This is a genomic window from Kribbella sp. CA-245084, from assembly GCF_050942355.1.
Lineage (GTDB): Bacteria > Actinomycetota > Actinomycetes > Propionibacteriales > Kribbellaceae > Kribbella.
Map to the genome: position 1 here is coordinate 2424625 of NZ_CP192053.1, position 57671 is coordinate 2482295.

The 57671-nt window shown below is 66.6% G+C and carries 38 protein-coding genes and 1 tRNA gene (2 of these 39 only partly in view); 20 read left to right on the forward strand and 19 right to left on the reverse strand.

Annotated elements, in window-relative coordinates; genetic code table 11:
• The 11 genes in view from ACQPYH_RS11825 to ACQPYH_RS11875 are tightly spaced (at most 52 nt apart) and all read right to left on the reverse strand, a layout consistent with a single transcriptional unit that may run on beyond the window.
• Positions 1-1096, reverse strand: the 5' portion of a protein-coding gene (locus tag ACQPYH_RS11825; protein WP_432890015.1) for a sialidase family protein. It extends 659 nt beyond the left edge of the window; 1096 of the gene's 1755 nt are visible here — the first part of the coding sequence; its start codon is at positions 1094-1096; the stop codon falls past the left edge of the window.
• Complete coding sequence (gene dgoD / locus ACQPYH_RS11830) at positions 1090-2235, reverse strand: galactonate dehydratase (protein WP_432890017.1); 1146 nt, start codon at positions 2233-2235, stop codon at positions 1090-1092. The genes ACQPYH_RS11825 and dgoD overlap by 7 nt, the downstream gene beginning before the upstream one ends.
• A gap of 27 nt (positions 2236-2262) precedes the next feature.
• A complete protein-coding gene (locus tag ACQPYH_RS11835) occupies positions 2263-4932 on the reverse strand; it encodes a right-handed parallel beta-helix repeat-containing protein (protein ID WP_432890019.1) in 2670 nt (889 codons plus the stop codon).
• Between the two features lie 17 nt (positions 4933-4949).
• Positions 4950-7592: a glycosyl hydrolase family 28-related protein gene (locus ACQPYH_RS11840; protein ID WP_432890021.1), complete on the reverse strand. Its 2643-nt coding sequence runs from the start codon at positions 7590-7592 to the stop codon at positions 4950-4952.
• A 30-nt stretch (positions 7593-7622) separates the two neighbouring features.
• Positions 7623-10340 carry a glycosyl hydrolase family 28-related protein gene (locus ACQPYH_RS11845; protein ID WP_432890023.1) on the reverse strand — a complete coding sequence of 906 codons (2718 nt, stop codon included), beginning with the start codon at positions 10338-10340 and terminating at the stop codon, positions 7623-7625.
• Between the two features lie 52 nt (positions 10341-10392).
• Positions 10393-11193, reverse strand: coding sequence for an NAD-dependent epimerase/dehydratase family protein (locus ACQPYH_RS11850; RefSeq protein ID WP_432890025.1), 801 nt, complete (start codon positions 11191-11193; stop codon positions 10393-10395).
• Positions 11190-13163 (reverse strand): glycoside hydrolase family 31 protein, encoded by a 1974-nt coding sequence (locus ACQPYH_RS11855; protein WP_432890027.1) that lies wholly within the window; start codon positions 13161-13163, stop codon positions 11190-11192. Before ACQPYH_RS11855 ends, ACQPYH_RS11850 begins: the two co-directional genes overlap by 4 nt.
• Before the next feature lie 2 nt (positions 13164-13165).
• Positions 13166-14068, reverse strand: coding sequence for a carbohydrate ABC transporter permease (locus ACQPYH_RS11860; protein WP_432890029.1), 903 nt, complete (start codon positions 14066-14068; stop codon positions 13166-13168).
• A complete protein-coding gene (locus ACQPYH_RS11865; RefSeq protein WP_432890031.1) occupies positions 14065-15006 on the reverse strand; it encodes a carbohydrate ABC transporter permease in 942 nt (313 codons plus the stop codon). Before ACQPYH_RS11865 ends, ACQPYH_RS11860 begins: the two co-directional genes overlap by 4 nt.
• Positions 15003-16376 carry an ABC transporter substrate-binding protein gene (locus tag ACQPYH_RS11870; RefSeq protein WP_432890033.1) on the reverse strand — a complete coding sequence of 458 codons (1374 nt, stop codon included), beginning with the start codon at positions 16374-16376 and terminating at the stop codon, positions 15003-15005. The genes ACQPYH_RS11865 and ACQPYH_RS11870 overlap by 4 nt, the downstream gene beginning before the upstream one ends.
• A complete protein-coding gene (locus ACQPYH_RS11875) occupies positions 16373-17392 on the reverse strand; it encodes a 2-hydroxyacid dehydrogenase (protein ID WP_432890035.1) in 1020 nt (339 codons plus the stop codon). The genes ACQPYH_RS11870 and ACQPYH_RS11875 overlap by 4 nt, the downstream gene beginning before the upstream one ends.
• A gap of 158 nt (positions 17393-17550) precedes the next feature.
• Here ACQPYH_RS11875 and ACQPYH_RS11880 point away from each other — a divergent pair, with 158 nt between their 5' ends.
• Positions 17551-18303 carry a FadR/GntR family transcriptional regulator gene (locus tag ACQPYH_RS11880; RefSeq protein ID WP_432890037.1) on the forward strand — a complete coding sequence of 251 codons (753 nt, stop codon included), beginning with the start codon at positions 17551-17553 and terminating at the stop codon, positions 18301-18303.
• Between the two features lie 113 nt (positions 18304-18416).
• Entirely contained in the window at positions 18417-22391 is a 3975-nt protein-coding gene (locus ACQPYH_RS11885) for an ExeM/NucH family extracellular endonuclease (RefSeq protein ID WP_432890039.1), read from the forward strand.
• Here ACQPYH_RS11885 and ACQPYH_RS11890 read toward each other — a convergent pair.
• Positions 22340-22924 (reverse strand): mannonate dehydratase, encoded by a 585-nt coding sequence (locus tag ACQPYH_RS11890; protein ID WP_432890041.1) that lies wholly within the window; start codon positions 22922-22924, stop codon positions 22340-22342. The two genes, ACQPYH_RS11885 and ACQPYH_RS11890, sit on opposite strands and share 52 nt — an antisense overlap.
• Positions 22921-26532 carry a glycosyl hydrolase 115 family protein gene (locus ACQPYH_RS11895; protein WP_432890043.1) on the reverse strand — a complete coding sequence of 1204 codons (3612 nt, stop codon included), beginning with the start codon at positions 26530-26532 and terminating at the stop codon, positions 22921-22923. Before ACQPYH_RS11895 ends, ACQPYH_RS11890 begins: the two co-directional genes overlap by 4 nt.
• 198 nt (positions 26533-26730) lie before the next feature.
• Between ACQPYH_RS11895 and ACQPYH_RS11900 the strand changes: the two genes are divergently transcribed.
• Genes ACQPYH_RS11900 through ACQPYH_RS11910 form a run of 3 tightly spaced genes read left to right on the forward strand, consistent with a single transcriptional unit; the run spans position 26731 to position 29863 of the window.
• Positions 26731-27666, forward strand: coding sequence for a carbohydrate ABC transporter permease (locus tag ACQPYH_RS11900; protein ID WP_432890045.1), 936 nt, complete (start codon positions 26731-26733; stop codon positions 27664-27666).
• Positions 27656-28498 (forward strand): carbohydrate ABC transporter permease, encoded by an 843-nt coding sequence (locus ACQPYH_RS11905; RefSeq protein WP_432890047.1) that lies wholly within the window; start codon positions 27656-27658, stop codon positions 28496-28498. Before ACQPYH_RS11900 ends, ACQPYH_RS11905 begins: the two co-directional genes overlap by 11 nt.
• A 48-nt stretch (positions 28499-28546) precedes the next feature.
• Positions 28547-29863, forward strand: a complete 1317-nt coding sequence (locus tag ACQPYH_RS11910; RefSeq protein ID WP_432890049.1) for an ABC transporter substrate-binding protein — start codon at positions 28547-28549, stop codon at positions 29861-29863.
• A 47-nt stretch (positions 29864-29910) separates the two neighbouring features.
• Here ACQPYH_RS11910 and ACQPYH_RS11915 read toward each other — a convergent pair whose 3' ends face one another.
• Positions 29911-30984 carry a LacI family DNA-binding transcriptional regulator gene (locus ACQPYH_RS11915; RefSeq protein WP_432890051.1) on the reverse strand — a complete coding sequence of 358 codons (1074 nt, stop codon included), beginning with the start codon at positions 30982-30984 and terminating at the stop codon, positions 29911-29913.
• Positions 30985-31134: 150 nt separating this feature from the next.
• On the opposite strand from ACQPYH_RS11915, the gene ACQPYH_RS11920 reads away from it, so the two are divergent.
• From ACQPYH_RS11920 to ACQPYH_RS11970, 11 genes are all read left to right on the forward strand, one after another.
• The gene (locus ACQPYH_RS11920; RefSeq protein WP_432890053.1) at positions 31135-32094 is read left to right on the forward strand and encodes a LacI family DNA-binding transcriptional regulator; all 960 of its coding nucleotides are present in this window, start codon (positions 31135-31137) and stop codon (positions 32092-32094) included.
• A gap of 126 nt (positions 32095-32220) precedes the next feature.
• Entirely contained in the window at positions 32221-34434 is a 2214-nt protein-coding gene (locus ACQPYH_RS11925; RefSeq protein WP_432890055.1) for a carboxypeptidase regulatory-like domain-containing protein, read from the forward strand.
• Positions 34435-34715: 281 nt separating this feature from the next.
• Positions 34716-36911 carry a DPP IV N-terminal domain-containing protein gene (locus ACQPYH_RS11930; RefSeq protein WP_432890057.1) on the forward strand — a complete coding sequence of 732 codons (2196 nt, stop codon included), beginning with the start codon at positions 34716-34718 and terminating at the stop codon, positions 36909-36911.
• A gap of 16 nt (positions 36912-36927) precedes the next feature.
• Positions 36928-37908 carry an ABC transporter permease gene (locus ACQPYH_RS11935; protein WP_432890059.1) on the forward strand — a complete coding sequence of 327 codons (981 nt, stop codon included), beginning with the start codon at positions 36928-36930 and terminating at the stop codon, positions 37906-37908.
• A gap of 1 nt (position 37909) precedes the next feature.
• On the forward strand, positions 37910-38824 hold the full coding sequence (locus ACQPYH_RS11940) for an ABC transporter permease (RefSeq protein ID WP_432890061.1): 915 nt from the start codon (positions 37910-37912) through the stop codon (positions 38822-38824).
• A complete protein-coding gene (locus tag ACQPYH_RS11945) occupies positions 38821-40947 on the forward strand; it encodes a dipeptide ABC transporter ATP-binding protein (RefSeq protein ID WP_432890063.1) in 2127 nt (708 codons plus the stop codon). The genes ACQPYH_RS11940 and ACQPYH_RS11945 overlap by 4 nt, the downstream gene beginning before the upstream one ends.
• 34 nt (positions 40948-40981) lie before the next feature.
• A complete protein-coding gene (locus ACQPYH_RS11950) occupies positions 40982-42706 on the forward strand; it encodes an ABC transporter family substrate-binding protein (RefSeq protein WP_432890065.1) in 1725 nt (574 codons plus the stop codon).
• Between the two features lie 37 nt (positions 42707-42743).
• Positions 42744-44189, forward strand: a complete 1446-nt coding sequence (locus ACQPYH_RS11955) for an aminopeptidase P family protein (protein WP_432890067.1) — start codon at positions 42744-42746, stop codon at positions 44187-44189.
• A gap of 32 nt (positions 44190-44221) precedes the next feature.
• Complete coding sequence (locus ACQPYH_RS11960) at positions 44222-45697, forward strand: S10 family peptidase (RefSeq protein WP_432890069.1); 1476 nt, start codon at positions 44222-44224, stop codon at positions 45695-45697.
• Positions 45690-47366: a DUF885 domain-containing protein gene (locus ACQPYH_RS11965; RefSeq protein WP_432890071.1), complete on the forward strand. Its 1677-nt coding sequence runs from the start codon at positions 45690-45692 to the stop codon at positions 47364-47366. The genes ACQPYH_RS11960 and ACQPYH_RS11965 overlap by 8 nt, the downstream gene beginning before the upstream one ends.
• Positions 47363-48589: an amidohydrolase family protein gene (locus tag ACQPYH_RS11970; protein ID WP_432890073.1), complete on the forward strand. Its 1227-nt coding sequence runs from the start codon at positions 47363-47365 to the stop codon at positions 48587-48589. Before ACQPYH_RS11965 ends, ACQPYH_RS11970 begins: the two co-directional genes overlap by 4 nt.
• Positions 48590-48889: 300 nt before the next feature.
• Here ACQPYH_RS11970 and ACQPYH_RS11975 read toward each other — a convergent pair whose 3' ends face one another.
• From ACQPYH_RS11975 to tenA, 4 genes are all read right to left on the reverse strand, one after another.
• Positions 48890-49765 carry an ATP-binding domain-containing protein gene (locus tag ACQPYH_RS11975; protein WP_432890075.1) on the reverse strand — a complete coding sequence of 292 codons (876 nt, stop codon included), beginning with the start codon at positions 49763-49765 and terminating at the stop codon, positions 48890-48892.
• A gap of 170 nt (positions 49766-49935) precedes the next feature.
• Positions 49936-50008 (reverse strand) — tRNA-Lys (locus ACQPYH_RS11980).
• Positions 50009-50054: 46 nt separating this feature from the next.
• Complete coding sequence (locus ACQPYH_RS11985; RefSeq protein WP_432890077.1) at positions 50055-51602, reverse strand: phytoene desaturase family protein; 1548 nt, start codon at positions 51600-51602, stop codon at positions 50055-50057.
• Complete coding sequence (gene tenA / locus ACQPYH_RS11990; RefSeq protein WP_432890079.1) at positions 51599-52261, reverse strand: thiaminase II; 663 nt, start codon at positions 52259-52261, stop codon at positions 51599-51601. Before tenA ends, ACQPYH_RS11985 begins: the two co-directional genes overlap by 4 nt.
• A gap of 92 nt (positions 52262-52353) precedes the next feature.
• Here tenA and ACQPYH_RS11995 point away from each other — a divergent pair, with 92 nt between their 5' ends.
• Positions 52354-54063 carry an aminotransferase class V-fold PLP-dependent enzyme gene (locus tag ACQPYH_RS11995; RefSeq protein WP_432890081.1) on the forward strand — a complete coding sequence of 570 codons (1710 nt, stop codon included), beginning with the start codon at positions 52354-52356 and terminating at the stop codon, positions 54061-54063.
• 52 nt (positions 54064-54115) lie between these two features.
• Complete coding sequence (locus tag ACQPYH_RS12000) at positions 54116-55102, forward strand: cation diffusion facilitator family transporter (RefSeq protein WP_432890083.1); 987 nt, start codon at positions 54116-54118, stop codon at positions 55100-55102.
• Here ACQPYH_RS12000 and ACQPYH_RS12005 read toward each other — a convergent pair.
• The gene (locus ACQPYH_RS12005; protein ID WP_432890085.1) at positions 55099-55263 is read right to left on the reverse strand and encodes a hypothetical protein; all 165 of its coding nucleotides are present in this window, start codon (positions 55261-55263) and stop codon (positions 55099-55101) included. The genes ACQPYH_RS12000 and ACQPYH_RS12005 overlap by 4 nt on opposite strands.
• Before the next feature lie 62 nt (positions 55264-55325).
• Between ACQPYH_RS12005 and ACQPYH_RS12010 the strand changes: the two genes are divergently transcribed.
• Positions 55326-55922 (forward strand): MarC family protein, encoded by a 597-nt coding sequence (locus tag ACQPYH_RS12010; RefSeq protein ID WP_432890087.1) that lies wholly within the window; start codon positions 55326-55328, stop codon positions 55920-55922.
• Positions 55923-55959: 37 nt separating this feature from the next.
• Positions 55960-57671, forward strand: the 5' portion of a protein-coding gene (locus tag ACQPYH_RS12015) for an MGH1-like glycoside hydrolase domain-containing protein (RefSeq protein WP_432890089.1). Its footprint extends 103 nt past the window's final position; only the first 1712 of its 1815 coding nucleotides appear in the window; it begins with the start codon at positions 55960-55962; the stop codon falls past the right edge of the window.

Below are 57671 nucleotides of genomic sequence, written 5' to 3' on the forward strand. Positions count from 1 at the left end.
TCTGGGGATCGTCGGCGTACAAGGCGATCTCGGGCTCAGACCATTCGATGACGCCGTCGCGCTCGATGCCGCCGCTCAGCCAGACGGGGTTGCGGTAGGTGCCGAACCAGGTGTTGCTGTTGTTGTGGTGCCAGAGCAAGTAGCGCCCGTCGCCGCAGTCCCAGACGAAGGTGGCGGCTCGCGGGTTCTTGATCGGCAGGCCGCTCGCGTAGCGGGCGAAGTCGGGATCAGTCCAGGTGCGCCCACCGTCCCGGCTGTACGCCGCACCGACGTACCCGACCTCGGTGCGGTAGGTGCAGTAGAGACTGCCGTCGGACAGGCCGACGAGCTTATGCTCCTCGGCGACCTCTCCCTCAGGCGCGCGCAGGCCGACGTCGCCGTCGGGGAGCGTGGTCCAGGTGATCGCCGACGGATCGGTCTCGGTCAGGATGTTCTCGCTGCGGACGACGAAGCCCTCACTGGTGCGTTGCAGGCCGAGGCCCTCTTCGCGGAATCCCCCGACCTTCGACGCGGAGATGTAGACGGCGTCGCCGACGATCTCCGGCTTGCCGACCGACCACCAGAACAGGACCTTGCCGCCGTAGGGATTGGCGCGATCGATGTCGAAGGTACGCATCGGCACGGTGTAGCGCTGCTCCGACCAGCTGCGGCCGTGGTCGTCGGAGTACCGGAAGACCATGTCGCCCAGCGTGTCGACCCTCGGCGTCGTTCCGGTGTCGGTGATGACCTCGCGAAGATTGTCGGTGTTGTAGGTGTAGAAGACGTAGATCCGGCCGCCGGGAAGGACGAGCGGGATCGCCCAGGATGCTTCCGGGCCCTCGCGGGGTTCGACGTCGACGGGTTCGCTCCAGGTCAGGCCGTGGTCGAGGCTGCGCCGGGAGATGATGCGCTGGCTCGGGTCGCCTTCGTGGCTGTCCGAGCTGGTCACGACGCAGACCCAGGCGCCGTCGGTCGCGATGACGACGTACGGCTGGTCGCAGTACCCGTCTGATTGGATCAGCGAGCCCTCGGTCAGCAGCCGTACGTCGGACCGCGCCTGCTGCGGGTCGTCCGGCAGCTGCGGGGAGGGCGGGATGATCTCGGGTATGGTCACCATTCGGCGAAGCTCCCATCGGTGTGCCGCCAGATCGCGTTGCGCCAGCGGTGCGGGTTTTCGTTGGCCTTGCGTACGGCGCCCTCGTCGATCTCGATGCCCAGTCCGGGCCGGGTCGGGCGCTCCACGAAGCCGTCCCGGGTGGCGAAGACGGAACGATCGACAAGGTAGTCGAGCAGGTCGGAGTCGGTGTTGTAGTGGATCCCGAGACTCTGCTCCTGAATCAGGAAGTTCGGGCTGGCGATGTCGACCTGCAGGCAGGCCGCCAGCGCGATCGGTCCGAGCGGGCAATGCGGAGCGAGGCTGACACCCCAGGCCTCGGCCATCGACGCGATCCGGCGTACCTCCGAGATCCCGCCGGCGTGGGACAGATCGGGTTGTGCGACCGCGATGCCCGAGCCGACGACCTCGCGGAAGTCCCAGCGCGAGTACAGCCGTTCGCCGGTCGCGATCGGGATCGAGGTGCCGGCCGCGATCCGGCTGATGTCGGCGGTCAGTTCCGGCACCAGCGGTTCTTCGACGAACATCGGCCGCAGCGGCTCGAGCAGCGGGAGCGCGCGCCGGGCCATCGCGGGGGAGTAGCGGCCGTGGAAGTCGACGGCGAGATCGCGGTGCGGACCCAGGACGTCCCGGACCGCGGTGACGCGCTCGACCAGCAGGTCGAGCTGGTGCGGGGTGTCGATCGGCGTCAGCTCTTCCGACCCGTTCATCTTGACCGCGGTGAGTCCGGCCGCGAGCTGGCGCTCGGTGTCCTCGGCCAAGGAGGACGGCCGGTCCCCGCCGATCCATCCGTACACGCGGACCCGGTCTCGGACCGGGCCGCCGAGCAGGTTGTACACCGGTACGCCGTACGCCTTGCCGGCGATGTCCCAGAGCGCCTGGTCGATCCCGGACACGGCGCTCGACAGCACCGGGCCGCCGCGGTAGAAACCTCCCTTGGTCAGGACCTGCCAGGTGTCCTCGATCCGCAGTGGATCGGACCCGATCAGGTAGTCGGACATCTCTGCGACGGCGCTCTGCACCGTCTCGGCCCGGCCTTCGACGATCGGCTCGCCCCACCCGACGATTCCCTCATCGGTGCGCACGGCAACGAACAGCCAACGCGGCGGCACCCGGAAGGTCTCCACCTCGACGATCTTCATACGGCAGTACTCCTTGGTGGTGATGGGTCAGGCGATGACGAGGTTGGCGATCTTGGCGCGCTGGTCGTCGCCGATCAGGACCGGCTGGCCGCTCACCCCGCTGTAGTCGTTCTGCTGGATCCGTAGCGTGTTCAGCTCGCTCATCCGCTCGCTGACCGGCGACTTCCCACCCACCCAGATCCCGGCCCAGGGGGTGTCGACGATGTGGTTGCCGGTGATGTTCACGATTCCGTCGGACTGGCCGAGGCCTTCGCGGATGCTGTGCACCGCGATAGCACCGGGCGTGTAGGTCCCCGCGCCGCGGTTCGTTCTGGTGAGGGTGTTGCCGGTGAAGTCGACGTCCTTGATCCCGAACAGTCCCCACCCCATCCGGCCGTGCAGGTGGATGCCGGCGAGGTAGGTGTCGGTGATGGTGTTGCCCGACACGGTGATCGTGGTACCGCCGCTGACGCCGATCCCGGCGCCTTCGATCGATCCGGTGACTTCGTTGCTCTCGACGCGGATCTGCTGGGCGTCACGGAAGATGGTTCCGTGGGTCGAGACGTCGATGCCGTTGTCGCGCGGGTTCACGACGCGGTTGTTCCGCACACGGACCTGCCGAGAGGTGAGGATCGCGATTCCGTCGGTCCCGGCATCGGTGCTGGTCACCTTCTCGACGAGCACCGAGCGGCTGGAGTCGACTCGTACTCCGGGTCCGCTCCCGCCTGTCACCTCGAGCTCGGACACAACGAATCCGTCGCAGCCCGAGACATCGACGAGTGCTCTGTTGCGCCGCATCGGTGGCCGAGCTTCGAGCTCGAAGCGCAGCTGGCTGACCGAACCGCCGTTGACACCCAGGAAGCGGACCCCGTCGTGCTCGGCACTGGTCATCACCAGTCGGCTCGCACCGCCCGTACCTCGAAGGTGCACGTTCGGACGGTCAGTGATCGCAAGGTGGTGCTTGATCCTGGTGTCGCGGAACGTCTCGGTCTGCGGGTCGGGTTCGAGCCGGTAGGTACCCGGCGGAATGTCGATGACACCACCCGACGCGGGCAACTTGCTCACCGCGGCATAGAACGCCGGCAAGTCGTTGTGCTTTCCGTCGCCGCGTGCGCCGCAGGACCGGACATCGACGTGGCGGAGGCCGCGCAGGTCGATGCCGGCCGGCTCGTGCCAGGTGTCCTCGTTGTCGGCCAGGCGGATGTGACGGTAGATATCCGTCGTTGTTTCCTGGTCCCCGATCTGATAGCCGGTCAGGTCGCCGGTGACCAGTGATGTCCGCCGGGGCGGGCGGCGAACGACATTGGCCGACGAGGTCAGATCCTTGATGGCGCCGTCGAGCATGACGCTCGGCAGTTCACCGCCGAGGATCGTGTTCCCCTCGACGCTGAGCCCGGTAATGGTCACCGGTGCTGTGCCCAGCGTGCTGACAGCCGTGATGCTGGTCTCGAGGGAGGACCTGAGTTCGTTGCCCGAGAGGGTGATGGAGCTGCCGGTCAGTCCCTTGTAGTGGTTCTGCCCCAACGCGATGTCGCAGTACTCCGAGTCGACGATCCGGTTGCGGGCGATCGTCAGGTCGTCGACCGTGTCCACGACGACGAGCGTTCCGCCGTACCCGCCGGTCGTCCGGTTCAGGCCGAGGTTGTCGATCCGGTTGTCGAAGCCCGAGCGGATGATCTCGTTGTCCGCGATCACCGCCTCGGTGATCTTGCCGCGCGGAATGGTGGCCGGGTCGCCGGCGTCGGTCTGCGGGATGGCGTAGATCGCCGCCGAGACGCTCGACTCGATCCAGTTGTGTTCGATCACCGGCTGGGTCCCGCCGAAGCAGACCCCGCGGCCGCCGGCCACCCGGACAGCGGTGTTGTGCGTGATCCGGACGCCGTGCTGGGTGGCGGAGGCGGGCCGGCGGGTTTCGGGGATGTTCGCGTACGCGTCGTCCAGGCAGTTCTCGACGTAGTTGTAGGCCAGAACGGAGTTCGTCGCGTTCTCGAAATGGAAGGCGTCGGCGCCGCTGTTGCGCACGGTGGAATCGACGATCCAGCTGTCCACACAGTCGGGCAGCCAGATGCTGGGCTGCCCTTGGTCGGCCATCACGTCGATCAGCTGCACCCGCTGGGGGGCGCGGAGCAGCAGTGCGGTCGAACTGTTGGTATGGCGGATCGCGACGTGCGGGCCCCACTGGAACGCCAGGCTGCGGATGCTCGAATCTGCTGCCGTCAGTTCCCACCCGTTACCGCCGGAGGGTGTGCCGGGCACGGACATCGAGAACCGTTCGAAGCAGATCATCGAGGCTTCGCCGTCGCCGACGAAGTGGATCTTGCTGATCTTCTTGAACCAGTAGTCGACGGTGGGCGCGGCAGGTTGCGCGAAGCGGTAGCGCCCGGCCGGCACGTAGACCACGCCTCCGGCAGTACCGAGCGCCGCGAGCGCCGCATCGAACGCAGGACGGTCGTCGGCGATGCCGTCGCCCACGGCGCCGTGGTCTCGAACGCTGGCCACCGGCATCGACGCATAGTCGATCCGCGGCATACCCTCGAGCCCTGGCCGGTCGTAGAAGGAATCGGGCAGGTTGCGAACGGTGCCTTCCGGCGTCAAGTTGCTCTCGGCAACAAGTGTCGCCGCGGCGGCCGCCGGGCCTCCGCTGACTGCAAGAGCGCCGACCGCCGCAGCCGCCAGGCCTGCGGTGAGAACCGTACGGCGGGACAGATCTGTAGACATAGCTGCTCCTCGGAAGGCTAGGAAACGATCAGGTTGGCGATCTTGGCTTTCTGGTCGTCGAAGATCAGTACGTTCTGACCGCCCAGGCCGGAGAAGGTGTTGCCGGTGATCGTCAGGCGATTGAGGACCGTCAGGACCTTGCCGATCGGGCATTGGCCGCCGACCCAGACGCCGGAGAACGGGGAATCCGCGATGCTGTTGCCGGTCACCGTGACGCTGCCTTGGGTCGTGTCCTGGGTCTCCCGGATCGAGTGGATCGAGATGGCGCCAGGCGTGTAGGTCAGGCCGCGGGAACACGCCTGGCTGATGGTGTTGCCTTCGATCGTGACGCTGAAGATCGGGAAGCTCGGGGCGCGACCGTAGAGGTAGACGGCGGCCTGGCTGGTCCCTGAGATGGTGTTGTTGCTGACCCGGACCTCGGAGCCGCTGCTGATGCAGATCCCGCCGCCCTCGGCAACGTCTGCGACCGTATTGCCCACGATCCGCACCTGCTGCGCCTCACGGTAGATCGTCCCCTGCCAGCCGACCTGGATGCCGCCGTCCCGGTTGCCGGTCACAGTGCAGCCGGTGACGAGGATCTGCCGGCCGGCCTCGACCTGGATGCCGTAGTTGTTGGAGCGAGTGCTGCGGACGTTGCTGACCAGCACCAGCCTGCAGGAGTCGATCAGGAGGTTGGCGCCGCTCGCGCCGTCCACGGTCAGGTCCGAGACGGCGCACTGCTGAGCGCCGGACAGGTCGAGCAGGGAACGGTTGTGGCGAAGCTCCGGCTGACGTACGGCGGTGAGCTTGAGGCTCTTGATCGAGCACCCGGTCGTCGAGATGAACCGGATCCCCTGGTGGTCGGGGCTGTCGAAGAGAATCTCGGAGCCGTCTCCGCTGCCGGCCAGGTGGACATTGTCGCGCTCGGCGACCGCGAAGTGATGCTCGATCTTCGTGTCCCGGAACGATTGGTGCCTCGCGTCGGGCTTCAGCAGGTACTTCCCGGCCGGCACGAAGATCACCCCGCCGATCGCGGGCAGCGCGGCCAGGGCGGCACGGAACGCGCCGGTGTCGTCGGCGACGCCGTTGCCCTTGGCGCCGAAGTCCCGTACGTCGACCTGCCGGAGTCCCTTGGTCGACGGAGCCTTCGGCTCGATCCACACCTGCTCGTTGCCCGCGGCACGGATCGACTGGTACGGGTCGACATACCTGACGATCGACGGCGTGGGGGTGAAGCCCCTGATGTCGCCGTCGACGTCGCCGGTCACGACCGGCAGCTTCTCGACCTTGTTGCCCGAGCTCGAGGCGCTCGAGACGTCGCCGCCGATGTCGGCCGCGGGCCCACCGGTGGCCAGCACCTCGTTCCGGTTCATCCGCAGGCCGTCGATCGTCGAGCCGTCGGTGATCCGCAGGCCGGTGGACCGGGCGCCGAGAAGCTCGTTGCGCTCGACGACCGCGCCGGTCAGCCGGGCCGGATTCCAGCCGTCGATTCCGAAGGTGATGTCGTGTTCCTCGGATCCCTTGATCGTGTTGCCGGTGACAGTAAGACCGCTGACCTGGTTGAGCATCGCGATCGTCCCGTGGTACCCGCCGCCCGGGCGAAGTTGCCGGTTGTCGGGACGGAGTTCGAAGTTCGCCCTGATGACGGTGTTGTCCGTGATCACGGCGTTCTGCAGGACTCCCGGACCAGGTGCGCCGCTGGAGATGTCGGACAGGACGCCCGGAGTCATGCAGGTCTCGATCCAGTTGCCGGCTACCGTCTGGTCCGATCCGCCCATGGTGATGCCTCGGCCGCCCGCGATCTGCAGCAGCGTGTTGTGCAGCAGCCGGACGTTCTTGATCGCGTTGCTGTCGGGGTACTTGTTCTGGTCGTGGTAGTTGGCGAAGGCGTCGTCGGTGGTGTTCTCGGACCAGCAGTAGGCGCCGACGCAGTTGTTGGCTCCACCGAAGTTGAAGCCGTCGGCCGCGCCGTTGCGAATGGTGCTGTCGACCATGTAGCAGTCGCGCGCATCGTTCCAGACGATGCCGGGCAGACAATGATCGACCGTCACCCCGACGAGATGCGCCCTGGTGGGTGCGCGCATCAACAGGGGTGAGCCGGAGAAGACATGCCGAACCATGGCCCATGGCGCCCAGGTCATTGCCAGATCGCGCAGAGAGACGGTGTCGACCCGCTGGAACTCCCACCCGCCGTTCGAGGTGTAGGTCGGGGCTTCATGCCCGTTCGCCACCAGCTTCGGCCGCGTGAACGCGATGACGGACGCATCGCCCTCGCCGACGAAGTGAACGTTGGCCATCGGCCGCTGCCACGCCCAGATGCCGGGCACCGGAGGAGGCGGGAAGTGGTACCGGCCGGGCGGGAGGTAGACAATCCCCCCGCCCGTCGCCGTCAGCGACTCGACCGCAGCGTTGAAGGCGGCGACGTCGGATGCGACGCCGTCACCGGCGGCGCCGTGGTCGCGGACGTTCGCGACCGCCATCGACTCGTAGTCGAGGCGGGGCATCTCTTCGAGACCGTCGCGCTGGTAGAACGAAGCCGGCAGGTTCCTGATCCGGCCGTCCGGCAGGAGGTTTCCTGCCGGGGTTGCGGAGGCGCGCCCGGTACCGGCGACCACGACTCCGGTGGCAGCTACAGCGGCCGATGCGGCCAGGAAGGTACGGCGCCTGACAGGGATGGTCATCGTTACTCCTCAGAACAGGGGATGGACAGGTCAGGCGACGGTGAGATGGGCGATCGCGGCCTGTTGCTCGGCGGTCATTAACACGTTGCTTCCAGCAACTGCCGTGTAGGTGTTGCCGCTGATGGTGAGCGTGTCGAGCTCGGACAGGTAGCGGACGAGCTGCCCCGTGGTCCAATGCACCCGCGTGACCGGGCATTCGCCGCCGACCCAGATTCCGGAGAACGGGGCGGTGTCGATGGTGTTGCCGGTGATCGTGACGGTGGATCCGTCGGTGGTTCCAGCGCCTTCGCGGATGCTGTGTACTCCGATCGCTCCCGGCGTGTAGCAGAGCGGGCCGACGCAGGCATTGGTCACCGTGTTGCCGGTGACGTCGACGCTGTAGATCGGGAAGGCGGGGTTGCGGCCGACCAGGTAGATGCCGGACTGTGCGGTGTTGCTGACCTGGTTGTCGCTGATCGCTACGTTCGCACCGCTGCTGACACTGATGCCGCCACTCTCGGCGGTACCGTCGACGGTGTTGTCGTGGATCCGGACGTACTGCGATTCGCGGTAGATCACGCCGTTCCAGCCGAGGTGGATGCCGGCGTCACGGCTGTCGGTGGCCGTGCAGCCGGACAACTCGACCTGCCGGCTGGCCTCGATCTGGAGGCCGTGGTTGTTGGCGTTCTGGCTGGTGACGTTGTTGATCAGGACCTTGCGGCTGGAGTCGACGAGCAGGTTCGATCCGCCGGAGTCGACCAGCGTCGTATTGGTGATCGAGCAGACCTGGCCGCCGGAGAAGTTCAGCAGCGCACGGCAGTGCCGCAACGACGGCTTGTTCGCGGACTTGAGGCTGAGCTTGAGCCCGTCGACCGAGCTGTTGGTGCAGTTCACGAACCGGATGCCGTGGTGTTCGGGGCTGGTGAAGATCAGCTCCGAGCTCGTGCCCTGGCCCTTGAGGAAGATCTTGTTCTTGTCGAGGATCCCGAAGTGGTGCTGGATCTTCGTGTCGGGATAACTGGCGCGGGACACGACCGGATTGATGAGGTACTGGCCGGTCGGGATCCAGAGGATGCCGCCGTCGGCGGGGTCGGCGTAGAGCGCGTCGAGGGCGGCGTAGAACGCGGGACCGTCGTCGTGGACGCCGTCGCCGACCGCGCCGTAGTCGCGGACGTTGAAGGAACTGAGGCCGGTGGTCGACGGGATGATCGGCTGGTCCCAGGCCGTCTCGTTCGCGCCTGCGCGGATCGTCGCGTACGTGTCGACGAACGCTGGTTGGGTGCCGACGACCGCGAAGCCGGTGAAGGCGGGGCTGACCGAGCCGCCGGTGTCGATCTGGGTTGCCGCGGTGACGTTGTTGCTGCTGCTGGCGGCATTCGTAACCGCGCCGCCGATCGACACCGATGGTCCGCCGTTGCCGAGGATCGCGTTGTCGTGAATGTTGAGACCGTCGATCGTCGACGTCGGGCGCATCCTGATACCGGCGCCGCCCGCGCGGCTCATGGTGTTGCCGCCGATGTCGATGGCGGTCGCGGTGATCGTTCGCCAACTGTCGATCCCGAGCGTGACGTCGTACTGCTCGGAGCCGACGATCGTGTTGCCGGAGATCTCCAGGTCGTCGACCAGATCGTGCACGGCGATCGCGCCGTGGAAGCCGGAGTTGCCGGTGCGCGAGCGGTTGTCGGCACGCATCTCGAAGTTGCTCCGGATGAGTGTGTTGCCGCTGACAACGGCTCCCCGCAGTACGGCGTTCGGCCGGTTGGCGATGTCGGCCTGGTCGATATCGCTGAAGATCCCCGACGCGGTGGCGGTCTCGACCCAGTTGCCGATCAGCGAGTGATTGGTGCCGCCAATGGTCAGGCCGCGGCCGCCGGCGACCCCGATCGCGGTGTTGGACTGGAACAGGACGTTGCTGAAGGCAGCGCTGTCGGGGTTGGTGCCGGTGTTCATGAAGTTGGCGAAGCCGTCGTCGGTGATGTTCTCCGCCCAGTTGTAGGCGGCAACGGAATCGTTGGCGTCCCCAAGATTGAAGGCATCCGAGGCGCTGTTGCGGATGACGCTGTCGACGATGTAGCAGTCGGTACCGTCGGGCATGATGATGCCCGGCTGGCAGTGATCGACGGAGACCCTGAGGATCTGCACCGAGGTCGGTCGGCGGCACAGCAGGCCCGTCCCCGTGATGCAGTGCCTGGTCATGACGTACGGCGACCACTGGAACGCGAGGTCGCGCACCGAGACGTTGGTCGCGTCGTCGAACTCCCAGCCCTGGCCGGCGTCGCGGACGTTGGCCGTGGTGCCGTTCGACGGCAGGGCATCGCGCTGGAAGACGAGCACCGAGGCGTCGCCCTCGCCGACGAAGTGGATGTTGTTGAGCTTGGCGGTGCCGCCGCGGATCCACCAACTGGTGGCGCCGGCGGCCGGCGCCGGGAAGACGTACCGGCCGGGCGGGACGTAGACGATGCCGCCTGCCGTTCCGAGCGCGGTGATCGCGGCGTTGAACGCGGCCACCGTGCTGGTGGCGTGCGTACCGTCGGAGTAGGCGCCGTGGTCGGTGACGGACTCGACAGCCATCGTCGAGTACTGGATCTGAGTCATTCCGGTGAGACCGGTGCGGTTGTAGAACGAGCTCGGCAGGTCCGAGACGATGCCGTTCTGGAGGTTGCCGATCGGGGTTTCGGCGCGTGCGGTGCTACGACCGAGGAAGGTGAAGCCGACGGCGGCAAGTGCGGTAGTGCTGAGGAACGTGCGGCGGCTCATCGAAGAGGGCATGGCGGAACTCCCTGGGTGATGACTGACCTGGGGTGAAGTGAGTGGTCGGCGTTCAGACGGACGTGGGCGTCCAGCCGAGAAGAGATCGGGCCCTGCTGCAGTTCACGAGCGTGGAACGAGGTGTTTCGCCTCCGCGCCAAGGGATGTCGAGGTATTCCCTGGCCAGAACGGTGTCGAGTTGGTGGCCGCCCCAGAGATCGTCTGCGGCGAGCAAGGCTGCGTGGAATCCGGTGAGATCCGCATGGAGCGCGAGTCGTACGGCGTGGACGACGTCGCGGATGTCGACGTACGCGTAGAGGTCGGCTGGACCTGGCCCGGTGCGGGCGGGATCGCCTGGATGGATGACATAGGTCGGCCGGAGGCAGATCGCTGTCGCGTGCTGACTGTTGGCGAACTGGCGGCAGGCCTCTTCGGCGAGATGTTTGGACAGCTGGTACGGCGAGATCGGCGCGTGCGGATGGTCGTCGTCGACAGGCAGGTACGCCGGAACCCCCGCGCCGACGCAGCCGAGCGCGTTGATGCTCGAGAGGTGGACCACCCGCCGTACCTCTGCCCGCGCGGCCGCGAGGAGAAGGGTGCAGGTGCCGGCCACGTTGATGTCGTAGGTGTCGTACTCGTGGCCCTTGCGATCGCTGGGGAGACCGCCGCAGTGCACGACGGCGTCGACGCCGTACAGGGCCGCTGTCATCGCGTCGAGGTCCCGGACGTCACCGATCAGCTGCTGGAAGGGCAGCGCGGTTCGGACCGGTGACACGTCGACTGCTGTGACGGTCATGCCGGCCTGGTGCAGGTCTTCGCAGACCGCGGCGCCGATCGCGCCGCGGCCGCCCGTCACCACCACGTGCCCGGTCATGTGATCGCCTTGCTGATCGCATCGGCGACGTCGGAGCCGTCACGGACGAAGAAGCCGGTGTGGTTCAGCGGTACGTCGACTGTGATCCATTGGCCGCCGGGGAGAACGGTCGACGTCCAGGGATCGATCCATTTCGCGCTACCCGGCAGCCAGACTCGGCGCGAGCGGGCCTGATATTCGAGGACGGGGGTTGCGAGGATGTCTGTTCCGCACAGGAACTGGTCATCGACAGTCCACGACTCCTCCTGATCAGGAAAGTCGAAGAACAGCGGACGCATCAAGGGCTGACCGGTCGCGAGCTGCGCGGACAGGTACGGCCGGATCGCCTCGCGGAGCCTCAGGACGGGAACGATCGCGTCGTACGCGTCCGGTCCGAACGACCAGACCTCGTTCGGTGCCCCACGCAACAACTCGTCGGACAGGTCAGGTCTGCGGTGGCCGTGCAGGCGGAACAGAGGAGTGAAGACCTGGAACTGGAACCAGCGGACGATCAGTTCGCGCAGCTCCGGGTCGTCGTTGCCGACCCAGGTGACGAAACCGCCGATGTCCGCGCTCCACCAGGGCATGCCGCTGAGACCGGCGTTGAGTCCGGCCGGCACGACAGCTCGGAGCGCGTCGAAAGTGGCGTCGATGTCCCCGGACCAGATCGCAGTGCCGTACTTCGCTGTTCCGGCCCAGGCGGATCGACTGAACAGCAGGCCGTTCTCTTCACCCGCCTCCGTCAGACCTTCGTGGAAGGCCTGGGCGTTCCAGTGCGGGTACAGACCGGCGACGGCTACTCCCGGTCCGGCGTGGTAGCGCCACTGCGCCGGGTCGGGCGCGACGAGCTCCGGTTCGCAGGCGTCGAGCCAGAAGACCCGGATGCCGAGGTCGTAGTACCCGGTCTTGACCTGCTCCCAGATGAAGCGGCGTGCGTCGGGGTTGCTCGGATCGTAGTAGTGCAAGAAAGCGGGTCCGTCCGCGCCGGCATCGACGAACCGCGACCCGATCGACAGCTGATCGCTGCGCAGCAAGAGGCCGTCTTCGTGCATCCGAGCGAAGTTCGGGCTGCGCTCGCTGACCGTCGGCCAGACCGAGACCATGATCTCTACACCCAGCTCGCGGAGTTCGGCGACCATACCCGCGGGGTCCGGCCAGCGGTCCGTGTCGAAGCTCCAGTCACCGTGATGCTTCCAGTGCAGGAAGTCGATGACGATCACCGACAGCGGCAGACCGCGGTCGAGATGCTCGTGTACGACGTCCATCAGCTCCTGCTGGTTGTCGTACCGCAGGCGCGACTGCCAGAACCCGGTCGCCCACTCGGGCAGGGCCGGCGCGTGACCTGTCAGGTCGGCGTACCGGCCGAGCACGTCCGGGATCGTCTCGCCGCGCACGATCCAGTAGTCGAGCTCGGGCGCTCCGTCGGCGATCCATCGGGTGTGGTTGTGGCCCAGCTCGACGCGGCCCGCGCCGGGGTTGTTCCAGAGCAGGCCGTAGCCGCGGCTGGAGACGAGGAACGGGATGGCGATCTCGGCGTTCTGCTGGACGAGATCGATCACGCAGCCCTTCTGGTCGAGCCTGCCGTGGCGATGCTGGCCCAGTCCGTAGAAGCGCTCGGTGTCATAGGCGTGGAAGGTGGCGGTGATCTTGTTCAGCTCTCCGCCGGCAACCGGCTGCAGATGCCGGGGCGGGACACTTTGCAGCCACTGCTCGCGTTCGCCGAGGATCTCCAGCCTCGAGCTGGAGTCGACGAACGTGATGGTTCCGCGCCGGTCGACGGCGGCGCGGAGCCGGCCGTTGGTGATGGTCGAGCTACCGTCGTCCCGTCGCTCGATCTCGGGGACGCCACCGGGGCTCACCGACTCGAGTGCGCCAGGCTTCTCATCGATCCGGATCCGGCCGTAGGCGCTGCGGACGCGGAGGGCGTCCGGTCCCCAGGCCTCGATCCGGGTCACCTGACCTTGGGCCTGTATCTCCAGTACGTCGTTCACGATCAGCCTTTCAGTCCGCTGAACCCGATGCCGCGGACCACCTGGCGCTGGAAGATGATGAAGGCCAGCAGCGGCGGGAGCGTGGAGATCAGCATTCCGGCGATCAGCATCGCCTGGTCGGAGTAGGTGACGAGGCGGGGGAGAGCCACCGACAGCGGTTGCTTGCTGGGATCGGTCATGGCGACCAGCGGCCAGAGGAAGTTCTTCCACTCGGCCATCAGCGACAGCAGCGCGACGACGGCGATCATCGGCCGGGACAGCGGGAGCACAAGGCTCCAGAAGATCCGCACCGGGCCGGCTCCGTCGACCTGGGCCGCGTCGAACAGTTCGTGCGGCAGGGCGTCGAAGAACTGCTTGGCCACCAGGATGTTGAACGCGTGCGCGCCGGCCGGCAGCCAGATCGCCAGCGGTGTGTTGGCGATCGACACACCGAGCCCCGGGATGTGGATGACGGTCAGGTAGAGCGCGACGAGCGAGACCGTGCCCGGGATGAACAGCGTGGCCAGGATGGCGGCGTACACGACGTTGCTGAACTTCGGCCTGAGGACGGACAGGGCGAAACCGGCGGTGGTCGCGACGAACACCTGCATTAGGCAGGATCCGGTCGCGTAGACGACCGTGTTGAGCAGGTAGTGGCCGACCTGGAGTTCGTTCCAGGCGCTGGAGAGGTTGCTCCAGCGAAGTGCCGACGGCAAGGCCTTCAGTGGGTGTCCGATCAGATCCTGGGTGTCGGACAGTGCGCCCTTGACCAGCCACCAGATCGGTACCAGACCGGCGAGGGCGACCCCGAGCATCAGGACCGATTGGGTGAGCCGGACACCCCAGCGGGTGATCGGGTCGGAGTAGTCGGCCGGCGAGACCAGCCCACGCGAGCTGACCTCGGGCGTGCGCCGAGTCGTTGTCATGCTTTGCTCCACCGCCTCGTCACTCGCAGGTAGACCACCGACAGAACGGCCAGGGCCAGGGCCAGCAGGACACTCAGGGCCGCGGCCGAACCGAAGTCGCCGCTCACGAAGGCGTTTCGATAGATGAGGTACAGCACGGTCACCGTGGAGTTCTCCGGTCCGCCGTCCGTCATGACGAACGGCTCGGTGAAGATCTGGAGGGTGCCGATGATCTGCAGAAGCAGCAGGACCAGCATCAGACCGCGAAGCTGAGGCAGAGTCACATGCCAGACCCGGCGCCGGATCGATGCTCCGTCCACCTCGGCGGCCTCGTAAAGCTCGGTCGGTACTGCGGACAGTGCGGCGAGGTACAGCAGCACTGTGCCGCCGGCGCCCTCCCACACGATCAGCAGGACAAGGCTCGGTAGAGCGCCGGACGTGGTTTGCAACCAAGAGAGTGGACCGAGTCCGAGGTGCGCGAGCGCGGCGTTGAAGAGTCCATGGTCCGGGTCGTAGAAGAACTTCCACAGCAGCACCGAGACGACCGGCGGAATGACGACCGGGAGATACACGAGCACCCGGAACAACCCACCCAAGCGCCGCAGTTCCGACATCGCCAGCGCCAGCACGATGGGGAGCGGGAAGCCGATCGCGACGCCCAACGCGCCGAACTTCAGGGTGTTGAGTACGGCGGTCGCCAGCAGCGGATCCTTCAGGACGTGCCGGAAGTTCTCGAGCCCGACCCACTGGGCCGGATCGATGAGGTTCGTCTGCTGGAGACTGAGAGCGAGACCGCGGAGGATCGGCCACCAGGAGAAGTAGCCGAAGGAGAGCAACGCGGGCAGCAGGAAGACCAGACCCCACCAGCCGAAGCGGTTCGCCCGCTTCGTTCCCGGCGCGGCGACGGCCCGCCCAGGTTCGGCGGCCGTCGCCGAACCTGGGAGCGTGGTCAAGGTCATCGCTGTCCTTGCTCGACGATGGACTGCGCGTTCTTCTGGGCCGTGCCGAGAACGGCGGCCGGATCAGCGTCCTGGCGAGTCAGAACAGCTTGTACGGCGGTGTCGAGCGCGGCGTACAGCAGTTGCGCCGCGACCGGCGGCTCGGGCTTGTACTGCAGCTTCGCGGTCCCGCTCACGAACGGCTCGAAGTTCTTCAGGTCGACGGTCAGGTAGGGCTTGATCGCAGCGGCGATCTGTTCCTGGACAGCCGTGTTGAACAGCGCCACCGTCGGTACGCCGACCGGGATTCCCGAGGCCTTGTTGGACTTGGCGCGTGCCACCGCCGCGTCGGTGTCGTACTGCGGACGCAGGTAGTAGAAGTCCGTCCACTTCATGATCGCGGCCTTCTGCTCAGCCGTCGCCCGCGGATTGGCCATCACGACCTGCCCGCCGACCAGCGTGGCGTTGCCGCCGTCCTGCGGGTACGCCGCGGCGCCGAACGCCTTCGGATCGGCCTTGTACTGATTGATGTAGCTCGCGTAGTAGCCAGGGTCGGAGATGATCATGGCGAACTTCCCGGCCGCGAACCCGCTGTTGACGTCGTCGTAACTCAGCAGCTGGTTGGTGCCCATCGACTTGTCCTGCCAGCGCATGCTCTTGAGCAGCGCGAGCTGCGCCTGGGACTGCGGGTTGTCGACGCTCGCCGCGAACTTTCCGCCCTGGTCCGATTCCATCGCCGCACCGCGGGAGTACGTCGCCGCGGTGAGGTGCCAGCCGCCGCCGTTCTTCACGGTCATCTCGGCGAAGCCGGCGACACCGGTGCGCTCCGTGATCTGCTTGGCGTCGGCGCGGAGCTCGGCCCAGGTCGTCGGCGGCTTGTCCGGGTCGAGACCGGCCTTGGTGAAGAGCGTCCGGTTGTAGGCGAGTCCGAGCGCGTACTGGCTGGTCGGGACGCCGAACAGCTTGCCCCCGGCATCTTTCACGTTCTGCAGCACGCGCGGATCGAACTTCGAGTACGTCGGCAGGTCCTTCGCGGCGTCGCTGAGATCGGCGACCTGGTGCCGGGCGATCAGGCCGGCCGGCTCGGTCAGCGGGACCAGCAGCATCGTCGGGGCCGAGCCGCCGGCGAGCTGCGTGACGTACGACGTCGCGTCGAACGCGGCGTCGGTGGTCTGGACCTTGATCGACGGGTTCTCCTTCTCGAACGCAGTGATCTGGTCCTGGTAAGCCTTGCGCGCTTCGGCCTTGGTCGTCGGGGGGATGCCCATGACCGTGATCTCGGTGACGCCGTTGCTGCCGGCCGTCGGTTGCGACGAGCAGGCTGCGGCGACGGATGCGGTCAGGCCTACCGAGATCACGGCCGCGGCTACGCGGGTTCGCCTTCGGGTCATCGGATTCCTCCTGTGGAGCATGCTGATGGTGCAGGGGTCTTGGTCGTCCCGCGGAACACGACGTTGCGCAGGTTCGTGCCGTCCCGGAGTGCGCGGATGTTCGCTGCGACGTCGAGCATCCGGTCCTCGAAGACGTCTCTGGTGACACCTGAGGTGTGCGGTGTCATCAGTACGTTCGACAGTTCGTTGAAGGGAAAGCGTGATGGCTGGGCGTCCGCGCCGGTCGTGGGGTAGTTCCACCACACGTCGATCGCGGCGCCGGCGATGCGGCCGTCCGCCAATGCCTCGTACAGGGCGGTCTCGTCGACCACCGGTCCACGGGCAACGTTGATCAGTACGGCGGATCGCTTCATCCGGGCGAGCATCTGCGCGTCGAGCAGGCCTCGCGTCTGCTCGGCCAGCGGCACGGTCACCACGACGATGTCGCTTTCGGCGAGAAGGCGGCCGGTGTCCTGTGGCCCACCCATCCAGTCGAGAGGAGTAGCTGCGGTCTTCCTCGGCTTCTGCCGCGTCGCGATGACACGCATGCCGAGTGCGTGGAAGAGCTGGGCGACGTGGCTGCCGATCTCGCCGTACCCGATCACCCCGGCCGTCTTGCCGGCCAGGGATTCGTGGACCGGCGCGGTGGAGTCCTGGAAGACCGACCGCCAGCGCCCGCCACGCAACGCGCGATCCTCGACGAGCAACTGCCGGGACAGCGCGAGCGCCGCCATGACGCAGTACTCCGCGATCGCCCGACCGTGATGAAAGGTGTTCGCCACGACCGTGCCCGGACGCAGGCTGTCCAGCGCGATGCCTTCGTATCCGGCACCGGCGACCTGAACCAACTGAAGTGCGTCGGCCTTCGCGGCGAGCTCGGCCGGCAGCTTCGAACCGACGAACACATCCGCGTCAGCGAGCCAGCTCTGCCAATCGTCGGCACTCCGCGCGCACTTCAGCAGGACGCCGGGGCCGACGGCGGCGGCCAGCTGACCGGCGAGCCGTACCTGCATCGGATCAACCACCACGACCTGCACTGCGCCTCCCCAGGTTTTCTGCGCTTTGAACTGATTAAGCAGATTAAACTGAGTAGACACGCAGCTGTCAACGGCTCGAAACAGCAGCCTGGTAGGCCTGGCTCCTGACAGGAGGTAAGGTCTAGTCTGACTATTCAGCCTATTTCTGGGAGTTGCCGATGCGTGGACGAGAAGTGGCGCACCCAGGGCGACATCACGATCGAGTGGTCGAAGAGGTGGGGCGGGCCATCGTGACGGGTCGCTACCGCGAAGGCGAGTCGGTGTCTCCCGAGCGGCTCGCGGAGGACTTCGGTGTCTCCCGTCCGGTGATCAGGGAGGCGTTCCGCGCCCTGCAGGGCAAGGGCCTGCTGGTTGCGCGCCCGAAGGTCGGCACCAGGGTGTCCGACCCGCGGACGTGGAACTACCTCGATCCGCAGATCATCACCTGGCGGCTGGAGAGCGACCGGCGTACCGAGCAGGTCGACGAGCTGTACTCCGTCCGCCTCGCGGTGGAACCGGTTGCCGCCCGGATGGCCGCCCTGCGCGCCAAGCCCGCGGACCTTGCACAGCTGACCCGAGCCATCGACACCATGTACGCCGCCTTGGACCAACGCGATCTGCACACCTTCGTGTCAGCCGACGTCGACTTCCACGTCACGCTGCTCGACCTGTCCGGCAGCAAGATGTTCGACTGCCTCGGCAGCGTCATCGAGACCGCGGTCCGCACCAGGGAAACCCTCGTGTTCCCGGTCGTCGAGGCGATGCGCCGAGGTCTCGAGCTCCACCGCCAACTGGTGCAGGACATCATGACCGGCTCACCCGACCTGGAGACAACCTCTCGCCGCCTGATCGTCGACGCCCACGACGAGGCCAACATCGCGCTCGGCGTGTGGGGCTCAGGCACCGTCGACGACGTACCGAGCCAGCTGTAGGGGTCCACGGCCGGGCTGATGTAGTTCGTCCGGCCGGTTGATCGGATCTTCCTTCGGGCGGGTCGGGAATGTAGCATCCTGCCGTCATCGCTGGGGGGCGGGGGGAGATCGCTGTGCGCCTGAACGTACGTCGGCTGCTGGCCGGTGCGGTTGTCGGTTCTTTGGTCATCGCAGGTCTGGTGGTGCAACCGGCCGCCCAGGCTGCGGGGTTCGCCACGGGCAACATCGTGGTGGCTCGGGTGGGGGACGGTAGCGGTGCGCTGTCCGGCGCGGCTGCTCCGGTGTTCCTCGACGAGTACACCTCGGCGGGCACGCTGGTGCAAACGATCCCGTTGCCGACGGGGTCCGCCGGCGCGAACCGGCGACTCACCATGAGCGGATCGGCGACGTCGGAGGGTGCGCTCGCGCTGTCGGCTGACGGGCGGTTCCTCACGTTGGCTGGCTATGACGCCGACCCGGGGACGGCTGGTGTTGCGTCGACGACGACGAGCACGGTCGGACGGGTCGTCGGCAGGGTGGACGGCAGTGGTGCGGTGGACACCTCGACCACGATCACCGATGCGTTCAGCGGCGCCAATGTGCGCGGCGCGGTGAGTGCTGACGGCAGTCAGTTCTGGACGGTCGGGGCGAGCGGAGGAGTGCGGCTGGCTGCGCTCGGCGGTTCGGGCGCCACGACACAGATCAACAGCGCCGCGCCGACCAACCTGCGGGTGGCCGGGATGGTCAACGGGAACCTGTCGGTGTCGACAGGCAGCGCCCCCACCGGCGTCTATGCGGTAGGCAGCGGGCTGCCGACGACCGGCGGGCAGACGCCGGCCCTCACCGCGGCGGCACCGAGCCCGTACGGGTTCGTCGCGCTGGACCGCGACCCGTCGGTGCCCGGAGCTGACACCTTGTACGTGGCCGACGATTCGGCCGCCCCGAACGGTGGAATCCTCAAATTCGCCTTCGACGGCAGTGCTTGGACCGCGCGCGGCACGTTCCGGCCGGCCGGGAGTGGGGTGCGGGGTCTCACCGGTTCGGTGAGTCCGAGCGGCGTGACCCTGTTCGCCAGCACCGCGAGTAATGCACTGGTCAAGGTTGACGACACGGCGGCGTTCGACGCGCCGATCAGTGCCACCGCGACGACGCTGGCCACAGCGGCCGCGAACACTGCGCTGCGTGGGGTGGCGTTCGCGCCGGCCGGTGGCGGGGGTACGACGGCACCCGCGATCACCACGCAGCCGCAAGACGCGACGATCACCTCCGGCGGTACGGCGACCCTGACTGTCGCCGCGTCCGGCACGGGACCCCTTACCTACCAATGGTTCCAGGGCACTGCGCCCGACACCGCCAACCCGGTCGGCACGGACCCCTCGTTCACCACACCCGCGCTGACCGCGACCACGCCGTACTGGGTGCGGGTCAGCGGCCCGGGCGGGCAGGCCGACAGCAGAACCGCGACGGTCACCGTGGGTACGCCGTGCTCGGGTCCCGCGGTGAGCATCGGGTCGGTGGAGGGCACCACCGACATCAGTCCGGTCGCCGGGCAGACCGTGACGATTCGCGGCACCGTGGTCGGCGACTACGAGGGTGCCCAGCCCGCGCTGCGCGGTTTCTACCTGCAGGACAGCGGTGACAGCAACGCAGCGACCTCGGACGGGATCTTCGTCTTCGACAACGGCGCCGACCTGGTGTCGCTCGGGGACACCGTGGAGGCGACCGGTCCGGTGTCGGAGTTCCAAGGCCAGACGCAGGTCACCGCGGCGACGGCCAACGTCGCCGTGTGCGGGACCAGCACCGTGGCGCCGACCGACGTGACGCTGCCGCGGGCCAGCGCCACCGATCTCGAGCCGTACGAAGGCATGCTCGTGCGCTTCCACCAGACGCTGACCGTCACCGAGCACTTCCAGCTCGGCCGGTTCGGTCAGGTCGTGGTGTCCTCCGGCGGGCGGCTGCGTCAGCCGACCGCAGACATCCGGGCCACCGACCAGGCGGCCGTGCAAGCCCTTCAGAACGCGAACAACCTGAACCAGCTGATCATCGACGACGCCACCCAGGCACAGAACCCCGATCCCATCGTCTTCGGGCGGGGCGGCCAGCCGTTGTCGGCGAGCAACACGCTCCGCGGCGGGGACACCGTCACCGACCCGGTCGGCGTGCTCACCTACACCTGGGCCGGCAACTCGGCCAGTGGCAACGCCTACCGGCTGCGCCCGGTCGGATCCCTTTCCGGCGCAGCGGTGTTCGACGCGGTGAACCAGCGACCGACCGCGCCGCCCGCGGTCGGGTCCGGCGGCATCCGGGTGGCGAGCGCGAACCTGCTGAACTTCTTCAACACGTTCACCGACTGCCACCTCGGCACGCTAGGTGGTGTGACCGACTGCCGGGGCGCCACCGACAACACGGAGTACCAGCGCCAGTTGGCGAAGGAGGTCGCCTCGCTGCGCTTCCTCGGCGCGGACGTCGTGGGCTACATGGAGATGGAGAACGACGGCTACGGCGCACAGAGTGCTGTGCAGGTGCTGGTGGACGCGCTGAACGCCGCGGACGGCCCGGGTACGTGGGCGTTCATCAACCCCGATGCGGCGACCGGAGTCACCGATGTGGCGGGCACCGACGCGATCAAGGCCGGGCTGCTGTACAAAACGGCCATGGTGCAGCCGGTCGCAGGCGCCACGTTCGTCGACCAGAGCCCGCTGTACGAGCGGCGTCCGATCGCGCAGACCTTCCAGACCATGGCCGGCGCCAAGTTCACGGTCATCGCCAACCACTTCAAATCCAAGGGCTCCTGCCCCGCCTCGGGTCCGGACACCGACCAGGGTGACGGGCAGAGCTGCTGGAACGCGCACCGCACACAGCAGGCCGAGGAGCTGGCGTCCTGGATCGGCAGCACGGTCCTGCCCGGCGCGGGCGACCCCGACGTACTGATCGTCGGCGACCTCAACTCGTACGCCGGTGAAGACCCGATCGCAGCGCTCGAGGCGGCCGGATACGTCAACGAGGTCAAAGCATTCCACGGCCAGGACGCGTACTCCTACGTGTTCGACGGCCAGTGGGGCTACCTCGACTACGTACTCGCGTCCGCATCGCTGGCTGGCCAGTTGACAGGTGCCGGTGACGCGCACCACAACTCGGACGAGCCGTCGGTGCTCGACTACAACACGGACTTCAAGACGCCGGGCCAGGTCCAGTCGCTGTACGCCCCGGATCGCTTCCGCACCAGCGATCACGACCCGGTTCTGGTCGGACTCAATGTCGACGTACCACCGACGATCACCGGCACCCCACCAGCGGGCACGGTCGGCTCGCCGTACCAGTTCGCGTTCACGGCCACCGGGACCGTGAGCCTGGCGGCCGGGTCGCTGCCGCCCGGCCTGAACCTGGCCTCGAACGGCCAGCTGAGCGGTACGCCGACGCAGGCCGGCACGTTCGTGTTCACCGTGCGAGCAAGCAACGCGGCCGGTTCCGCGGACCTGGTCGCCACGATCACCGTGGCTCCTGCCGTGACCACCACGACCGTCACATCATCGGCGAACCCGGCCACGATCGGCGCCCCGATCACCTTCACCGCAACGGTTTCCGGGGCACCGACCGGTGGCACCGTCTCGTTCAAGGTGGACGGTGCGGCGCTCGGATCCCCAGTGCCGGTGGTGAACGGGGTCGCGACCAGCGCCGCGGTCAGCACGCTGGGGGTCGGAGCACACGCGGTCAGCGCGAGCTTCTCCGGCACAGCGTCGTACCAGCCAAGCAGCGGCTCACTGAGCCAGCTCGTGCGGTACGGCGTACGCGTGCTGTCCCCGACCCCAGGCAGCAGCGTGAAGGCCGGCACCCTGGTCCCGATCAGGTTCCAGCTCGTCGACGCGGCCGGGCACCCGATCCCCGACCTCACCGCGCTCCTCCTGCTGGTCAACGGAAGGGTCAAGGTATCGGCCGCCGGCGCCCAGTCCCTGCCGTCAACCATCCCCGCCTACAACCCGATCGACAACACCTTCCTGCTCCCGTGGAAAACCGCCAAGCGCAACCCGGGCCAGGTCACCATCACCATCACGATCACCTACCCCAACGCCCCCACCCAGGCGGTGACCCTCCCAATAACCCTGACCTGAGGCCCCTTCCTGACCCGACCTAGATCGGTCTGACGCTCCGCGTCCATCCGTACGGACTGGTTTCCAAGAGCGCTATTTGGTACCTCGTTGCCGGCGCAGACGCGGGTCTGCGTACGTTTCGCGTTTCCTGGACCACAAACGCCGACGCCACCACCGAAGCCGTCGAGCGGGCGTGCAAGTGCGCGAACCGGCCTCCGTACGCGCCGAGCTGGTGCGAATCGGGCACCGGCTGATGGCGGCACACACCCGAGGTGGTGAGCGAGGATGTCGCGGCCCAGCTTGATCGATTCGTGCACGTTGACGGACTCGACCACCTCGGCGTCGAGCCTCCTGGTGATGCCGCGCGCGGCGTCCTCAGGAGCGATCGCGGTGATTCTTCTGACCTCGGCGTCGATCTCCTTCTGCGTCCACTCGTCTCCGGCTTGCTTGTGGTGCAGCGACCATACGACGGTCTCGACGCCGGGGATCTGCCGGATGTCGTTCAGCAGCACCTGGTCGTTGTCGTCTCCGTACCAGCGGAAGCCCATCTTCATCGCGGGACCTCGGTGGTACGACGGGGGCTCGGCTGCCAGTTCGCGTCCGCGGGCGGGAGCTCGTCGCCCGTGGTCAGGTAGATCCGGTCGATGCGAAGACCGGATTTGCGGGCAAGGATCGACAGCACGTGGCGGCCGGGATGCAGCTCGATGTCGGATACCAGGGTCCACAGCCAGATCTGCTGCGTGCCGAAGCTGTACAGGTTCCCGCCTGAGTACTGCGCATCGAGTGACTGCGGCGCTCCGTCGACGGCGATCCAGCAAGAGTCGTCGTCGCGATCCTCGAACTTGACCAACAGCCATACGTGGTACGAACCGCGGCGCGAGACGTCGACGGTGTAGTGCAGACCGGGAGCCCGAACCGGGTCGTCCCACCGCAGGCCTCGCTCGGCAACGTGCATCGCCAACCCGGAACCACCACCTGTTTCGGCCTGCGTGTGTGTCCAAGTAGCCCGTCCGGCGTCCAGGCTGGGCGTCGACCATGCCCCGGTGTGGTCGGCCAGTGCGTACTCCGCCTCGAGTGCGAGGACGCCGTCCTTCTCGGCAGCGATGCCGGCGCCGAGATCCGTCAGCACGTCCTTGGTTCCGTCCTCGTGAGTCCACGCGCGCGACGCGGCGAGCGCCTGCTGGGGAACGGAGTGATTCGGCTTGAAAGTCGTGTCGCTGTCCCAGAACCCGGGTCCGGCGTACACAACCGGCGGCAGGGGGAGCGCGGTGGGGTCGGTGCGGTAGACAACTCGTGCAACCCGGTCCAGCTCACTCTCGTCGACCGCATCGGGTGCAGGGTCGGCAAACGGCTGCTCCGGACGGCCCGTATGGCGGCTGAACTGCGGGCCGAGGCTGGAAGGACGCCGCGGGCCGGTGTAGATAACCAGCTTGGAGAGAGCAACACCGGGATCGACGCCGTGGAGCCGGAGAGTGTGCGGGCCTGCCTCGAGATACGGCAGCCAGGCCTGGAGGAGTTCGACGTTGTCCAGCACGGCGGTGGTCCACGCGCCGCGGAACTCGTCCGTGGTCGGCGACTCGATCACGACGGGCGCCGAGTCGTCGACGCTGACGGCCACCCGGATCAGGCCGGTGGAGTCGAGGGTGGGCAGCCGGTGCAACTCGAGCAGATGTGCGCCGGCGGTGACCAGATGTACGTCGTACTCCAGAACCGCCGCCGGATCGTGGCCCGCGAGGGCGACGCTGTTCGCGTACCGCCCGAGGTGGGGCACGGTTGTCCATGACGATGGGACGCCGTCGATCCGGCGGTCGGGCAGTGACGGATCGATCGAGACGTACTCGTCGGCCTCGACGGAGCCGGTGAACCCGTGCGCGGGGGCGATCACCGACGGGACGGTCACAGCGATGGTGACCTCCGAGTCGTCGCCGAGGTCGCGGATCACCACGGTTCCGGACCAGCCGCTACGCCGGGCCGCATCGTTCACCGTGACCGCGAGCCGGGCTTCGGTGTCGATCACGCCCGAGACGGGGGAGACCTCGATCCAGTCGTCGGACCGGGCCTCGTACTTCAGCCCGCCGACGCCGGTGGTGAAGACCTCCAGCCATTTGGTTGCGATGCCATCCGGCCAGAACGTGAGTCTCGGGTTGTCCGTCGGCACATCGTCGCCCCAGGCAACGACTCCGAGGCGGGCCGGTCCGATCGACAGGGCAGGCTTCGCCGCGGGATAGAGGGCCATCGCCGGCGGCGGAAACTGGTCCGGCGTGAACATGTGCGCCCACTTGCCGCCGGACATCGTGTGGTTGTAGAAGTGCATCGCCGCCCGCTTGTGCCGGTCGAACAGGCGCGACAGCTCCAGGTAGCGGTCGGCAGCGGCGGCCTTCCCCTGTGCGAAGGCGAGCGTGCTGCGGTCGGCGTACGCGAAGTGTGCGCTGGTCAGGTAGGCGAAGTGGATCTTGAGGCCGACGAGCTGGAAGAAGGCGTCCCGCTCGTCGGCGGGGAGTCCGTCGTGGATCTCGTTGGTCTGCGCGTACAGGCGATGCAGCGCCTGCAGGCGGCGGCCGGTCTCGTCGCCGTACCCGGTCTGCGTGAACGTGTTCGCGCTCAGGTGCTCGATCTTCCGCTGGTTGGCCAGCTGGTAGTACTCGGCGTACAGGTGGGCGATCTGCGCGCCGTGGCCGCCGGAGAACGTTCTGTCCGCCCACTCCTGGACGAAGCCCACGACATCGGCGGTCGAGGTCTCCTTGCCGGCCTCCCAGGCGGTTCGCAGGAAGAACTCCGTCTCGAGTTCCAGCGGCTTGAGTCCACCCACGTTGTCGATCCATAGCCGGCGGATGCCCCGGTCCCACGCCTTGGTCAACTCGTGGCGCATCAGAGCGAGAGGAGTCGAGGACGTCGCGAGGTAGCTGCGCGGCGGCTGCGACCAATACGAGGAGTGGTAGTACAGGCCGTGCCCGCCGGCCCGGTCGCGCTCCGCCGTGGAGGGGAAGCGCCGGATGTACCCGAAGTTGTCGTTGGCCCACACGAGCGTCACGTCCTCGGGCACCCGGAGCCCCGCGTCGTACAGCGGCAGGACCTCCTTGTACGGAATGAAGATCTGAGGTACTTCGTCCGCGCGGGCGCCGAGCTGGTCCGCGAGCAAGGCGCGCTGATCGGCGATGACCTGCTCGAGAAGACCGACTCTCGCCCTGTCCTTGTCCGACGCGGTCAGGGTGTCGTCGGCGTCGATCGCGGCGGTCGAGAACCCGTAGTCATGGATACCGCGCATGCCTACGGTCCAGGTGACTTCGAAATCGCGGTTCTGTTCGGCGCTGCCACGCCAGTAGTCGAGCAGCCTGTCCCTGTTGCGGCCCGGCAGCGAGTAGTCGTACGCGACCGGTTCGTCCTGTTCGGAGACCCACGGGTCGAACTCGTGCTCGTTCGAGCGCAGCAGCATGTCGCAATGGCTGCTGCCGATCACGATGCCCATCGCCTGCGCGAGCCGGCCGTTGGCGGGATCGTGGTTGAACGCGCCGACGTGCATCGCGGGCCAGACGTAGTTCGCCTTGAGTCGCAGGACGAGTTCGAAGACCCGCCGATAGGTCTCCGGTCCGACGGTGTCGTCGGCCGTGTGTGCCCGGGCCCAGGCCTCGAGTTCCTCCTCGTCGTTCAGGAAGATGCCCCGGTAGCGAACCGACGGCCAGTCCGCCTTCGAGGTCCCGTGCGCCACGGTGACGTGCTCGCGCCGGCGGATCGGGACGTCGGCCCACCAGTACCACGGTGAGACCCCGATCGCCTCGCACAGGTCGTAGATGCCGAAGATCGTGCCTCGCCGGTCGGCCCCGGCGACATAGAGCACGTCCCCACCTGCTTGGATCACGAAGCCCTCCCAGTGCAGGCCGCCCTCAGCTGTCATGAGGGCCGTGACGTCCAGGTCGCCGCCGGCGATCGCCTCGTCGATCGACGGCGACACTCCGATGGTGCCGATCACCAGCGTCGCTCCGGCGGTCGAGGGCGAGATCGCCGGGCGAGCTCCGCAGACCTTCTCGAGGTCGCGGCGCAGGTCCTCCGCTGCCCGGCGTACGGCGTGGTCCTCGGCGTCCGCGAGCGCCACGGTCATCGCGCGCCCGTGCTCCGCGACCACGACGCCGCCGTCGCGGCCTTCCGCGAGACAACTGCTGCTCATGGCGACTCCGATGGGTTCAAGAGATGAATGGAACCGTTACGCACGGAGATGCGCCAACCGCCGTGCTGAACCGGTTTGTAGCGCCTCAATGCCGATGGTTTCTGGGGTTCTCGCTGACTGGACAGTGATGATAGGCGATATTGACGAACTCTGGAACCGTTGTCATTATTGCCGGAGTTCGACGAGACGAGGAGTGGCATGAGCGTTGCCGAGCTGCAACAGCTGACCAGGCGCCGCGGTAGCCCGCGGGTGCGTGGCGAGACACCGGACAACAAGGCGGCCCTGCTCTTCCTCGGCCCCTGGCTCGTCGGGGTGGTCACGCTGACGATCGGTCCGCTGGTCGCCTCGCTCTACCTCGCGTTCACGAACTACAACCTGCTGCAGGACCCGAAGTTCGTCGGGCTGGACAACTTCGTCCGGATGTTCTCCGACGAACGGCTGCACCACTCGCTGAGGGTCACGTTCATCTACGTGCTCGTCGGTGTGCCGGGTCAGCTGATCGCCGCGCTCGCCCTGGCGATCCTCCTGGACGGCGGCATGCGGGGCCTCTCGTTCTACCGCTCGGCGTTCTACCTCCCGTCACTGCTGGGATCGAGCGTCGCGATCGCCGTCCTGTGGCGCTTGATCTTCGGCGGCGAAGGGCTTTTCAACAGCGTCCTCGGATTCTTCGGTGCAGACTCACGCACCAGCTGGATCGCCGATCCGAGTACGTCCCTGTGGACGATCATCGTGCTGCACATCTGGACGTTCGGGTCGCCGATGGTGATCTTCCTGGCCGGCCTACGGCAGATCCCGAGAGAGTTCTACGAGGCCGCGGCCACCGACGGCGCGGGCACCTGGCGACGGTTCACCTCGATCACGCTGCCGCTGCTGACGCCGATCATCTTCTTCAACCTGGTGCTGGCGATCATCAATTCGTTCCAGGCGTTCACGCAGGCCTTCGTGGTCTCCGGTGGCACCGGCGGTCCGAGCGACTCGACGTTGTTCTACACGCTGTACCTCTACCAGGAGGGCTTCGGCTCGTTCCGGATGGGGTACGCGTCCGCTCTGGCCTGGCTGCTGGTCGTGATCGTCGGAGCCTTCACCGCGATCAACTTCTGGGCCTCCAAGTACTGGGTGCACTATGACGACTGAGATCTGGCTCCGCCTGGGCCGCGGCGCGCGGCACGTCCTGATGATCGCGATCGTCGTGGTCGCGCTGTATCCGGTGCTGTGGATGATCGTCAGCTCCCTGCGGCCTGACGGGCACATCTTCTCCAACCCGTCGCTGGCGCTGAACACTTTCGACACGTCGAACTACACCCGCGGCTGGACAGCCCTCACCCGGCCGTTCAGCACGTACCTGCTGAACTCGGCGATCGTGGTCATCGGCGCGATCATCGGCAATCTGGTGACCTGTTCGATGGCGGCGTACGCCTTCGCGCGACTGCGGTTCCGGTTCCAGAAGCCCGCGTTCGCGTTGATGCTGCTGATGATCATGATCCCGATCCACGTCGTGATCGTGCCGCAGTACGTGATCTGGGCCCAGGCACACCTGATCAACACGTTCTGGCCGTTGATCGTCCCGAAGTTTTTGGCCACCGACGGCTTCTTCGTGTTCCTGATGGTCCAGTTCATCCGCGGGTTGCCGCGCGAGCTGGACGAGGCCGCCCGGATCGACGGTGCGGGACACGGGCGGATCTTCTTCCAGATCCTGCTGCCGCTGATGACCCCGGCGCTGGCGACGACGGCAATCTTCACGTTCATCTGGACCTGGAACGACTTCTTCAGCCAGTTGATCTACCTGACCGATCCGAACCTCTACACGGTGCCCGTCGCGCTGCGGTCGTTCGTCGACGCACAGTCGCAGTCGTCGTACGGATCGATGTTCGCCATGAGCGTCGTGTCGGTTGTCCCTCTGTTCCTCGCGTTCACCTTCGGTCAGAAGTACCTGATCCGGGGCATCGCGACCACCGGCGGCAAGTAGCCGGCCCATCTCCATCCAGAAAGCAGGACAACAGCCATGCGTTTGAGAATGTCTTCGGCTCGACGCGCTGCCGCCGGCGCGGTCACGATCGCTCTGGTCAGCTTGGGCCTGGCCGCCTGTGGCGTCGGCAGTGACGCCGGGTCGGGCAAACCGGCCGAACTGAGCAAGGGCGACGTGACGTTGCGAGTCAACTGGTGGGGCGGCGACGCCCGGACCGGGCTGACTCAGAAGGCGATCGCGGCCTTCGAGAAGAAGCACCCGACCATCCATGTGACCGGTGAGTTCTCGGACTGGAACGGATACTGGGACAAGCTCGCCACCGCGACCGCCGGCGGCAACTCGCCCGACGTGATCCAGATGGATCAGCTCTACCTTGCGTCGTACGCCAACCGGGGTGCGCTGTCGGACCTGTCCAAGCTCGATCAGCTCAAGACCTCCGCACTCGACCCGTCCGTACTCGGCATGGGGCGTACCAAGGACGGTCTGTACGCGATGCCGATCTCTACCACGTCGTTCGGACTGCTCGTCAACCAGGACAAACTCGATGCCCTCGGCATCAAGCTGCCGGACACGAACACCTGGACCTGGGACCAGTTCGACGCGTTCGCCCGCTCTGTCACCGAGAAGTCCGGCGGCAAGGTGTACGGCACGACGCCGTGGGGCAACGAATACTCGCTGGAGCTGGCCGCACGGCAGGCCGGCGACCAGGTCTTCAAGGACGGCCAGCTCGTGGTCAAGCCCGAGACGGTGGCCGGCTACTTCCAGCGGGCCCTCGACTGGTCCAAGGACGGCGCGTCCCAGCAGGCTTCGCAGTTCGCCGAGCAGGCCTCGGCCAGCCTTGAGCAGTCCGACTTCGCCACCGGCAAGTCGGCGATGATCTTCACCCAGGTGTCGCAGCTGACGGCGTACGCGAAGGCGGCCGGAAACGCGAAGCTGGTGGTCGCCAAGCTTCCGACCGCCGATGCGAACGCCGGCAAGTACTTCTACCTGAAGCCGGGCATGTACTGGTCGGTGTCCGCGAAGAGCAAGCATCAGGCCGAGGCCGCTCTGTTCATCGACTTCATGGTCAACGACCCGGACGCCGGCGCGATCCTCGGTACCGAACGCGGCCTGCCTGCCAACCCCACGATCGTTAAGGCGATCACCGGCAGCCTGACCCCGAACGACAAGCTGGTCGTCGACTACACCGACGCCATGAAGCCGACGCTGGGCCCGGCGCCGGAGATCGTTCCCAACGGGGCCAGCGACTTCGACACCTTGATCCTGCGCTACCTGCAGGACGTGTTGTTCGGCAAGAAGACGCCTCAGCAAGCAGCGGACGGAATGATCTCCGAACTCAAGTCCGGGATCAACGCCGCCAAGTAGCGTGCAGTGGTACGGCGCGGGCCCGGCCGCCTGCGCCGTACCCGCGCTCAACTCCGCGGCGGTGTGCTGGCGCGGACGGTGATGCGCGCCTCGAACTGCTTGGCCCGGCGGGTCTCCGACGGCGTCGACGTCGCCATCTCGACGACGGCGGCTCCGACGGCTTCCAGGGCAAGGTTGACGCTCGTCAGCCCGGGCGTCACGTCGTCGGCGTCGACCACGTCGTCAAAGCCTGCGACGCCGATGTCGGTGCCCGGCGCGATACCGATCGCCCGCATCGCGGCCATCGCACCGAGTGCCATCGTGTCGGTTGCTGCGACCAGGGCGTCGACGCCGGTGCGGCCGGCGGATAGCAGCTCGGTCGCGGCGGCGTACCCACCCTCGCGCGACATCGGGATGTCGCGGAGGTGGGTGACATGGTCGACCTGGACGCCCGTTCGGCGTGCCCCCTCGGCAATTCCGGTCTCCCAGGAACGAACTCCGGACGAGTCGCCGTCCGGCCGGATCAGCGCGACCGAGCGATAGCCGAGCTCGGCGAGGGTCGCGATCAGGGCCCGGGCGCCCTCGCGCCGGGGCACGATCGCAGTGTCGAACGGCAGCTCGTCCTCGCCGGCGACGACGATGCGCCCGCCGTCGCGCTCGTACCGCTCGAGCTCGCGCAGGAGCGCCGCGTGCGAGGAGTTCGTACCGCCGCGGGCGCCGGCCAGCGCGAGGGCCAGCGGCCGCTGGCTGCGTAGCATCCGGATCACCCGGACCTCGTCGTCGGCGGCGTGCTCCGTCCCGGTGATGGTCACCATCAGGCCGCGGTCCCGCGCCGCGCTGATCGCTCCGTGCACCAGTTGGGCGTTGTAGGGGTCGCGGATGTCGGAGACCACCATGGCGATTGTGGGCGTCGCGCCGGTGGTGGTCGCGCGCGCCGACGAGTTCGGGCGGTAGCCCAGCCGCGTGGCGGCGGCGTGCACTCGGCTGCGCGCGTCGTCGGTCACGTAGCGGGACGTCGGATCCATCGCTCGCGATGCCGTCCCCAGGCCGACACCCGCGGCCTTGGCGACGTCCCGCAAGGTGACGACGGCAGTCTGCGCAGGGGTCCGCGTCGTTGCTCCGTCGCCGTTGTCTCTTGTCACGTCATGATTGTCCCATCGCGTCCCTGGGCGATGCTATGGCCAGGAAACAGTTGCCAGGACAGGCCTGGCGTAAGGATCGGAGTTGATTCGGTGGCAGCCGACCGGCCGGCAGGAACCGCAACCCTTCGGGACGTCGCGAAGGTTGCGGGTGTGTCGCCCTCGACTGCCTCCAGGGTGCTCAACGGCGGCGGCCGCGCGGTCAGCGACGAACTCTCCGTGCGTGTCCTGGCGGTGGCAGACGCCCTCGGCTACGTCAGCAACCACGCAGCGCGCGCATTGCGCGGTCGGCGGTCCGGCGTCGTACTGCTCGGTGGGGATCCCCGCACCGCCTCCATCGCCGCGATGGCCGCAGGCATGGAAGAAGGCGGCCGTGAGCGAGATGTCGCCGTCAGCATCACCGCGGTCGGACCGGACTCGGAGACCCATCTCGCGGCGCTGCGGATCCTGCGTGGGTTGCGCCCGCTCGCGCTGGTGGTGACGAGCGCCAGCTTTGTCGGCACCGACCGGGAACTGATTCTCGCTGAACTGCAGGCCGCCCGCTTCGAAGGCGCGAACGTGGTCTTCATCGGCGAGCACGACTACGACTTCCCGGCGGTACGGTTCGACGACGTCGAGATCGGCCACCTGGTCGGACGGCATATGGCGTCGCTCGGGCGCCGCCGGCCGGCGATCCTGACCTCGACCGGTCACCCGGCCATGGAGAGCCGCACCCAAGGGTTTCTCGAAGCTCTGACCGCGGCGGGGTACGACCGCGACGCGATCGCCGTCGAGAGCACCGAGATCAGCAGGGCGGGCGGCAGGGGCGCGACCCGGCGGTTGCTCGAGCGCGCCGAGCGGCCGGACATGATCCTGGCAGGCAACGATGTGCTCGCGATCGGAGCCGTCCACGAGCTCACCGAGGCCGGGCTGAGGATCCCTCAGGACATGGCCGTGTCCGGTGTCGACGACATCCCGATCTCGCAGGACATCACCCCCTCGATGACCACGGTCTCGCTGCCCTTCATGGAGGCGGGACGAGCGGCACTCGCGATGGCCCTCGACGGCGACGACCAACCCGACGTACACCTGCAGAGCCGCTTGATCATCCGGGACAGCACCGTGCCGGCCTGACCTGGGCTCACTCTGGAACCGTTGTCGCACAGGTTCCTCAATACGTCCGCTTTCGGCCAGTACTTGCTGCACTCTTGCCGTTGACCGTCTCTGGAACCGTTGGCATACTCCCGAAACATGATGAGATTGAGGCGTTGGATTGCGCACCTCGCCGTGCCGGCTCTCGGTGTGACGATGGTGGTTGCCGGTGCGGGATCCGCGTCGGCGGAGCTGCCGGCCGGGTCGCCCGTATGGGCGCCTTCGTTCGCCGGGTACACCGGCAAGACCGCCCTGAAGGCCGAAGGCCGGAACGTCGTCCAGAGTGGCGCGCTTGCGGTCCTGGACGGTTCTGCTCCGCCGCGGCGGGGTGGGACGACCTACTACCTGGACTCTGTCGGCGGTGACGATGCCGGCGACGGCAGGTCTCCGGAGAGCGCCTGGAAGACGTTCACGAACGTGAACGCGAAACAGTTCGGACCTGGTGACCGGATTCTGCTCAAGGCCGGCAGCTCCTGGTCGGCCGAGGGTGACCAGGTCGCCAAGGAGGCCTACGACTACACCCAGTGGACCGCGGGGGTGCCGACGGACGTGGTGGCGGCCGATCCGACCGCGCTGCTCGCACCCAAGGGTTCCGGATCGGCCGCGCGGCCGATCATCTTGTCGAGCTACGGCGACGGCCCGGCCCCGGAGCTCGACGGCCGTGGTGTCGTGAACGACGTAGTGCAGCTCACCAACCAGCAGCACTGGGACATCTCCAACCTCGAGATCAGCAACGCGACCGACGGCTTCGACCCGTCGAAGTTCGAGCCCGGCAAGAACCAGGGCCAGTTGCCGGGGGAGGAGAACCCGAAGACCGGTGACCTGCGGGGCATCCACGTGCAGGCCGAGAACGCCGGCACACTCGCGGGCTACTCCATCCACAACGTCTTCGTCCACGACGTCAGTGGCGTCATGTGGTCGGTCACCAGCAGCGGCCTCGACCGCTCGAAACGCACCGGCGGCATCCTGTTCGAAGGCCTCAAGGGCGACGGTCGGACCGTCTCGCAGTTCGACGACATCTCGGTGAAGGACAACTACATCGCCAACACTGCCTTCGCCAACGTCATCTTCAAGCAGTTCTCCGGTATGGGCACGAATCGCTACAAGGACGTCCAGCCCGGCTGGGGCGACCGCGCGGCGGGTAAGGCTGCGAACGACGGCACGGTCACGGCGGACCCGGACTGGCGCCCGCACCAGAACATCGAGATCTCGGGTAACTACCTCACCAACCGCGACACGCAGTACGGCTGGGATTCGCTTTATCTGACCAGCGTCCAGCGTACGACGGTGGAGAACAACGTCATCGACGGCGCCGGCGTCTCTGGCGTCGAGATGTACTACACGGACAACGTCGTCGTCCAGAACAACGAGGTCGCCGAACTGGAGCCCCGGGTCAACGCCGCGGACTCCAACGGGATCGACCCGGACCGGGGCTCGACGAATATCCTTGTGCAGGGCAACTACATTCACGACTCCGGCGAAGGCGTTCTGTTGTGTGGCTTCGGCTTCGGTTCCGCGGTCGTGCGCTACAACATCATCCAGGACGTCGATCGCAACTACGTCAATCCGCACGGTGACAGCGGCGTGAACGTCGTCTACAACAACCTGATGTACAACACCAGACGTCCGCTGAAGAACAACACCGTCGGCTTCTTCGAGTCCTCCGGGACCGCGAGCTCGATCCTGACTGCGAAGAACGCGCACTACGTCCTGAACAACGTATTCGTCAACGCGCGCGCGGACGTCGCGGGCGCGCAGTTCCGGGCGGCCTATCCCGGTGTCCAATTCAGCAACAACGCGTACTACGGTCCCCAGGTCGCGGCCCCGGCCGTCGACCTGAATGCCGCCACCTCGGATCCGCGGCTGGGTGGCAACCCGGCAGCGGACGTCGCGAACGCGGCGCCGGCATCGAGCGACTCACCGCTGATCTCCGCGGGCACCGCGGTCGACCTGTCCACGATTGCACCCGGCTTCGACGCGACCGGAAACGCCCGCATCAGCCAGTTGGGTGTCGGCGCCGACTTCTTCGGAGCCGATATCACCACGCCACCGACGGTCGGCCCGGCCTCGTACCGGCCGGCGGACGGCAATGGTCTGCTGACAGGTGTGGTGACCGATCAGCACGGAGCAGCAGTTCCTGCGGCGACAGTCTCGTACGGTTCGGGGACGACCACCACTGACACCCACGGTCGATTTGTGATCGAGGCCAGTGCTGGCAAGTACACCCTCGTTCCGTCCGCGGCCGGATTCGCGAACGGCGACGCCGTCAAGGTCCACGTCCGGGCGGGCCAGACGCTCAGCATGCCCCTGATGCTCGGCTGACGCCCCGGAGGCCTTCGGCCACCACCGAAGGCCTCCGGATGCGTGTGCTGGAAATCCCTTGCCGCCAGTGCAATATCACATTACACTCGGGTCTCTGAGCGGGCGAGGTGCCGGAACGGCGATCGACGTCACGCCGCATCAGATTTCCAACGGGGACCGTGGCCAGGAATGGCCCGGGTCTGCTGCAACGACCCGGGCCCATACCGCCTGAGTTGCACCGGGAGGAAGTCATTTACAGTGTTGAGGACTACGCTCGCGCGGAATCGTTTCTGCCTTGGCAGGTGGAGACTCGGATTCCCGGAGAAGTCACCGAAATCGCGTGGATCCCGGGATCGTCCCGGTATCGGTTCAAGCTGAGTACGCCGGAGGGCTGGCGCTACCGCATCGCCGATGCGTCGGCTGGTACCGAACACCGGGACGCGTTCGACCATGAATGCCTGGCTGCTGCGCTGGCCGAAGCAATCGACGAGAAGGTTGATCCCGATCGCCTGGTGCCGACGCGGATCGACTACCGGGGCGCCGATGATCTCGAGTTCGACCTCGACGATGCCCGGTGGCGCTGGAACGGCGGCGAGTTGCGGCAGTTCAGTGAGGAAGACCAATTCGGGGTACGTTCGCCGGACGGCACCAAGCTCGCATTCAATCGTGATCACGACTTGTGGGTCCGTGAGGTGTCGACAGGCATCGAGCGCCGCCTGACCAGTGGCGGCAAGGAAGGGTCGTTCTACGGCGCAGTTCTGCCGTCACCGCTGCGCGCCGCCGGACTGCCTGGCGCGGGACAGCCGTGGAAGGACACCAAGGTCCTGTGGTCGCCCGACGGCAGCCGTCTGCTCACGCATCGGATCGACACCGCGGGTGCCGGGACCATCACCATGAGCCTCTCGACGCCGCGGTCCGGCAGCATTCGACCGGAGGCGGTGGAGTACTTCTATCCCTTGCCGGGCGATGATCCGCTGCCGACGGCGACTCTGCTCATCATTGACCTGGCATCTGGCGACAGCACCCCGATCGGTATCGCACCGCTGGAGCTCTACTACTACGGCAGTCCGATCCCAGGCCCCGACAGCATTTCGCCCAACATGTGGTGGCGACAGGACGGGGCAGCGCTCTACCTGTTGCGGGGGTTCCGCGGCAATCGGCGTGCGGCCTTGTATGAGATCGGTGTCGACGGATCAAGCCGAGTCGTCGTTGACGAGGAGGCGGACACGCCGGTCGACTCCAACCTGTCGACGGCGGGTCCGGTGAACCACCGGATCATCGAGGATGACGATCTGACCCTCTGGTACTCACAGCGTGATGGCTGGGGCCATCTGTACACGTACCGCACCTCGACCGGGGCGCTGCTCAAGCAGCTGACATCGGGGGAGTGGGCGGTCGCGGATGTGCTGCAGGTCGGCGACGGGTACGTCTACTTCACTGCCGTAGGCAAGGATGTCGGTGAGGATCCGTATCTCCGTCGGCTGTACAGGGTACGGCTGGACGGTACGTCGGCTGAGCCGGAGTTGCTGACCCCCCAGGACGGTAGTCACGAGGTCAGCTTCGCGCCGGACGGTGGCTTCTTCATCAGCGTGTGGTCGAAGGTCGACAAGGCCCCGGTGGCGGAGCTGATCCGTTCCTCGGGGGAGAGCGTCGGCGTCATCGCCGAAATGGACCTGTCGGCTCTGACCGAGTCCGGTTGGCAGTTCCCGGAACGCTTCTCGGCTCCGTCCCGGGACGGCAGTACCCAGGTCTACGGCGTGATGGTGCGACCGACCAACTTCGACCCGGACAAGAGTTATCCGGTGATCGATTCGATCTACGGCGGCCCGCAGATGAACCAGGCTCCGATCGGGCTGACCGGAGCGGCGCGGATCTGGGCGGCACAGGCGATCGCCGAACTCGGTTTCGTCGTCGTGCTGATCGACGGGCTAGGCATGCCGTACCGGTCGAGGGAATTCCGTAACCACTCGTACCGCAATCTCGGCGATGCCGGCCTGCTGGATCACATCAGCGCGTTGCGGGAGCTCAAGTCCCGCTACCCGTATCTCGATCTCGATCGGGTCGGGATCTTCGGGCACTCGGCTGGTGGGTACGCCTCGGCGCACGCGATCCTGGCACATCCGGAGTTCTACAAGGTCTGTGTGTCGGGTGCCGGCAACCATGATCATCGGATCGACAAGGCGTGGTGGATCGAGCGCTACCAGGGCTGGCCTGTCGGTGGTCACTACGTCGAGCAGGCCAACCGGACCCTCGCCGGCAGGTTGCAGGGCAAGTTGCTGTTGATTCACGGTGAGGCCGACGAGAACGTGCCGGTCGCGTCGACGCTGTCGCTGGCCGACGCGTTGATCGCCGCCGACAAGGACTTCGACCTGCTGATCCTGCCGAACCGGTCGCACGCCTGCGGTTCGGAGCCGTACGTGATCAGGCGTCGGTGGGACTACTTCGTCCGGCACCTGGCCGGGCAGGAGCCACCGAGCTACAGCATCCGCAAGCCCTGAGAGCGGAGTTGCGTAAGTGCCTAAATACTTGGCTCGCCGCATCGGCGGCTGGTTGTTGATGGTCATTCTGGCAACCAACATCACATACTTTTTGGCAAATGCCTTTCTTGATCCGCGCACGCTGTTCGTCGGTCGACGGCCGCCGCTGACGGAGACGCAAATCGAGACTTTGTTGCGGGCGAACAACCTCGACAGCCACGTGAGCATTTTCGTGCGCTGGTGGACGTGGGCGAAGGGCATCGTTCTGCACTGGGACTGGGGAAACAGCCCCACCGGGGACCCCGTGAATTCCGAGATCGCCTTCCGTATCGGGGTCAGCGCCGAGTTGCTGCTGGGCGCGTTCGTGCTGTACACGATCATCGGCATCGGCCTGGGCATCTACAGCGCATCCCGGCAGTACAAAGTGTCGGACCGCATCGTCCAGGCCATCTCGATCATCACGCTGAACATCCCGGTGGTGGTGATGTCGCTGGCGACCGTGCTGGTGGCCATCTGGTTCAACCAGAAGATCGGGGCCCGAATGTTCTACGTGACCGGCTCGTCCTCGGCCGACGCGCACGGGTTCGGCAAGGTCGCCGATCTGCTGCAACACCTGACGCTGCCGACGATCTCGCTGGTGCTCATCAGCTATGCCGGCACCCAGATGCTGCAGCGGTCGTTGCTCTTGGACACCATATCGGCTGACTACGTGCGAATGGCGCGGGCCAAGGGACTGACCAAGGCGCAAGCGATCCGCAAGCACGCCTTGCGGACGTCGTTGATCCCGGTCGCCACCCAGGTGGCCTTCTCGATTCCTGGCCTGTTCACCGGTGCTGTGCTGACCGAGACGATCTTCAACTGGCAGGGCATGGGCCAGTACTTCATCGACACGCTGAACAAGATGAACATCAACGGAGTGGTCGCAGTCGCTGCCTTCGGCGCCCTGATGACAGCGATCGGCGCCGTCCTAGCCGATATCGCCGTGGTATTCCTGGACCCGAGAGTGCGGGTGCATTGACATGAGCGTCGGTGATGTCGATGACCAGTTGACTGCCGCTCCGGCGGGGACCAGGCGCAAGCGGTTGTCGCGACGGGCGCTCTACACCCGCCGCTTTCTTCGGAACCGTCCGGCGGTGGCGGGCCTGATCATCTTCGGCGCGATCGTCGGATTCTCGATCCTCGGCGGACTCCCTGCCCGGCACAGTTATCTGGAGACCGATTTCCTCAACCTCTCGAGCCCCCCGTCGGCCGATCATTGGTTCGGAACCAACGATGCCGGCAACGACCTGTACGCAGAAACGGTTCACGGTCTGCAGCGCTCGTTGATCATCGCCTTGGTCGTCTCCACCGGTACGACGGTGCTTTCTGCAGTCATCGGTGCCACGGCGGCGTACTTCGGCGGCGCTTTCGAGCGGGTGGTGCTGGGCGTCATTCATTTCCTGATGGTCGTGCCGACCTTCCTGATCCTGGCTCTGTTTTCGAACCATTCCGGTGGCAGCTGGATCGTGATCGCCGTGATCATGTTGCTGGTCAACTGGTTCTGGCCGGCCCGCGTCATCTGGACGTTGTCGTTGTCGATCCGTGAGCGTGAGTATGTCAGCGCCTCCCGTTACATGGGCGTGCCCGGACTGCGCATCGTCGTTCGGCACATCATTCCGAACATCGGCTCGTTGCTCATTATTCAATTCACGCTCGGGGTGGTCGGTGCGGTGATATCGGAGACCGGACTGTCGTTCATCGGATTCGGTGTCAAGCCGCCCGATGTATCGCTGGGGGCGCTGATCGGCAGCGGCGCGGACACAGTCTCGAGTGCACCCTGGCTGTTCTACTTCCCAGCAGCCGCTCTGACCTTGTTGACGGTGTCGATGGCATTGGTCGCTGACGGCCTACGGGATGCTTTCGATCCTCAGTCCGCGGCGGGGGGCCGCGCATGACCGAGACGAAGATGGCCGATTCGCTGCCGTCCAGGCGGTCCGATGCACTGCTCGCACTTCGTGATCTGCGGGTGACTTTCCCGTCGGAAGCCGGCCGGGTGGACGCCGTCACCGGAGTCTCGTTCGACCTGCAGCCCGGCCGGACGCTGGGCATCGTCGGCGAGTCCGGTTCGGGCAAGTCGGTCACCTCCCTGGCGATCATGGGCCTGCTGGACGAGGCGGCCTCGGTGCGTGGATCGATCAAGCTCGACGGCCGGGAACTGCTCGGGCTGGACGACCGGGCCATGTCGAGGATCCGTGGCAAGGACATGTCGATGGTCTTCCAGGATCCGCTGTCCACCTTGACCCCGGTCTTCACCATTGGTGACCAACTGGTCGAGGCGCTGACGATCCACAACGCCATGGGCAGACGTCAGGCGGCCGAACGGGCCGTCGAACTGCTCCGGCTGGTCGGGATCCCGCAACCGGAGAGCAGGTTGAAGTCCTTCGCACATGAGTTCTCCGGCGGCATGCGGCAGCGGGTCGTGATCGCGATGGCCATCGCGAACAACCCGCAGGTGATCATCGCCGACGAGCCGACGACGGCTCTCGACGTCACCATTCAGGCCCAGATCCTGCAGGTGCTGAAGCGCGCCCAGGAGGAGACGGGTGCTGCCGTCATCATGATCACGCACGACATGGGCGTCGTGGCGAGCGTCGCGGATGACGTCGTCGTGATGTACGCCGGCCGACCGGTCGAGCATGCCGGGGTTCATGAGGTCTTCGCCCAGCCGCGGATGCCCTACACGATCGGGCTGCTCGCCGCGATTCCGCGAGCCGATCGTCATGAGACGCAGCCTCTGGTGCCGATCCGGGGTAACCCTCCGATCCTGATCGACCTGCCCGACCAGTGCCAGTTCGCAGACCGCTGCCCGATCGTGCTCGATGCCTGCCGAGGCGAGGTTCCTCAGCTCGTGGAGGTCCTGAATCGCTCGAACGACGACACCGGTGACAGGCACGATCGAGACTCCGTGCACCAGGTTGCCTGTATCCGTGCGGGTGAGATCGGAGCCGGAGGCACCATCAACGGCCGGCCGATCTTCCCGATCCCGGAGATCGCCGAAAGTGAGCTCGCACAGGTTCCTCGTGGTGAGCGCAAGCCGGTGCTGGTTGTCGACAACCTGGTGAAAGAGTTCCCGCTATTGAAGGGCGCGGTTCTCAAGCGACGCATCGGTACGGTCTACGCGGTCAACGGCATCTCCTTCGACATCCGCGAGGGGGAGACGATGGCGATCGTCGGGGAGTCCGGCTGCGGCAAGACGACCACCCTGTTGGAGATCATGGAGTTGGCGCCCCAGCACGGGAGCGACATCCAACTCAACGGTCGCAGCGTCACGGGCCTGAACAAGCGCGAGCTCAGGACTCTGCGTCGCGACCTGCAGATCGTCTTTCAGGATCCGATGGGTTCACTCAATCCGCGATCGACCGTCTTCGACCTGATCGCGGAGCCGATGCGCGCCTTTCGGTACTCGTCCGACGAGGTCGAGAAGCGTGTCGAGGAACTGATGGATCTGGTCGGCCTCAATCCGGAGCACAGCGACCGGTTTCCGGCTGCGTTCTCCGGCGGGCAGCGGCAGCGGATCGGCATCGCGCGAGCTCTCGCGACCAATCCGCGGCTGATCGTGCTGGACGAACCGGTATCGGCGCTGGACGTCTCCATTCAAGCCGGTGTCATCAACCTTCTGGAAGAACTGAAGGCAAAGCTGGGCATCTCGTTCCTGTTCGTGGCGCACGACCTGTCGGTGGTCCGCCACATCGCCGACCGAATCGGTGTGATGTATCTGGGCAAGTTCGTCGAGTACGGCGAGGTCGGCGCGGTCTTCGAGGATCCACAGCATCCGTACACGGCGGCACTGCTGTCGGCGATCCCGCTACCCGACCCGGTGAAGGAACGCGCCCGGGAACGAATTCTGCTGACCGGTGACCTGCCGAGCCCGATCGACAATTCCCCTGGGTGCCGGTTCGTGAGCCGCTGCCAGCTCTATCAAAGTCTCCCACCGGATCGCCAGGCGCACTGCCGGGACGAGACACCAACACTCACCGGTGTCGAGGGTGTGCATGTCAATGCATGCCATTGGCGGTGACGATGTGCACTTTCCTGACGGAAGGAAACAAGAGATGCGACCTCGTAATGGGATCTTCGGCGCGGTGGCGGGTGCGATGGCTGTTGTGCTGACGATGTCGGCATGCTCGGCCGGCAAAAGCAACGGCTCCGGCGGTGGGGACGACGAGACGAAGAAACTTGCCAACGCGTTCAGCGTGGACTGGAACCCGCAGCCGCGGGACAAGATCAAAGACGGCGGCACGGTGACGATCCCGGTCACCGAGATTCCGTCGCAGGAGAACACGATGGCCGTCGGTACGACGACGGCGAGCGCGGCGATCTGGAACTGGTACAACCCGCAATTGACGTTCTTGACGCCCGAGGGCAAGTGGTCCTACAACAAGGACTATCTGTCCGACATCAGCCAGTCCGAAACGGGCGGCAACACGGTTGTCACGTACACCCTGAATCCCAAGGCTGTCTGGAATGACGGCACACCGATGACGTGGAAGAGTTTCGAGCTGACCTGGAAGTCCTGCAACGGGTCGGATCCGAAGTACCAGACCACCAGCGACTGCTCGAACGTCACATCGGTGAAGCAGGGGACGAACGACCGGCAGGCCGTGGTGACCTACAAGGGTCCGTACGCCTGGTGGCAGAGCGGGTTCGGAGCAGTTCTGAATCCGCATGTCACCGACTCCAGCATCTTCAACAATGCCTACCAGAACAAGTTGCCGGCGGAGTGGGGCGCCGGGCCGTACACGGTGGCCAGTGCCAACTTCAAGACCGGCCGGATCGTGTTCAAGCGCAACCCGAAGTGGTGGGGCGACAAGGGCAAGCTGGATCAGGTCGTCTATCAGCAGATGGAGGAGACCGCCGAGATCAACGCGTTCAAGAACGGCGAGGTCGATATGGCGGCGACGGCCACCAAGGACCGGCTGGCCCAGGTCCAGAGCATGTCGGACGTCACCGTCCACCGCTCGACGTCGAACGGCATCGGCCTGCTGATTCTCAACGCCTCTCGTCCTCAATTGAAGGACATCAACGTGCGGAAGGCGATTCTGGAGGCGATCGACCGCACGACCTTGGCCAAGATCCAGTACAACGGACTCGGCTACACCGGCGCCGTCGGCGGATCGCTCATCTTGCTGCCGTTCCAGGACGGCTATTCCGATTCGGTCGGCAACGCCGGATACAAGTTCAGCACCGATGAGGCGAACCAGCTGCTCGATGCCGCCGGCTGGACGAAGGGCGCCGACGGTCTCCGCGAGAAGAACGGCGAGAAACTCACGATCGAGTTTCCGTTGTCCGGAGACGATCCGAGCACTGTTGCCCAGGGCAAGGCGATCATCTCGATGGAGAAGCAGGTCGGCGTGACCGTCAACATCAAGCAGATCGCCAGCGCGGACTTCATCAAGACGCTCACCGGTCACGGCTGGGACGCCTTCATGTCCGGCTTCTCGATGAGTGACCCGTACGGCGCGAACTACATCTGCTACTTCTACTGCTCCCCGGCCGCTGCATCGGCGGGTGCGGGCAACAACAGCGCCGCCGGCACCACGGCCCTGGACAAGCAGTTGCAGGCACTGTCCAAGATCCCGGACCCGAAAGCGCAGACCCAGGCGGCGATGAAACTCGAGTCCGACTGGTACAAGCAGACCTGGGGTGAGCTCCCGACCGTCAACGGCCCCGCTGTGGTCACGACCAAGAAGGGATTGGCCAACCTCGCACCAGTTCCGTTCTTCGGGCTGGCCGCCTACGGGTCGGTTCCGGTGCAGGACTTCGGCTGGCAGAACTGACCTGCTCCAGGATCGACAACGACGGAAGCGAGCGACGGTGAGTACATTCACAACCAACGATCACAAGATTCCCTATCTGGGAACCCGGCCGCCGCGGCTGGCCGCGGTGCCGGCCTTCGTCGACAGCATCGGCCAGGGCTGGGATGACCGGACGATCCCGGCACCGGTCAGCGACGGTGCTGCAGCGTCGGCTGCCGCACATCGCGACCGTCTGCGCGAGGCCCTGCCGGGCAGACTGCTGCTGGTGGCCGCTGGCCGGTCGCCGGTCCGCGTCAACGACACGTCCTACGACTTCCGAGCCGACAGCGACTTCCTTTGGCTGACCGGTGTCGGGATCGAGGACGCGTACCTGCTCGTCGGCTCGGATGCGTCAGCGGACACGTTGTTCATGCCGCCGCCGTTCCGCCCCGGCGAGACCGGCTTCTTCTCCAACGCCTCGCACGGGGAACTTTGGGTCGGCCCGTCGGCCGGGCTCACTGAATGGTCCCAGGCACTGGGCATCACCGTCCGTCCGGTCTCGGAGCTCACATCGGCACTGTCCGGGGCCGGCACGGTTCTGGCTGGCCGCCGGGTGCCAGCCACAGAGTTCGCGGCAGAGCGCTCCGAAGAGCTGGATCGAGTCTGTTCAGACCTTCGCAGGATCAAGGACGACTGGGAGGTCGGCCAACTCCGGTACGCCGTCGATCAGACCGTTGAGGGCTTCGCAGCGGTCGCCCGGGAGATCCCGGCGGCGATCCGAGCACGCGGCCCGGTGCGTGGCGAGCGCTGGCTGCAGGGCACGTTCGATCGGTACGCTCGGGCCGTCGGCAACGGGCCCGGCTACGCAACCATCGTCGGTTCCGGCTCGCATGCCCCGATCCTGCATTGGGTGCGGTGTGACGGCCCGATCCACGACGACCAGGTGTTGTTGCTGGACATGGGTGTGGAGGCGGACACCGGCTACACCGCCGATGTCACCCGGACGCTGCCGGCCTCGGGCACCTTCAGCGCCGACCAACGTCGGGTTCACGATCTGGTCGAGCAGGCCCATCGTGCGGGCTTGGCCCAGGTTCGTCCCGGGAACACCTACAGCGACTTCCACTTCGCGTCCATGGAAGTGGTTGCTCGTGGCCTGCGGGACTGGGGACTACTGACGGTCTCGGTCGACGAGGCTCTGTCGCCCGCGGGTCAACAGCATCGGCGGTGGCTCGTCTGCGGCATCGGTCACCATCTGGGGCTGGACGTCCACGACTGCTCGCAGTCGAGCTGGCAGACCTATCACGGCGCTCCGCTCGAGCCTGGCATGGTGTTGACCGTTGAGCCCGGCCTCTACTTCCACGCCCACGATCTGACGGTGCCGCCGGAGCTTCGCGGGATCGGTGTTCGGTTGGAGGATGACGTGCTGGTGACTGGCGAGGGGTCGGACGTTCTGAGTGACGCGCTCCCGATCGACGCCGACGGGCTGGAGGTGTGGACGCGCGAGAGGCTCGACCAGCAACCGTGAGGACAACCTGAAGCTGGGAAGGATCGGATCACGTGCCGACCGAGAACGATCACGACGACAAGGCCGAGGACGCCGGCGATACCAAGGAGCCGACGGACAACCTGGTCACCACGACGCACACCATCAGCGGTCCCGGCTGGGAGGTCGAGTACGAGGCGATCACCGGCACGATGGTGATCAACGAGGAACTCGTCGAGGACGAGAAGTTCGCCGGTCACAAGCCGAAGGCCGAGGTCTTCGTCACGTCCTATGTGGCCAAGGGCGGCGACGGCGATCGCCCGGTGGTGTTCGCGTTCAACGGCGGGCCGGGCTCGAGTTCGGTCTGGCTGCACCTCGGGCTGTTCGGGCCGCGCCGGGTGCTGGCGGGCGATGTCGACGATCCACGGACCGCGCCGTACGGGATCGCCGACAACGCCGAAACGCTGCTGCGGTTCGCGGATCTGGTCTTCATCGATCCGATGACCACCGGCTACACCCGCGCGGTGGTCGGCGGAAAGCCGGCCGAATACCACGGCTACACCCGTGATCGTGACCTTGTCGGCGAGGTGATCAGGATCTGGCTCGGCCGGCATCAGCGCTGGCTGTCCCCGAAGTTCCTGGCCGGCGAGTCGTACGGCACCACCCGCGCCGCTTCGCTGGCCGGGCAACTGGTCACCCGCCACGGCATCGCCCTGAACGGGATCATCCTGATCAGCGCGGTGCTGGACTTCGGCACCATCCGCTTCACCCGCGGAAACGATCTTCCGTACGTGCACTTCCTGCCGACCTACGCGGCGACCGCCGCCTATCACCGTGGCCTCAACACAGCCGAGGTGGAGGAGCGGATCGAACGGGCCCGGACGTACGCCGCCGAGACCTACGCGCCGGCGCTGGCCAAGGGATCGCGGCTGTCGGCCGACGAACGGGCCGAGCTGGCCGATGGCCTGTCGGAGTTGACCGGCCTGGATCCCGGCTACATCGAACGAGCCCGGTTCCGGATCGAGCACAAGCACTTCTTCGCCGAACTCCTGCGTGACCGTGGCCTGGACACCGGCCGGTTGGACACCAGGTTCACTTCGGTGCCGGCCAACCTGAACAACGAGGAGCAGGAGACCGACCCGTCGCACATGTTCATCTTCTTGCCGTACACCGCGGCGTTCAATCACTACGTCCGCGCCGAACTGGGGTTCCACAGTGACCTCGAGTACGAGATCCTGACCGATCGCGTACAGCCCTGGTCCTATCAGGAATTCGAGGGCCGGGCAGTGACGATCACGGACGAGTTGTCCGCCGCGCTGCGGGCACAGCCCGACCTGCGGGTGTACGTCGGGTTCGGTTACTACGACGCCGCCACACCGTTCTCGGCCAGTGAGTACGTCCTGGACCATCTCGACGTACCGTCCGCGATCACCGACAAGATCGTCCGGAAGTACTATCCGGCCGGGCACATGACCTACGTGCACGAGGAATCCCGGGTAGCGCAGTCCGCTGATATCGCATCCTTCGTGCTTGGGGAGAGTCATGAGTGATCAGTACGACGGCTTCAGCAAGATCGCCGAGGACGAATGGGCCTGGCGTCGGCAGGAGTTCCCGGACCACTCGCTGGACGAGCCGCTCGAGCCACGGCTGCCCGACGTCGGACCGGAGCGACAGGAGTACAGGGCCGTCCGCTGGCGGGAGGTCGATGATCAACTAGAGAAGATCGACCGAACCAGGCTGACGCCCGAGCAGGCCGAGGATTTCGACGTCTACCGCTTCCAGATCAAGACCCTGATCGGCCGGCAGGCGTACCGGATGTTCGAACGGCCGGCCAACGCGGACTCCGCCTTCTGGATAGACCTGACGAGCCAGTCCCGTCGCCGGCTCGGATCGGCCGATGACGCCGAGACCTATATCGAATGGTTGCGGCAGGCCCCTGCTTACATCGATCAGAACATCGAGAACATGCGCGCCGGTGTCAAGCGTGGCTTCGCTCCGGCCAAGGTCTCGATGATCGGGCGGGAGGCAACGATCCGGTCGGTCGCGGAGTCCCGGCCCGAGGACGTGAGCTTCGCCCAGCCGTTCGGCACGCTGCCCGAGACAGTCGCCGGGCGCGCGCGGCTGATCAGCGTCGGTCACGACGTACTCACCACCGACGTCCTCCCGGCGTACCGTAGGCTTCTGCAGTTCTTCACGAGTGAGTACTTTCCCGGCCTGCCGGACGACATCGCGGCGGTGAACGGTCCGGGCGGCGAGGAGTTCTACGCTTCTCAGCTGCGCGAGTACGCGACGACCGAGCTGACCGCCCGGCAGATCCACGAGATCGGCCTGGAACAGGTGGCCTCCCTCCGCGACGAGATGGCCGAGGTCGCCGCCTCGGTGGGATTCGTCGACGCCGACGCGATGCTGGCGTTCATGCGTAGCGACCCGAAGTTCTATGCGACCACGCCGACGGAACTGCTGCGGTTCGCGGCGTGGCAGGCCAAGAAGTTCGACGCCGTCGCGCATCACTACTTCGGCCGGATGCCGCGGATGCGATTCGGCATCGAGGAGCCGCCGCCGGACCTGGCGCCGTTCTACACCTTCGGACGCGGCGGACCGCACCGCTACATCCTCAACACCTACAATCTGGCCGCCAGGCCGCTCTACTCGATCCCGGCACTCACCCTGCACGAGGCTGCCCCCGGGCATGCGTTCCAGATCCCGTTCGCCCTCGAACAAACCCAGCACCCGGAGTTCCGGCAGAAGGTCTACATCTCGGCGTACGGAGAGGGCTGGGGACTCTACAGCGAGCGGCTCGGCGTCGAGATGGGCATCTACGAGACGCCGTTCGAGCTGATGGGCATGCTCAGCTACCAGATGTGGCGCGCTGTCCGGCTGGTGATCGATCCTGGAATGCATGCCTTCGGCTGGAGCCGTGAGCGGGCGCAGGACTACCTCCGGAACAACACCGCGATCAGCGAGCATGAAGTCGTGACGGAGGTCGACCGCTACATCGCCTGGCCCGGACAGGCAACGGCGTACTACCTCGGAATGCTCAAGATCATCGAAGCCCGTCGCCGGGCCGAAGAGTCACTCGGGGCTGATTTCGACGTCCGGAACTTTCATGACCAGATCCTGTCGCTGGGGAGCGTGCCGCTGCCGGTGATCGATCACGCGATCGACAGCTTCATCGCCAGGCGCGGATCGTCGCCGTTCACCGAACCGGAGCCGCGATGATCACCAGTATCAGCAACGCCACGGTCCTCGACCTCACCGGCACGGAGGCGACCTTGGTACCCGACCAGCAACTCGTCATCGAGGATGGTCGGATCCGGTCGGTCGGTGCCGCGCAGCAGGTCCATGACCGTGAATCGATCACCATCGACGCGGGCGGCCGGGTGGTCATGCCCGGGCTGATCGACGGGCATGTCCATGTCACGGCGTACGAGGTCGACCTCAGTAGGCTCGAGGATGTTCCAGCGAGCTATCGGGCCTTCCGGTCGGCGGAGCTCCTGCAGGGGATGCTGGATCGCGGCTTCACCACCGTGCGCGACGTCGGCGGTGCGGACGTCGGGTTGGCGCGCGCGGTCGGCGAGGGTCGGGTGTCCGGCCCGCGGCTGATCTTCGGTGGTCGCGCGCTGTCGCAGTCCGGCGGGCATGGCGACGGCCGGTCGCCGGGCCGTGACCATCATGACGATTGTTGTGAGTCGTTGAGCACCATCGCCGACGGTGTTGACGAGGCACTCCGTGCCGCCCGGAACGAGCTTCGGCGCGGAGCGCACCACATCAAGATCATGCTCGGTGGCGGCGTCGCGTCGCCGACCGACAAGATCTCCGATCTGCAGTACTCGCCGGAGGAGATCCGGGCAGCAGTTCTCGCTGCGACCAACGCCGGCAAGTACGTCGCCGGTCACGCCTACACGACCGCTGCCGTGCGGCAGGGCCTCGAGAATGGGGTCCGTTCGATCGAGCACGGCAACCTGATGGACGAGTCCGTCTTCGGGCTCTTCGCCGAACGTGATGCCTACTACGTCCCGACGCTGGTCGCCTACCAGGCCATGGGCGAGGCGGGGACGTCGATCGGGCTGACGGCGGACAACGTACGTAAGAACGCCCAGGTCATCGAGCGCGGCCTGGCCACCCTGGAAGCCGCCGACCGCGCCGGGCTCAAGATCGTCTTCGGCACCGATCTGCTGGGCGAGCTGCAGAGTCAACAGAATCGGGAATTCACGATCCGCAAGGAGGTCCAGAGCGCCGAGTCGATCATCCGCTCCGCGACCACAGTGGCGGCAGAGTTGATCGGCATGGCCGGCGAGGTCGGTGTCCTCGCACCCGGCGCCGTCGCCGACCTCCTGATCATCGACGGCAACCCACTCGAGGACGTCGCCGTACTCGCCGATCCAGCCAAGACCCTACGGGCGGTGATCACAAACGGCTCGATCCACCACTGCGACCTCTGAGCCCCACCGCCCGAACACGTCGAAGTCGCTCACAAGGTATCGGTGAGTGATGCTTGACCTGAGGTCATGGGCGGATCGTCAGTGAGATTGGAAAATTCGTCCCTTTCGATCGCAAGTCGTGGATCGATTCTGCCGATTGCGTCGATGGGATCGACTCCGTCTCCTTTGTCCGCGGGTTCGATGCCGTCCTTCGGTTCAGCGCTCGCGGTGCGTGCCTGCAGCCAAGAAAGATGATCGAGCGAACTTCCCAGTTATCCGCACCAAGTGCTCGCCGTGGTCCTGTCGGTCCGCGACGGCAGGTTATGCGTCCTGCTGTGGAAACGCGCGCGGAGCCCGCACCGCGGCCGTTGGGCGCTTCCCAGCGGCCGCGGCGAGCCCGCGAGCGGCTGCGGAAGCCATCACCGCCCACCTCGCCACGAAGGTCGACGTTCGCGACGTCGCCCACCTGGAGCAGTGCACCTGGTCCTGGGAGCGGGTGACTGCGGTGTAGAAGAGTTCGCAGGTGAGGAGCCGCGAGTCTTCGCCGGGAAGCAGCACGGTCACTTCGGCGGCTTGGCTGCCTTGGGATTTGTGGATTGTCATCGCGTGCAGGGTCTCGACGTTACCGAGTCGGCCGGGCGAGAAGTCGAGGCGGCCGCGAGTACTCTCGATGTAGACGTGCAGGAAACCGTCCGGTCGTCGCGCGGTGACGCTAACTCGCCGTTGTAGATGCCGAGGCCGTAGTCGTTGGCGGCGACCAGGATGGGCCGGCCGACGTACCAGGTGTCCCAGAGAGGGTCTTCGGTCTCCTCGGTGATCCAGCGCTCGATGGTCCGGTTCCAGTACGTGACGCCCCCGGGCCGTCGCGGTGGGCGCAAAGCAGGCGATGCCGTTGGAGTGCGGCCAGGGCGGCGTCCGCGTTGCCGGCTTCGGCAGCTTGCCGGATCGCGAGTACGTCCGGGAGCAGTGCGGATCGCAGTGTCTCTCGTGGTCTTCGTCCTCGATGAACGTGACCCGATCGCCACCACGGCGGAGCACGGTGAGTACGTCGTCCGGACGGTCCTCATGGATCGCGAGCGCCAGGTTGCCGATCTCACTGCCGAAACGGTGGGACCTGCGCAGCTCGGCTGCCTTCGCGTGTCCGCCGGCGACCAATCCTTCGACGAGGGCGGTCGGCGGAAACCGAGATTCCGGCAACGATGCGCAGCGATGTGATGTGACGCACAGTCACGATCAGATGAAGGTCGATCGGAGCGAGCGGCGAGAATTGGCCGATTAGATCTGCGTCGGCCAAGCGCAAAGTGGTGCGTAAGTGGTGTGTCGGAGACACAGCAAAGCCCAGGACACTCGCGTGACCTGGGCTGTTGTGCGCCGCCAGGGACTCGAACCCCGAACCCGCTGATTAAGAGTCAGCTGCTCTGCCAATTGAGCTAGCGGCGCGAACGAAGAGAAGATTAGCAGGGGGATCGGGGAGATGCGAAATCGGTTAGCGGGTGAGGATGGTCATGGCGGCGTTGTGGCCTCCTAGGCCGGAGACGGCGCCGCCGCGGCGGGCGCCGGAGCCGCAGATCAGGAGGTTGGCGACGTCGGTTTCGGTGCCCCAGCGGCCGGCTTCGGAGGGGTCGGTGACCCAGGGCCATTGGAGGTCGCCGTGGAAGATGTGGCCGCCGGGCATGCCGACGGATGCCTCGATGTCGTACGGCGTTTTGGCCTCGATGCACAGGTTGCCGTCGGCGTCGCGGGCGATGCAGTCCTCGAGCGGTTCGGCCAGGTACGACTCGAGGCCGGCCAGTACGCGGCGGGTGGCTTCGGTGCGGACAGAATCGTTGTCTGAGGCAAACAATCGGGCCGGGAAGTGGACGCCGAAGACCGTCAGGGTCTGGTGGCCGGAGGCAATCAGTTCGGGGGACAGGATCGTCGGATCGGTGAGGGAGTGGCAGTACACCTCGGACGGCGGTACGGCGGGCAGCTCACCGCGCAGAGCGGACTGGTACGCCGTCTCGAGCTGGCTGTAGTCCTCGTCGATGTGGAACGTGCCGGCGAACGCCCGCGCCGGATCGTCGCCGGTCTTCAGGGCCGGCAGACGACGCAGCAGGAGGTTGATCTTCAGTTGCGACCCCTCCGGCTTCTCCACTCCGGTCTGGCCACGCAGCGCAGCCAGGGTCGACGGTGCGACGTTCGACAGCACCCAGGAGCAGTCCACTGACCGCTCACCATCGCCGCCGAGCCAGGTGACCGAGCCGCGGACCCCGTCTACTTCGACAGCGGTCACTGCCGAGTTCGTGACAAGTACGGCGCCTGCACGCCGAGCTGCAGCGGCCAGTGCATCGGTGACCGCGCCCATGCCACCGACAGGCACTCGCCACTCACCAGTGCCGTTGCCGATGAGGTGGTAGAGGAAGCAGCGGTTCTGGATCAGCGACTTGTCGTGCAGTCCGGCGAACGTACCGATGACGCCGTCCGTCGCGACGACTCCACGGACAGTGTCGTCGGTGAAGCGCCGTTCGATGGCCTCGCCGAGTGGCCGCTCTACCAGCTCGTCCCAGAGCGCACCGTCGACACGGGAACGCATGTCAGCGGCTGTCTGGAGTGGCTCGAGCAGAGTGGGCGCCACAGCCTCAGCCAGCGAGCTGACCGAGCCATAGAAGTCCGCCCAGGCCTCGTACTCCGCGTCGCCGCCGGTCAGGGCCTGGAACGACTCGCGCGTGACCGCACCCTCTGGTCGCTCGACCATGAGGCCGACGTCGCGACCAGAACGGCGTACCGGGGTGTACGACGCGACCGCGCGCGACCGGAGGTCCAGACTGAGGCCGAGGTCGGCGACGACCTTGTCGGGCAGCAGGCTGACCAGATACGAGTACCGGGACAGGCGGGCGTCCACACCCGGGAAGACTCGCTCGCTGACCGCTGCGCCACCGGTGTGGGCCTGTTGCTCCAGGATCAGCGTGGACAGCCCGGACTGGGCCAGATACGTGGCGGCGACCAGGCCATTGTGCCCACCGCCGACTATGACGACGTCGTAGAAGTCCTTCATCCCACCGGCCAATCGAGCTCGTGATAAGCGGCGTCCCAGAACATCCATTCGTAGCGGCACGTCATCGCGAAGTGCTGATGACAACGGTCCCGCTCCGCAGCCCCCACGTCCAGTCCGTCTGTCACAGCGAGCACGTCCTCGACGACCGCGTCGAACTCCTCGGAGCCGTACGTCTCGATCCACTTCCGGTACAGCGGGTCCGGTGAGGACCGCTTGAGCAGCTCCCGCCCGACGTCGCGGTAGATCCAGTAGCAGGGCAGCACGGCGGCCACGGCCTCGGCGTACGTGCCGGTGGCACACACAGCTGTCAGATAGGACATGTACGCCGTTGTGGTCGGGCCGGAGCCGGCTACGTCGACATCGGAGGCGGTGATGCCCAGTGACGCCAGCAATGACGTGTGCAGCTCCCGCTCGACCGCGATGGCGTTGGCGGCGTGCAGCGCGAACATGCTGACGGCGTCGTCATCCGGAGCGCGCCCCGCGACCAGGCTGAGTGCCCGCGAGTACGCGCGGAGGTAGTGGCTGTCCTGGATGATGAAGTACCGGAACGCGTCGTGGTCGAGGGTCCCGTCGGTCAGGCCGGTGATGAACGGGTGCCGGACTATCTCGCCGTACACGGAGGCGGCACCGCGGTCCCACAGCTCGCCGGAAAACGTCATCCCAACTCCTCGCCGTTGACTGCGACCGACCTTATCCACAGACGCGGCGCCGGGTACGAGACGAACGTCACTCGTGCGCCCTACTCTGAGGCATGAGTAGCCAGGGGGAGATGCCGCCGGACACGCCGCTGCTGCGGCGGATCCGCGCGTCGGTGATCGGTGACGACCAGGTGATGCCCGGGCCGTACGGTCCACGACGGGTGACGTACGCCGATTACACCGCTTCCGGGCGCGCGCTGACCTTCCTCGAGGACTTCATCCGCGACGAGGTCCTGCCGCGGTACGCGAACACGCACACCGAGTCGAGCGGGACCGGTCTGCAGACCACCCGCCTGCGCGAGGACGCCCGCCGGATCATCCACAACAGCGTCGGCGGCGACGACGAGACCGCGGTGATCTTCTGCGGCTCCGGCGCGACCGGGGCGATCGACAAGCTGATCGGGATCATGGGGCTGCGGATCCCGGCCGAGCTCGACGACAAGTACCACCTGACCGATCAGATACCGCCGGACCAGCGGCCGGTCGTCTTCATCGGACCGTACGAGCACCATTCGAACGAGCTGCCCTGGCGCGAGTCGATCGCCGACGTGGTCGTGATCAGTCAGGACACCGACGGCCACATCGACATCGACCAGCTGGAGTCCAGGCTGCAGGAGTACGCCGATCGGCCGGTGAAGATCGGATCGTTCTCCGCGGCCAGCAACGTCACCGGCATCGTCAGCAACACGCAGCGGGTCTCGGCGCTCCTCCACCGGTACGGCGCTTTGTCGTTCTGGGACTGTGCCGCCGCAGCGCCGTACGTCGAGATCGATATGTATGGCGGACGCGACCAGGACTCGTTGTCGTACAAGGACGCGATCTTCCTCAGCCCGCACAAGCTGATCGGCGGGCCGGGGACTCCCGGCGTACTCGTTGCTCGGCGGGAGCTGCTTCGCAACCGGGTGCCGGACGTGCCGGGCGGTGGGACTGTCGCCTATGTGAACCCGCTCGAGCATCGGTACCTCGATGACCCGGTGCATCGCGAGGAGGGCGGGACGCCGGCGATCATCGGGTCGATCCGTGCCGGGCTCGCGTTCCAGCTGAAACAGGCGGTCGGGATCGACGTGATCCGCGCGCACGAGGATGCGTACCTGCGCCGGGCGGTCGAGGCGTGGAAGGCGGAGCCGGACCTGCAGATCCTCGGCAACCTCGATTCCGAGCGGCTGTCGATCGTGTCGTTCGTGGTGAAGGCTCCGTCGGGGCGGTACCTGCACCACAACTTCGTGGTCGCGGTGCTCAATGACCTTTTTGGCATCCAGTCGCGTGGCGGGTGCTCGTGCGCCGGACCGTACGGTCACACGCTCCTCGGGATCGACATCGACCGCTCGCACCTGTTCGAGGAGGAGATCCTGCACGGCTGCGAGGGGATCAAGCCGGGCTGGGTGCGGGTCAACTTCAATTACTTCATCTCCGAGGCTGTGTTCACGTACGTCGTCGAGGCGGTGAAGCTCGTCGCCCGCGACGGGTGGCGGCTGCTTGGGGACTACCGCTTCGACCCATCGAACGGGCTGTGGCGGCATCATCGGGGCCCGGTCGAGCCGCCGATGCGGCTGTCGCAGGTCGGGTACGACGCCGACGGCAAGCTCAGGTACCCGCGCCACGATCACACCGCGCCCGAGTCTGCTCTCGACGACTACCTCGCCGAGGCTCGGGACCTGCTCTCTACCTGTCAGCAGGTCAGCGATCCGGAGGGCCAGGTGAACACCGACTTCGATCACCTACGTTGGTTCGACCTCCCGTCGCGTTGCCTGATCCGTGACTAGACGCATGTCACGGCGGTCGGGTAGAGCGTTGGCGGGGCATTAGTGTCGTGGTGTGAGCACCGAGGACGAGGCGGGTGGGAGCGAGAGCCTCCTGACAGTGCTGGTCGCGTTGTGCGCGAACCTGTTGATCGCGGTGGCGAAGACGGTGGTCGCCGTGATCACCGGGTCCGCCTCGATGACGGCCGAGGCGGCGCACTCCTGGGCCGACACCGGTAACGAGATCTTCCTGCTGGTCGGGGAGCGGCGGGCGCAGAAGCCGGCCGATCGGAAGCACCCGCTCGGGTACGGACGGGTCGGCTACATCTGGTCGATGTTCGCCGCCTTCGGCCTGTTCACGGTCGGCGCCGCGGTCTCGGTCTGGCACGGCGTCCAGTCGCTCCAGCATGGCGAGGCGGACGGTACGTCGTACGGCTGGGCGTACGCCGTACTCGGGGTCTCGTTCGTGCTCGAGGGGATCTCGTTCACGCAGGCGATGCGGCAGACGAAGGCCGGTGCGCTGGAGCGGATGCTCAGACCGTGGCGGTACGTGCGGCTCACGTCGAACCCGGTCCTGCGGGCGGTGTTCGTCGAGGACCTGTCCGCGCTGATCGGCATCCTGATCGCCACGCTCGCGATCCTCATGCACCAGCTCACCGGCAACGCGGCCTGGGACGCGGTGGGGTCGATCGTGGTCGGCATCCTGCTCGGCGTGGTCGCGCTGTTCCTTATCAGCCGGAACATGGACTTCCTGACCGGCGAGGCGGTCACGCCGCTCGCGCGGAACCGGGTGCTCCGCGCGTTGCTCGAGCACAAGGACATCGAGCGGATCACGTTCCTGCACATGGAGTGGGTCGGCGCCGACCGGATCTTCATGGTCGCCGCCGTCGACGTCACCGGGAACGAGTCCGAGTCCGAGGTCGCCGCCCGGCTGTACGCGATCGAGGACGCGCTCAACGCCCGCAAGGAGATCCAGCAGGCGATCCTCACGCTCTCGCGCCCCGGCGACGCCACCAGCCTCCAGCCGAGCCAGCTACCGGCCTGGTACGTCGAACCGTCCTAGGGCACGTTCGCGAGAAACCGCGCGCGATCGACCACGACGCGCTCCAGCTCACCGTCCGCGATGAGCTCGAGCCAGGTCAGTAGGCGCGGCGTGGCGAGGACCTCGACGTCCCCACTGCCGACGGCAAGCGCGGTGTCCGCGGGTGTCACTTCATGGCGCACGGCAAGCTGCCCCTTCTCGGCCCGTCGGCGGGTGTACGCTCCCGCCCGTGGAGCCCGTACACGTGGCAATTTCAGCGTTGGCTGCATTGTTGCCGATCACGAATCCGATCGGCGCGCTGGCCACCTTCGCGGGTCTGACGGAGGGCGTCGACCGCGCCGCGATGAGACGCCAGGCGGTGATGACCGGCGTCTACGTGCTCGGCATCCTGGCCGTGTTCGCGCTGCTCGGCACGCTTGTCCTGGAAGGGCTCGGCATCGGCCTGCCCGCGCTGCAGATCGCCGGCGGCCTGGTGGTCGCGCACTCGGGCTTCGGGATGATCGTCTCCCGCGAGACGCTGACCGACGACGAGAAGACGCACGGCGTCGCGAAGCCCGACGTGTCGTTCTCGCCGATGGCGCTGCCGTTGATCGCCGGGCCGGGCGCGATCGGCGTGGTGATCGCGCTGACCGCGCGGCACCCCGGGATCGAGAACCGGGTGAGCGTGATCGTCGCGGGCATGGTGCTGGCCGGTCTCGTCGCCGTCCTGCTGCGTTTCGGTACGCCGTTGGTCGACAAGCTCGGCCCGACGGGACTGGGCGCGCTCAGCCGGATCATCGGCTTCCTGACCCTGGCGATCGGCGTCGAGCTCGTAACGCACGGCGTACTCGCCGTGAAGTAATTCGCATTAGCATCGATTTCGGTGCGACGCTGGTGGTATGACGATCGAGTACGACCGGCTTCAGGACGATGTGGCGCGTGGCTGGAACACCTGGGACACCCGCAGTGTGCTCACCCAGGTCCTGCTCCCGGACGCGCTCGGCCTCTCCTTCGGATTGAAGGAGTACTACCGCGGTACGTCGTTGCGTACGACGCAGATCGGGCGTCGGACCGAGGGCGCCGAGACCGTGACGCTCGGCCCGCACGCGTACGACGGCAGCTACACCGAGACCACGCTGACCTGGGCCGGCATCATGATCCGCGTCCAGACCGCACACGCCGGCGAGGACCTGGTGGCGCTGGTGACGCCAACGGCCAACCAGCCGAAGAGCGCACTGCTGACGGTCGGCCTGAGCTACCTGTGGAACCGTTCCGGCACGGTCGTCCGCGAGCCAGACCGGATCCGGGCCACCGCAGATCGCACGGTTGAGGTGTTCGCGACCACACCGCACGTCGACGACCCGTACTGCGACATCGACGGCCCGTACCTCGCCCTGGACCTCACACAAGCTGTCGGCGTCAGCACCGGCCGCCCACGCACCCTGGCCGAGATCGCCGAGCTGATCACAATGGCGGCCACCCCCACCTCCGAACATCAGGAGATCGTCCGCGACTCGATCTCCTGGAACACCATCTACGAGCCGTCGAAGTCGCGCGTGATCACCGGCGTCAGCCGCCTGTGGAACGTCGGCAAGCGCGGCGGCTACGCGCTGTTTTGCTGGGACGCGTTCTTCAACGCCCTGCTCGCGGCGCCAAACAGCAAGGCCGTTGCCTACCTCAACGTCGTCGAGATGCTCCGCGCCGTCACCCCGGAAGGCTTCGTCCCGAACGTCGAACAGGGCACCGGCCGGAAGACGTACGACGGCTCGCAGCCGCCGGTCGGCTCGATGACCGTCCTCGAGCTGTACCGGCGGTTCGACGACCGCTGGTTCCTGGAGGAGTGCTTCGACACGCTGCTGTCCTGGAACCGCTGGTGGTGGCGCGTCCGCCGCGACGGCGAGCTGCTCTGCGCGGGCTCGACGTACTTCGACCCGGAGTACCCGTCGCCGCAGGACATCCCGCGGATCCACCAGCACTTCGGTGCGACCTGCGAGAGCGGCTGGGACGGACATCCGGTCTTCGACGACGTTCCGTTCGACCAGACCAAGAGCCTGCTCGCCGCGCACGATGTCGGCCTCAACAGCCTGTACGCCGTCGACTGCGAATCGCTCGCGGAGATCGCAGACATCCTCGGCGAAACCGATGCCGCGTCCGAACTGCGCACGCGGCACGACACCGTCGTCGAGGCGATGGAGACGTTGTGGGACGAGACCGCCGGCATCTATCGCAGCCGGCGAACCGACACCGGTCGGCTCACGGAGCGGTTGTCGACGATGAGCTTCTACCCGCTGCTGGCTGGTGTGGGAGCTGAGCGACGAGGCCGAATGCTGGCCGAACACCTGCTCGCCGACGACGGCTTCGGCGGCGAGTGGATCCTGCCGACCTCGCCGCGGAACGAGAAGATCGAGCTCAAGGACACGTCGTACTGGGAGCTGCGCGCCTGGCCGCCGGTGAACTTCCTTGTGTACCTGGGCCTGCGGCGGGCGGGGGAGAAGGACGCTGCGGCCTGGCTGGCAGAGGGCAGCGAACGACTCGTGCTGAAGGAGTGGCGCGAGCACCGGCACATCCACGAGAACTACTCGAGCGTGCACGGCGCCGCCTGCGACAAGCC

Excerpts from the sequence above, each read along its gene's own strand:
- dgoD (WP_432890017.1), bottom strand. The coding sequence starts at position 2,235 with ATGAAGATCGTCGAGGTGGAGACCTTCCGGGTGCCGCCGCGTTGGCTG.
- ACQPYH_RS11835 (WP_432890019.1), bottom strand. The coding sequence starts at position 4,932 with ATGTCTACAGATCTGTCCCGCCGTACGGTTCTCACCGCAGGCCTGGCG.
- ACQPYH_RS11840 (WP_432890021.1), bottom strand. The coding sequence starts at position 7,592 with ATGACCATCCCTGTCAGGCGCCGTACCTTCCTGGCCGCATCGGCCGCT.
- ACQPYH_RS11845 (WP_432890023.1), bottom strand. The coding sequence starts at position 10,340 with ATGCCCTCTTCGATGAGCCGCCGCACGTTCCTCAGCACTACCGCACTT.
- ACQPYH_RS11850 (WP_432890025.1), bottom strand. The coding sequence starts at position 11,193 with ATGACCGGGCACGTGGTGGTGACGGGCGGCCGCGGCGCGATCGGCGCC.
- ACQPYH_RS11860 (WP_432890029.1), bottom strand. The coding sequence starts at position 14,068 with ATGACAACGACTCGGCGCACGCCCGAGGTCAGCTCGCGTGGGCTGGTC.
- ACQPYH_RS11865 (WP_432890031.1), bottom strand. The coding sequence starts at position 15,006 with ATGACCTTGACCACGCTCCCAGGTTCGGCGACGGCCGCCGAACCTGGG.
- ACQPYH_RS11870 (WP_432890033.1), bottom strand. The coding sequence starts at position 16,376 with ATGACCCGAAGGCGAACCCGCGTAGCCGCGGCCGTGATCTCGGTAGGC.
- ACQPYH_RS11880 (WP_432890037.1), top strand. The coding sequence starts at position 17,551 with ATGCGTGGACGAGAAGTGGCGCACCCAGGGCGACATCACGATCGAGTG.
- ACQPYH_RS11890 (WP_432890041.1), bottom strand. The coding sequence starts at position 22,924 with ATGAAGATGGGCTTCCGCTGGTACGGAGACGACAACGACCAGGTGCTG.
- ACQPYH_RS11895 (WP_432890043.1), bottom strand. The coding sequence starts at position 26,532 with ATGAGCAGCAGTTGTCTCGCGGAAGGCCGCGACGGCGGCGTCGTGGTC.
- ACQPYH_RS11900 (WP_432890045.1), top strand. The coding sequence starts at position 26,731 with ATGAGCGTTGCCGAGCTGCAACAGCTGACCAGGCGCCGCGGTAGCCCG.
- ACQPYH_RS11905 (WP_432890047.1), top strand. The coding sequence starts at position 27,656 with ATGACGACTGAGATCTGGCTCCGCCTGGGCCGCGGCGCGCGGCACGTC.
- ACQPYH_RS11910 (WP_432890049.1), top strand. The coding sequence starts at position 28,547 with ATGTCTTCGGCTCGACGCGCTGCCGCCGGCGCGGTCACGATCGCTCTG.
- ACQPYH_RS11940 (WP_432890061.1), top strand. The coding sequence starts at position 37,910 with ATGAGCGTCGGTGATGTCGATGACCAGTTGACTGCCGCTCCGGCGGGG.
- ACQPYH_RS11945 (WP_432890063.1), top strand. The coding sequence starts at position 38,821 with ATGACCGAGACGAAGATGGCCGATTCGCTGCCGTCCAGGCGGTCCGAT.
- ACQPYH_RS11950 (WP_432890065.1), top strand. The coding sequence starts at position 40,982 with ATGCGACCTCGTAATGGGATCTTCGGCGCGGTGGCGGGTGCGATGGCT.
- ACQPYH_RS11965 (WP_432890071.1), top strand. The coding sequence starts at position 45,690 with ATGAGTGATCAGTACGACGGCTTCAGCAAGATCGCCGAGGACGAATGG.
- ACQPYH_RS11970 (WP_432890073.1), top strand. The coding sequence starts at position 47,363 with ATGATCACCAGTATCAGCAACGCCACGGTCCTCGACCTCACCGGCACG.
- ACQPYH_RS11985 (WP_432890077.1), bottom strand. The coding sequence starts at position 51,602 with ATGAAGGACTTCTACGACGTCGTCATAGTCGGCGGTGGGCACAATGGC.
- tenA (WP_432890079.1), bottom strand. The coding sequence starts at position 52,261 with ATGACGTTTTCCGGCGAGCTGTGGGACCGCGGTGCCGCCTCCGTGTAC.
- ACQPYH_RS11995 (WP_432890081.1), top strand. The coding sequence starts at position 52,354 with ATGAGTAGCCAGGGGGAGATGCCGCCGGACACGCCGCTGCTGCGGCGG.